Origin of the sequence: Pannonibacter sp., from assembly GCF_051860505.1 — a bacterium.
Classification (GTDB): Bacteria; Pseudomonadota; Alphaproteobacteria; order Rhizobiales; family Stappiaceae; genus Pannonibacter.
Map to the genome: position 1 here is coordinate 53,649 of NZ_JBHYDX010000016.1, position 56,951 is coordinate 110,599.

The 56,951-nt window shown below is 64.2% G+C and carries 50 protein-coding genes and 2 tRNA genes (2 of these 52 cut by a window edge); 21 read left to right on the forward strand and 31 right to left on the reverse strand.

The genetic code is table 11. The features are described from left to right. Positions 1-178, reverse strand: the beginning of a protein-coding gene (gene ccrA / locus ACTIFE_RS12630; protein ID WP_439529509.1) for a crotonyl-CoA carboxylase/reductase. 1,118 nt of this gene lie to the left of the window's left edge; 178 of the gene's 1,296 nt are visible here — the first part of the coding sequence; the start codon lies at positions 176-178; its stop codon lies beyond the left edge, outside the window. Positions 179-494: 316 nt separating this feature from the next. On the opposite strand from ccrA, the gene ACTIFE_RS12635 reads away from it, so the two are divergent. Continuing rightward, positions 495-2,507 carry a methylmalonyl-CoA mutase family protein gene (locus tag ACTIFE_RS12635; RefSeq protein WP_439529510.1) on the forward strand — a complete coding sequence of 671 codons (2,013 nt, stop codon included), beginning with the start codon at positions 495-497 and terminating at the stop codon, positions 2,505-2,507. A 180-nt stretch (positions 2,508-2,687) separates the two neighbouring features. Here the strand turns inward: ACTIFE_RS12635 and vapC are convergent, their stop codons facing one another. The 10 genes from vapC to ACTIFE_RS12685 all read right to left on the reverse strand — a co-directional run bounded on the left by vapC (position 2,688) and on the right by ACTIFE_RS12685 (position 11,342). Continuing rightward, a complete protein-coding gene (gene vapC / locus ACTIFE_RS12640; protein WP_439529511.1) occupies positions 2,688-3,080 on the reverse strand; it encodes a type II toxin-antitoxin system VapC family toxin in 393 nt (130 codons plus the stop codon). Next, positions 3,077-3,331 carry a type II toxin-antitoxin system VapB family antitoxin gene (locus ACTIFE_RS12645; RefSeq protein WP_439529512.1) on the reverse strand — a complete coding sequence of 85 codons (255 nt, stop codon included), beginning with the start codon at positions 3,329-3,331 and terminating at the stop codon, positions 3,077-3,079. Before ACTIFE_RS12645 ends, vapC begins: the two co-directional genes overlap by 4 nt. Positions 3,332-3,408: 77 nt before the next feature. Then, on the reverse strand, positions 3,409-3,825 hold the full coding sequence (locus ACTIFE_RS12650; protein ID WP_439529513.1) for a hypothetical protein: 417 nt from the start codon (positions 3,823-3,825) through the stop codon (positions 3,409-3,411). Between the two features lie 115 nt (positions 3,826-3,940). Then, positions 3,941-5,053: a 3-isopropylmalate dehydrogenase gene (gene leuB / locus ACTIFE_RS12655; protein ID WP_439529514.1), complete on the reverse strand. Its 1,113-nt coding sequence runs from the start codon at positions 5,051-5,053 to the stop codon at positions 3,941-3,943. Between the two features lie 110 nt (positions 5,054-5,163). Further along, entirely contained in the window at positions 5,164-6,117 is a 954-nt protein-coding gene (locus tag ACTIFE_RS12660; protein ID WP_439529515.1) for a threonine/serine dehydratase, read from the reverse strand. A gap of 26 nt (positions 6,118-6,143) precedes the next feature. Then, positions 6,144-6,914 (reverse strand): sulfite exporter TauE/SafE family protein, encoded by a 771-nt coding sequence (locus tag ACTIFE_RS12665; RefSeq protein WP_439529516.1) that lies wholly within the window; start codon positions 6,912-6,914, stop codon positions 6,144-6,146. A gap of 105 nt (positions 6,915-7,019) precedes the next feature. Beyond that, on the reverse strand, positions 7,020-7,913 hold the full coding sequence (locus ACTIFE_RS12670; protein WP_106753729.1) for a DMT family transporter: 894 nt from the start codon (positions 7,911-7,913) through the stop codon (positions 7,020-7,022). Positions 7,914-7,981: 68 nt separating this feature from the next. Then, on the reverse strand, positions 7,982-8,698 hold the full coding sequence (locus ACTIFE_RS12675) for a TenA family protein (RefSeq protein WP_439529517.1): 717 nt from the start codon (positions 8,696-8,698) through the stop codon (positions 7,982-7,984). Between the two features lie 79 nt (positions 8,699-8,777). Further along, positions 8,778-9,812, reverse strand: a complete 1,035-nt coding sequence (locus tag ACTIFE_RS12680) for an aspartate-semialdehyde dehydrogenase (RefSeq protein ID WP_439529518.1) — start codon at positions 9,810-9,812, stop codon at positions 8,778-8,780. 330 nt (positions 9,813-10,142) lie between these two features. Continuing rightward, positions 10,143-11,342: a multidrug effflux MFS transporter gene (locus ACTIFE_RS12685; RefSeq protein ID WP_439529519.1), complete on the reverse strand. Its 1,200-nt coding sequence runs from the start codon at positions 11,340-11,342 to the stop codon at positions 10,143-10,145. A 363-nt stretch (positions 11,343-11,705) separates the two neighbouring features. Here ACTIFE_RS12685 and ACTIFE_RS12690 point away from each other — a divergent pair, with 363 nt between their 5' ends. Then, entirely contained in the window at positions 11,706-13,922 is a 2,217-nt protein-coding gene (locus ACTIFE_RS12690; protein ID WP_439529520.1) for an esterase-like activity of phytase family protein, read from the forward strand. Positions 13,923-14,180: 258 nt separating this feature from the next. Here ACTIFE_RS12690 and ACTIFE_RS12695 read toward each other — a convergent pair whose 3' ends face one another. The 9 genes from ACTIFE_RS12695 to tsaD all read right to left on the reverse strand — a co-directional run bounded on the left by ACTIFE_RS12695 (position 14,181) and on the right by tsaD (position 20,470). Then, complete coding sequence (locus ACTIFE_RS12695; protein WP_439529521.1) at positions 14,181-15,353, reverse strand: M20 aminoacylase family protein; 1,173 nt, start codon at positions 15,351-15,353, stop codon at positions 14,181-14,183. A gap of 121 nt (positions 15,354-15,474) precedes the next feature. Further along, positions 15,475-16,137, reverse strand: coding sequence for a class I SAM-dependent methyltransferase (locus ACTIFE_RS12700; protein WP_439529522.1), 663 nt, complete (start codon positions 16,135-16,137; stop codon positions 15,475-15,477). 75 nt (positions 16,138-16,212) lie between these two features. After that, a complete protein-coding gene (locus tag ACTIFE_RS12705; protein ID WP_439529523.1) occupies positions 16,213-16,638 on the reverse strand; it encodes an EVE domain-containing protein in 426 nt (141 codons plus the stop codon). Between the two features lies 1 nt (position 16,639). Beyond that, the gene (locus ACTIFE_RS12710; RefSeq protein ID WP_439529524.1) at positions 16,640-16,930 is read right to left on the reverse strand and encodes a YciI-like protein; all 291 of its coding nucleotides are present in this window, start codon (positions 16,928-16,930) and stop codon (positions 16,640-16,642) included. A 56-nt stretch (positions 16,931-16,986) separates the two neighbouring features. After that, positions 16,987-17,994, reverse strand: coding sequence for an NAD(P)H-dependent glycerol-3-phosphate dehydrogenase (locus ACTIFE_RS12715; protein WP_439529525.1), 1,008 nt, complete (start codon positions 17,992-17,994; stop codon positions 16,987-16,989). A gap of 2 nt (positions 17,995-17,996) precedes the next feature. Continuing rightward, positions 17,997-18,446, reverse strand: coding sequence for an NUDIX hydrolase (locus ACTIFE_RS12720; RefSeq protein WP_439529526.1), 450 nt, complete (start codon positions 18,444-18,446; stop codon positions 17,997-17,999). Positions 18,447-18,547: 101 nt separating this feature from the next. Further along, the gene (locus ACTIFE_RS12725; protein ID WP_439529527.1) at positions 18,548-19,072 is read right to left on the reverse strand and encodes an RES family NAD+ phosphorylase; all 525 of its coding nucleotides are present in this window, start codon (positions 19,070-19,072) and stop codon (positions 18,548-18,550) included. A 3-nt stretch (positions 19,073-19,075) separates the two neighbouring features. Then, positions 19,076-19,318 carry an MbcA/ParS/Xre antitoxin family protein gene (locus ACTIFE_RS12730; RefSeq protein WP_439529528.1) on the reverse strand — a complete coding sequence of 81 codons (243 nt, stop codon included), beginning with the start codon at positions 19,316-19,318 and terminating at the stop codon, positions 19,076-19,078. Positions 19,319-19,384: 66 nt separating this feature from the next. After that, on the reverse strand, positions 19,385-20,470 hold the full coding sequence (gene tsaD / locus ACTIFE_RS12735; protein ID WP_439529570.1) for a tRNA (adenosine(37)-N6)-threonylcarbamoyltransferase complex transferase subunit TsaD: 1,086 nt from the start codon (positions 20,468-20,470) through the stop codon (positions 19,385-19,387). Between the two features lie 191 nt (positions 20,471-20,661). On the opposite strand from tsaD, the gene hemC reads away from it, so the two are divergent. Then, the gene (gene hemC / locus ACTIFE_RS12740) at positions 20,662-21,585 is read left to right on the forward strand and encodes a hydroxymethylbilane synthase (protein WP_439529529.1); all 924 of its coding nucleotides are present in this window, start codon (positions 20,662-20,664) and stop codon (positions 21,583-21,585) included. An 11-nt stretch (positions 21,586-21,596) separates the two neighbouring features. Next, complete coding sequence (locus ACTIFE_RS12745; RefSeq protein ID WP_439529530.1) at positions 21,597-22,295, forward strand: uroporphyrinogen-III synthase; 699 nt, start codon at positions 21,597-21,599, stop codon at positions 22,293-22,295. A 59-nt stretch (positions 22,296-22,354) separates the two neighbouring features. Here ACTIFE_RS12745 and ACTIFE_RS12750 read toward each other — a convergent pair whose 3' ends face one another. Both ACTIFE_RS12750 and ACTIFE_RS12755 read right to left on the reverse strand, forming a co-directional pair. Next, positions 22,355-22,726 (reverse strand): hypothetical protein, encoded by a 372-nt coding sequence (locus tag ACTIFE_RS12750; RefSeq protein WP_439529531.1) that lies wholly within the window; start codon positions 22,724-22,726, stop codon positions 22,355-22,357. Between the two features lie 21 nt (positions 22,727-22,747). After that, positions 22,748-23,086 (reverse strand): hypothetical protein, encoded by a 339-nt coding sequence (locus ACTIFE_RS12755; protein ID WP_439529532.1) that lies wholly within the window; start codon positions 23,084-23,086, stop codon positions 22,748-22,750. 37 nt (positions 23,087-23,123) lie between these two features. Between ACTIFE_RS12755 and ACTIFE_RS12760 the strand changes: the two genes are divergently transcribed. From ACTIFE_RS12760 to ACTIFE_RS12770, 3 genes are all read left to right on the forward strand, one after another. Next, positions 23,124-24,314 carry a COG4223 family protein gene (locus tag ACTIFE_RS12760; RefSeq protein WP_439529533.1) on the forward strand — a complete coding sequence of 397 codons (1,191 nt, stop codon included), beginning with the start codon at positions 23,124-23,126 and terminating at the stop codon, positions 24,312-24,314. A gap of 27 nt (positions 24,315-24,341) precedes the next feature. Next, positions 24,342-26,138 (forward strand): heme biosynthesis HemY N-terminal domain-containing protein, encoded by a 1,797-nt coding sequence (locus tag ACTIFE_RS12765; RefSeq protein ID WP_439529534.1) that lies wholly within the window; start codon positions 24,342-24,344, stop codon positions 26,136-26,138. A 302-nt stretch (positions 26,139-26,440) separates the two neighbouring features. Further along, positions 26,441-26,516: transfer RNA gene (locus ACTIFE_RS12770), tRNA-Thr, on the forward strand. A 114-nt stretch (positions 26,517-26,630) separates the two neighbouring features. On the opposite strand, the gene ACTIFE_RS12775 is transcribed toward ACTIFE_RS12770, so the two are convergent. After that, a complete protein-coding gene (locus ACTIFE_RS12775) occupies positions 26,631-27,602 on the reverse strand; it encodes a LysR family transcriptional regulator (RefSeq protein ID WP_439529535.1) in 972 nt (323 codons plus the stop codon). Positions 27,603-27,757: 155 nt separating this feature from the next. Here ACTIFE_RS12775 and chvE point away from each other — a divergent pair, with 155 nt between their 5' ends. The 7 genes from chvE (at position 27,758) to ACTIFE_RS12810 (ending at position 36,856) form a co-directional block, all read left to right on the forward strand. Then, entirely contained in the window at positions 27,758-28,843 is a 1,086-nt protein-coding gene (gene chvE, locus ACTIFE_RS12780) for a multiple monosaccharide ABC transporter substrate-binding protein (RefSeq protein WP_439529536.1), read from the forward strand. 93 nt (positions 28,844-28,936) lie between these two features. Next, entirely contained in the window at positions 28,937-30,472 is a 1,536-nt protein-coding gene (mmsA, locus tag ACTIFE_RS12785; protein WP_439529537.1) for a multiple monosaccharide ABC transporter ATP-binding protein, read from the forward strand. Further along, positions 30,472-31,668 (forward strand): multiple monosaccharide ABC transporter permease, encoded by a 1,197-nt coding sequence (gene mmsB, locus ACTIFE_RS12790; RefSeq protein ID WP_439529538.1) that lies wholly within the window; start codon positions 30,472-30,474, stop codon positions 31,666-31,668. Before mmsA ends, mmsB begins: the two co-directional genes overlap by 1 nt. 7 nt (positions 31,669-31,675) lie before the next feature. Next, on the forward strand, positions 31,676-32,668 hold the full coding sequence (araD1, locus tag ACTIFE_RS12795; protein WP_439529539.1) for an AraD1 family protein: 993 nt from the start codon (positions 31,676-31,678) through the stop codon (positions 32,666-32,668). 7 nt (positions 32,669-32,675) lie between these two features. Further along, entirely contained in the window at positions 32,676-34,418 is a 1,743-nt protein-coding gene (gene araD, locus ACTIFE_RS12800; protein WP_439529540.1) for an L-arabinonate dehydratase, read from the forward strand. Further along, positions 34,418-35,335 (forward strand): Gfo/Idh/MocA family protein, encoded by a 918-nt coding sequence (locus tag ACTIFE_RS12805; protein WP_439529541.1) that lies wholly within the window; start codon positions 34,418-34,420, stop codon positions 35,333-35,335. Before araD ends, ACTIFE_RS12805 begins: the two co-directional genes overlap by 1 nt. A 15-nt stretch (positions 35,336-35,350) precedes the next feature. Beyond that, positions 35,351-36,856 (forward strand): aldehyde dehydrogenase (NADP(+)), encoded by a 1,506-nt coding sequence (locus ACTIFE_RS12810; protein WP_439529542.1) that lies wholly within the window; start codon positions 35,351-35,353, stop codon positions 36,854-36,856. Between the two features lie 166 nt (positions 36,857-37,022). Here ACTIFE_RS12810 and ACTIFE_RS12815 read toward each other — a convergent pair. Further along, a tRNA-Arg gene (locus ACTIFE_RS12815) sits at positions 37,023-37,099 on the reverse strand. 124 nt (positions 37,100-37,223) lie between these two features. Between ACTIFE_RS12815 and ACTIFE_RS12820 the strand changes: the two genes are divergently transcribed. Together ACTIFE_RS12820 and ACTIFE_RS12825 are read left to right on the forward strand one after the other, a co-directional pair. Then, entirely contained in the window at positions 37,224-38,192 is a 969-nt protein-coding gene (locus ACTIFE_RS12820) for a thermonuclease family protein (RefSeq protein WP_439529543.1), read from the forward strand. A 154-nt stretch (positions 38,193-38,346) separates the two neighbouring features. Beyond that, positions 38,347-39,750, forward strand: a complete 1,404-nt coding sequence (locus tag ACTIFE_RS12825; protein ID WP_439529571.1) for a M48 family metalloprotease — start codon at positions 38,347-38,349, stop codon at positions 39,748-39,750. 270 nt (positions 39,751-40,020) lie between these two features. Here the strand turns inward: ACTIFE_RS12825 and ACTIFE_RS12830 are convergent, their stop codons facing one another. From ACTIFE_RS12830 to ACTIFE_RS12850, 5 genes are all read right to left on the reverse strand, one after another. Next, positions 40,021-40,890: an RNA polymerase factor sigma-32 gene (locus tag ACTIFE_RS12830; protein ID WP_439529544.1), complete on the reverse strand. Its 870-nt coding sequence runs from the start codon at positions 40,888-40,890 to the stop codon at positions 40,021-40,023. Positions 40,891-41,096: 206 nt separating this feature from the next. Further along, positions 41,097-41,681, reverse strand: a complete 585-nt coding sequence (locus tag ACTIFE_RS12835) for a CarD family transcriptional regulator (protein WP_439529545.1) — start codon at positions 41,679-41,681, stop codon at positions 41,097-41,099. A gap of 418 nt (positions 41,682-42,099) precedes the next feature. Continuing rightward, complete coding sequence (fdxA, locus tag ACTIFE_RS12840; RefSeq protein WP_439529546.1) at positions 42,100-42,438, reverse strand: ferredoxin FdxA; 339 nt, start codon at positions 42,436-42,438, stop codon at positions 42,100-42,102. Between the two features lie 189 nt (positions 42,439-42,627). Continuing rightward, complete coding sequence (locus tag ACTIFE_RS12845; RefSeq protein WP_439529572.1) at positions 42,628-43,038, reverse strand: RNA-binding S4 domain-containing protein; 411 nt, start codon at positions 43,036-43,038, stop codon at positions 42,628-42,630. Positions 43,039-43,076: 38 nt separating this feature from the next. Beyond that, a complete protein-coding gene (locus ACTIFE_RS12850; RefSeq protein ID WP_439529547.1) occupies positions 43,077-46,322 on the reverse strand; it encodes a helicase-related protein in 3,246 nt (1,081 codons plus the stop codon). A 736-nt stretch (positions 46,323-47,058) separates the two neighbouring features. Between ACTIFE_RS12850 and pyc the strand changes: the two genes are divergently transcribed. Further along, positions 47,059-50,502, forward strand: coding sequence for a pyruvate carboxylase (gene pyc / locus ACTIFE_RS12855; RefSeq protein WP_439529548.1), 3,444 nt, complete (start codon positions 47,059-47,061; stop codon positions 50,500-50,502). Positions 50,503-50,936: 434 nt separating this feature from the next. Continuing rightward, a complete protein-coding gene (locus ACTIFE_RS12860) occupies positions 50,937-51,698 on the forward strand; it encodes a TSUP family transporter (RefSeq protein ID WP_439529549.1) in 762 nt (253 codons plus the stop codon). A 24-nt stretch (positions 51,699-51,722) separates the two neighbouring features. Here ACTIFE_RS12860 and ACTIFE_RS12865 read toward each other — a convergent pair whose 3' ends face one another. Both ACTIFE_RS12865 and ACTIFE_RS12870 read right to left on the reverse strand, forming a co-directional pair. After that, positions 51,723-52,424 (reverse strand): glutamine amidotransferase, encoded by a 702-nt coding sequence (locus ACTIFE_RS12865; protein WP_439529550.1) that lies wholly within the window; start codon positions 52,422-52,424, stop codon positions 51,723-51,725. A gap of 65 nt (positions 52,425-52,489) precedes the next feature. Beyond that, on the reverse strand, positions 52,490-52,978 hold the full coding sequence (locus tag ACTIFE_RS12870) for a TerB family tellurite resistance protein (protein ID WP_439529551.1): 489 nt from the start codon (positions 52,976-52,978) through the stop codon (positions 52,490-52,492). Positions 52,979-53,312: 334 nt separating this feature from the next. Here ACTIFE_RS12870 and ACTIFE_RS12875 point away from each other — a divergent pair, with 334 nt between their 5' ends. From ACTIFE_RS12875 to ACTIFE_RS12885, 3 genes are all read left to right on the forward strand, one after another. Next, positions 53,313-54,575 (forward strand): imelysin family protein, encoded by a 1,263-nt coding sequence (locus ACTIFE_RS12875; RefSeq protein WP_439529552.1) that lies wholly within the window; start codon positions 53,313-53,315, stop codon positions 54,573-54,575. 220 nt (positions 54,576-54,795) lie between these two features. Further along, positions 54,796-56,295 carry a di-heme oxidoreductase family protein gene (locus ACTIFE_RS12880; RefSeq protein WP_439529553.1) on the forward strand — a complete coding sequence of 500 codons (1,500 nt, stop codon included), beginning with the start codon at positions 54,796-54,798 and terminating at the stop codon, positions 56,293-56,295. Between the two features lies 1 nt (position 56,296). Then, a protein-coding gene (locus ACTIFE_RS12885; RefSeq protein ID WP_439529554.1) for an imelysin family protein crosses the window boundary here: on the forward strand, positions 56,297-56,951 show its 5' portion. Its footprint extends 473 nt past the window's final position; only the first 655 of its 1,128 coding nucleotides appear in the window; it begins with the start codon at positions 56,297-56,299; its stop codon lies beyond the right edge, outside the window.

Here is a 56,951-nt window from a genome sequence, read left to right on the forward strand (position 1 = left end):
GCAGCACCTCGACCTTCATGGCGTCTTCCGGTGCGCCATGGCGGTCCTGGCGGATCGACCAGGCATACATGTTCTTCGGCACATGGCCGAGCGGCGGGATTTCTCCGATCTCGTAAAGGTCCTTCAAAGGGACGTCTCCCGTGTGTCGGTTGTCGTTTGCCTGCAGCGCCGAGCTCATTGTTGTTCCTTCCCCTCCATGCGCCGGACCCTGCCGGACGCCCATCCTCATGTCCGGGTTGAAAAATTCCGGCCAGTTTGACGTAGTCTCAGTCGGAAGCCTGTGTCCAAGCCGGTCGACCGTTGTTTGGGGTACTGCGTTGCAGCAGCCCCATTAGGGCCAACTTCGTCCGTTTGCGCAACTATCAAACCAAAAATGCTTTCGATCTATACGACTATTGCGTAACTTGAATTTGCCTCGCAGGTGGATTTTGCATCGCACATAGGCGAGACCTGTGTGTGCCGGTTGCGGCCGGGCAGGCGTTAAGGAGTGAGACATGAGCCAGGCACCAGAAACCGGATCGTCCAAGGCCCCGCGCCGGCGCGACCAGCCCTGGATCTTCCGGACCTATGCGGGCCATTCCACGGCGGCAGAGTCCAACCGGCTGTACCGGACCAACCTCGCCAAGGGCCAGACCGGTCTCTCCATCGCCTTCGACCTGCCGACGCAGACGGGCTATGACCCGGACGATATGCTGGCGCGCGGCGAAGTGGGCAAGGTGGGCGTGCCGGTGGCGCATCTGGGCGACATGCGGACGCTGTTCAACGAAATCCCGCTGGAAAAGATGAACACGTCGATGACGATCAACGCCACCGCGCCCTGGCTGCTGGCGCTGTATGTGGCGGCCGCCGACGAACAGGGCGCGGACCGCAAGCTTCTGGCCGGCACGACGCAGAACGACATCATCAAGGAATATCTGTCGCGCGGAACCTATGTGTTTCCGCCCGCGCCATCGCTGCGGCTGACCGGCGACGTGATTGCCTGGACCTACAGCGAAATGCCGAAGTGGAACCCGATGAACGTGTGTTCCTATCACCTGCAGGAGGCCGGGGCGACGCCGGTGCAGGAACTGTCCTTTGCGCTGGCAACCGCAGTGGCAATCCTCGACGGCATGAAGGCCAGCGGGGCGATCCCCGAGGCGGAGTTTTCGCAGGCGGTCGGGCGTATCTCGTTCTTCGTCAATGCGGGGATGCGGTTCATCACCGAACTTTGCAAGATGCGCGCCTTCACCGAACTGTGGGACGAGATCTGCCGCGACCGCTATGGCATCACCGACGAGCGCTATCGCCGCTTCCGCTATGGCGTGCAGGTCAACTCGCTGGGCCTGACGGAACCGCAGCCGGAGAACAACGTCTACCGCATCCTGATCGAGATGCTGGCGGTGGTCCTGTCCAAAAACGCCCGGGCGCGCGCCGTGCAGCTGCCTGCCTGGAACGAGGCGCTGGGCCTGCCGCGGCCGTTCGACCAGCAGTGGTCGCTGCGCATGCAGCAGATCCTGGCCTATGAGACGGACCTGCTGGATTTCGATGACATTTTCGATGGCTCGTCGGTGATCACCGCCAAGGTAGAAGAGCTGAAGGCCGAGGCGCGCGAGGAACTGGCGCGGATCGACGCCATGGGCGGTGCCGTGGCTGCGGTGGAATCCTCCTATATGAAACAGAAGCTGGTGGAGGCGAACACGCGCCGGCTGGCCGGAATTGAAACCGGCGAGCAGATCGTCGTCGGCGTCAACAGGTGGACCGAAAGCGAGCCCTCACCGCTGGCCACCGGCGAGGATGGCGGCATTCTCACCGTACCGGAGCATGTGGAAGACGAGGCAATCGAACGGATCAAAGCCTGGCGCGCCGCGCGGGACGGGGCTGCTGTCGAGGCGGCGATTGCCGGGCTGAAGGCTGCCGCGCGCGAGGGGCGCAACATCATGGAGCCCTCGATCACGGCCGCCAAGGTGGGCGTGACCACCGGCGAATGGGGTGCGGCCTTGCGGGAAGTGTTCGGCGAGTACCGGGCCCCGACGGGCGTTGGCCGCGCGGCGCGGGACGATGCCGGTGACCTCACCGCCGTTCGGGAGAGCGTGGAAGCCGTGTCGCGCAAGCTGGGCCGGCGGGTGAAGTTCCTCGTCGGCAAGCCGGGACTGGACGGTCATTCCAATGGCGCGGAACAGATCGCCGTGCGGGCGCGCGATTGCGGCATGGAAGTCGTCTATGAAGGCATCCGCCTGACCCCGGCGCAGATCGTCAATGCGGCGCTGGAGGAGGGCGTGCATGTCATTGGCCTCTCCATCCTGTCCGGGTCGCATCTGGCGCTGGTGCGCGATGTGATGGACAAGCTGCGCGCAGTTGGCATTGGCGACGTTCCGGTCGTCGTCGGCGGCATCATTCCCGACGAGGATGCGCGCGCGCTGAAGGCGATGGGTGTTGCGGCCGTCTACACGCCGAAAGACTTCCAGCTGACCGACATCATGGCCGATGTTGTGCGGATCGTCGGCGAGCGTGGCGTTGAGGCGGCGTGAGAAGGCTGATGTGCCTTCCGGCGCATCGCTGTTCTGCAACGTTCATCGCGCTGTCCCGGCCTTGTGCTGGGACCTGTTCATCGTCTCCCTGCCGTTGCCAGACAGTTGCACTGCGGCGCCATCCTGACGGGTCCCGGCACAAGGCCGGGACGGCGCGTGGGGGGGCAGGTTGGGGCATGGCTACATCAAGCGCAGGCCGAAGTGGGTGGCGAAGGGCTGAAAGTCGCGGTCGCGCGTCAGCAGCCGATGGTCATTTGCAAGACAGAATGATGCAATGACGAGGTCCGGGAATTTTCGGATCGTGATGCCCTTGGCACGCAGGTCCCGATAGTATCGGGCCGCACTATAGGTCAGGTTCGGCGTGAGCATGGATGTGACAGAAAAGCTTTCCAGAACGCTGGCCAAAGCCGTCGCATGACGTTCGTCTCTTGCACCTCGCAGCACTTCCAGGAGGATGATGTCGCCGACCAGGATCTGTCGAGGTGCACTGATCGTGCGGAGGATCCGGACAGCTGGTTCCTGTGATCTGCCGGCGAAATGATCGATCCAGACCGAACTGTCGACCACGATCATGCTGCGTCGGGCTTCAGACGATCATAGTCAAGCACATCGGGCAGATCTTCCGGGGGACCCCAGCCATCACGCATCTCATCGAGATCGCCATCCCAGCCGATGCCTGCAGAATTGCGGATCACGGCCCGGAGCTCCTCGTCCTTGACGAGGCGGCGCAGGGCTTCTTCAACCACGGCCTTCTTGGTGGGCAGGCCGGTTGCAGCCATTGCCTTGGTCATGAGGTCGTCGTCGATGTCGATGTTGGTGCGCATGGCGCGCCCCCTGCGATGTGTATGATCATCCAAATCTATACACATCGCCTGTCTTCCGCAAGGTGAGACGCTTCCGCCTACTGCGCCTTGCGGTAGACCGAGGAGTTGATGAAGCTTTCGGTGTCCGTGATGTGCACGGTCTGGGTGACGGTCAGGGTGCGGCCGTCGGGGGAGAGCTCCCGGTCGGCGGTCATGATCACGGCGCCGCCGCGCAGGGCTTCGCTGACGAGATTGCTGTCACCGCGCAGGCCGTGACGCATGGCGTCGGCGAGGCCGCTTTTGCCGAGCTTCGTTTCAGCGCCGTTGGGCAGGGCGGTGAAGCTGTCGGTCTGGCTGGTGCCATCGGCGGCAACGCTGGTCATGGTGAACTTCAGCGTGCCGAAGTGATCTTCGATGGTCAGCGTGGCGCTCTGGGGCAACTCGCCGTGGTCGAATTCGCTCTCGTCCCGGTCGAAAATCCAGGTGCCGAAGAAGCGCTTGAGCGGGTCGGTCATCGGTGGGGCTCCTGTGCCATCGTCAGCCTTGACGGCTTGTTCTGGCCGGAACGGATAAGGCCGCAGCCGGCGGGATGCAAGCTGCGGCCTTCGAGATAAGCGGAGATGCCCGGGATCAGGCAGAAAGGGCGTTCAACTCAGCCACGATGGCGTCGCCCATCTGGGTGGTGCCGATGACGGTCGAGCCTTCCGAGGCGATGTCACGGGTGCGCAGGCCCTTGTCGAGGGTGGCCGAGATGGCGCGGTCGAGGAGGTCAGCCTCGGCGACCTTCTCGAAGGAGTAGCGCAGGCACATGGCGAAGGAGGCGATCATGGCGATCGGGTTGGCGGCACCCGAGCCCGCGATGTCCGGGGCCGAACCGTGCACCGGCTCGTAGAGGGCCTTACGCTTGCCCGTTGCTGCATCCGGCGCGCCGAGCGAGGCGGAGGGCAGCATGCCGAGCGAACCGGTCAGCATGGCAGCGACGTCCGACAGCATGTCGCCGAACAGGTTGTCGGTGACGATGACGTCGAACTGCTTCGGCCAGCGCACCAGTTGCATGCCGCCAGCGTCGGCCAGCATGTGGCTGAGCTTCACGTCAGAGAAGCGGGCGGCGTGGGTGGCGGTGACGACGTCGTTCCAGAGCACGCCGGACTTCATGACGTTGCGCTTTTCCATCGAGCAGACTTCGTTGCGGCGGGTGCGGGCCAGCTCGAAGGCGACGGCGGCGATGCGCTCGATCTCGTAGGTGTCATAGACCTGGGTGTCGATGCCGCGCTTCTGGCCGTTCGGCAGATCGATAATTTCCTTCGGCTCGCCGAAATAGACGCCGCCGGTCAGCTCGCGCACGATCAGGATGTCGAGGCCTTCGATGATCTCGCGTTTCAGCGAGGAGGCATCGGCCAGCGCCGGATAGCAGATCGCCGGACGCAGGTTGGCGAAGAGTTGCATGTCCTTGCGCAGGCGCAGGAGGCCAGCTTCCGGGCGCACGTCATAGGGCACCTTGTCCCACTTCGGGCCGCCGACGGCGCCGAAGATGACCGCATCGGCGGCCATCGCCTTGGCCATATCGGCCTCGGAGATCGACTTGCCATGGGCGTCATAGGCCGAGCCGCCAACCAGGCCCTGGTCCGTCTCGAAAGTGTCGCCGCCGCGTGCGTTGAACCAGGCGATGATCTTCGTGACCTCGGGCATGATTTCCGGACCGATGCCGTCGCCCGGCAGAAGAAGCAGCTTGTGGGTGGCCATGAGTGTTCCGTCCCGATCTTGTGTGAAATGTGGCTATGTCGGTAGCGGCTCGGCCCGACCTTTTCAAGCCAGACGAGCGGGCGTTTGCTCAAGCGTGATCGCGCGAAACGTCAAGTAACGCTGGCAAGGGCGGGGGCAGCAAGAACGGTGAGGTCGGCGTTGCCGCCGCAGACGAGGATGCCGATGCGCTCGCCGCGCTGTGGGACATAGCGGCCGCTGGTGAGAGCGGCGAGGGCGGCAGCGCCACCGGGTTCGGCAACGACCTGGGCCTCGCGCCAGAGGCGCTGCTGGGCTTCGCGGATGTCGTCGTCGCAGACAATGATGACGTCATCCACCGCCATGCGGCAGATGTCATAGACCAATTCGCCGCAGCGGCGGGCGCCGAGACTGTCGGCCGCAATGCCGCCGACCTCCACATCGACCGGTCCGCCCGCAGCAAGGGCTGCCGACAGGGAGCGGCAGCCCTCAGGCTCGACACCGATGACACGTGTCTTGCCGGCAAACCAGGTGGCGATACCGGAAATCAGGCCGCCACCACCGACGGCGACAAGCAGCGTGTCGAGGCCGCGCGTCTGGGCTTCCCATTCAAGGGCAAGGGTGCCCTGGCCGACAATGGTGGCCTCGGCGTCATAAGCGTGGATGTCGAGCGCGCCCGATGCCTCGCGCCAGGTCTCGCAGGTGCGGCGCGCTTCGGCATAGGTGGCCCCGCCGACCTCGACCTCTGCGCCATAGGCGCGGATGCGGGCGATCTTTGCCGGGGTAGCGATCTGCGGCACGAAGATGCGGGCGGGGATGTCGAGAGCCCGGGCAGCGAAAGCGACAGCCGCGCCATGGTTGCCGCCCGAGGCTGCCGTGACGCCGGAAAGCGGCACGTCCTGGCTGAGCAAGGAATTGAAGGCGCCGCGCGCCTTGAAAGATCCGCTGTGCTGCAGGGATTCCAGTTTCAGCGATGTTGCAAAAGGCAAGCCGAGATCGCCCTTGCGCAGTTGCAGCAAGGGTGTAACGCGAATATGCGGGGTGATGCGATCATAGGCGGCCTCGATGGCCGCAGCTGTAATTGGCATTTTCCTGTCCAGTCAGGCGGATTTCCTTATATGCTAAGGAATTCGCCGATGGGCCGCCAGAGGAGATTTATGGCCAGGAGTGTCATAACCCAACGAAATGCTTTGCGAAACCTAGCCTCTGGCATATGTCCGAGCAGACGGGTGCCGGCCAACGTGCCCACAAAGCCGCTGATGATCATCGCGGCAATCAGCCCGGCCCAGGGGGCGAAGGCAAAGCCGAGCAGGCCGAAGACAGCGATTTTCAGAACATGCATGGTCAGGGCGGTTGCGGCCTGGGTTGCAACGAAGCTCTGGCGCGGAATGTCGAGGCCGGACAGGACCGCCCCGCCGATGGGGCCGGCAGCGCCGAAGAACATGCTCAGCACCGTGGACACGAAGCCTGCGACGGCGATGGCCGGCTTCGGGGTGTGCTGGTAGCGCGGGGCCTTGCCCCAGACGGTCCAGAGCAGAAACAGGCCGATGCCGATGTTGAGCCAGACCTCGGGCAGGGTGATGGCGATCTGGCCGCCGACCAGGGCGCCCAGAACGGCGCCGGCGGCAAACCAGGCCATCAGGTCCCAGGCGATGTGCCGGACGAGCACGATGGCGCGGCCGGCATTGGAGCCGAGCTGCACCAGCCCATGCACCGGAACGAGGGCGGCCAGCGGCATGATGTTTGCCATCAACGCCAGCAGGGCCACGCCGCCGCCGAGGCCCACTGCAGCCGTCAGGGCCGAGGTAAAGAAGCTGGCGAGGATGAGCACAAGCGAGGACCAGACCGGCAGCTGATCCGGCAGAAGAAGGGCGAGCAGGTCCATGCTGAGGGCTCCTAGTCAGGACGGCCTGTTATCGCATGGGTCATTTTTGTATGCAAGTGTATGCAATGTCACTTGAGGGCCGTGGGAGCAGTCCCGGCTGAAGTGTCAAACGCCGAAGATCAGGGCGCAGCCGATGACCACGAGGGCCGCGCCGATCCATGCGCCAAGCGCCGGGCATTCGCGGGTGCGGGCCCATAGAAGCGGCAGCTGGATCGCCGGTGTGGTCGCTGACAGGGTGGAAATGATGCCGACTTCGCCGCCGGACAGGGCAAAGAGGATAAGCGTCATGCCGATGCCCATGCCCATGATGCCGGTCATGGCAACGCCGATGCCGACGCTCAGGGTCATCGGCTTCTGCGCTTTCACCATGGGCGTCGGCAGGGCGGCGATCAGCGTCAGGCCGAAGGCCGCTACGCCGATGCGCAGGGCGGAGGCGGCCACCGGATCGACACCAGCTTCCATGATGGGACGGGCAATGAGAGAGCCGACGGACTGCGACAGGGCGGCAGCCAGACCCAGGACAAGACCGATCCAGAGCGGTCCCTTGATCGCCTCCCACTGGTGCAACTGCGAGCGGCGCTTGCCGAAGCCGATGGCGAGGATGACGCCGGCAAAGGCCACGAGAACGCCGGCCAGCGCCTGACCGGACAGCGTCTCACCCAGGATGATCCAGCCGAGGAGGGCCGAGATCGGCGCGTTGAGCGAGAACAGCATCGCCGTGCGGCGCGGGCCGAGCCGGTTGAGCGAAAGAAACAGCGCCGTATCGCCGAGGAAGATGCCGATGAAGCCGGACAGGATCAGAGGCAGCAGATGTGCGCTGCCAATCGAGCCCCAACCAGGAACGACGGTGACATAGGCGGCAAGCACCGCAAACACCATCAGCATCCGGTAGCGGTTAAACGCGATAGCGCCGAGATGCTGGGACGGGGTGGTTGCGATGAGGCCAGTGACGGCCCACAGGGCAGCTGCGGCCAGGGCCGCGATTTCATAGACGTACATGAACACACACTGTGGGGCATGGCGAGTGAGGACCAGCCTGTGCCAGACCTCACCCGACTGGCGCGGAATCAGGCAGGGAGCACAGGCTTACCAGTCCAGGCGGCCTCAAAGAAAGCGAATTCCAGTTCGCACATGCGGGAGAAAATGGCGGAAACACGGGCTTGATCGGCTTGCGACAGCGCCGGACCGACCCGGTCCATTTCCGCGCGCAGCCAGCCGACAAAGCCTGAAAAGCCAGGTCCGGCATGGAGATCGATCCATTCCGCCAGCCAGAAGGCATCGGGCCGCGGGTGGGCCGCTTCCCGTTCGCCCCAGGTGAGATAGACCCATTCGGCGCAGAGCAGGCAGGCAAGGCCCTCGGCGTAGGTGCCCGCCCCGGCGCTGTCGAGCAACAGTTGCGCAAAGGCGCGGGTGACCGGTCCCTGGGCGGCCGAAACATAGGTCTCGGACGGCACGTTCAACGCCGCAAAGGACCGCAGGAAATAGTCGTTTTCTTCTGAGGTCAGAAGGGCGAGGAACCCTGCGAGCCGACGCTTGGCCGCCATGCTTGGCGCTTTGGCGACGAGATAGCCGAGGACCGAGGCGAGATCGGTGATGAACGTGTAGTCCTCGATCAGGTAGCGGACATAGGCCGCTTCCGGCATCGAGCCGTTGCCGATCGCGACGGTGAAGGGATGGCCGCAGGCCTGGTTCCATCTGTCGTCCGCTTGCGCAACCAGCCAGTCAGAGAAGCGGGCCTGCGGACGGGCGGCGGCATAGCCGGAAAAATGCGTGAGTTCGCTCATGACAAATCCTGGCTTGATAAAGAAAAATCCCGGGGCGCTGGGCCCCGGGATAACAGTCTGAAGTTCAGATCACGCAGTCTCAGGCGGCCTGCTTCTTCGGGGTCAGCAGGCGGCGGTTGACCAGCACTTCGGCGATCTGGATCGCGTTGAGTGCGGCACCCTTGCGCAGGTTGTCTGCGACCACCCAGATGTTGAGGCCGTTCTCGATGGTCGCGTCCTCGCGGATGCGCGAGATGTAGGTGGCGTCTTCACCGGCGGTTTCGTAAGGCGTGATGTAGCCACCGTCCTCGTGCTTGTCGATCACAAGGCAGCCCGGAGCCTCGCGCAGGATGTCGCGGGCTTCATCGGCCGTGATCGGACGCTCGAACTCGATGTTGACGCTTTCCGAGTGGCTGATGAACACCGGCACGCGGACGGCCGTGCAGGTCAGCTTGATCTTCGGGTCGAGGATCTTCTTGGTCTCGGCCATCACCTTCCACTCTTCCTTGGTGTAGCCGTCTTCCATGAAGACGTCGATGTGCGGAATGAGGTTGAAGGCGATGCGCTTGGTGAACTTGGTGTTCTCGACCGGGTCGTTGACGAAGATGGCGCGGGTCTGGTTGAACAGCTCTTCCATCGCTTCCTTGCCGGCGCCGGACACCGACTGGTAGGTAGAAACGACAACGCGCTTGATGCCGGCTGCTTCATGCAACGGCTTCAGGGCGACAACGAGCTGGGCCGTCGAGCAGTTCGGGTTGGCGATGATGTTCTTCTTGGTGAAGCCGGTGATGGCATCGGCATTCACTTCCGGAACGATCAGCGGGACGTCCGCGTCGTAGCGCCAGGCGGAGGAGTTGTCGATGACAACGCAGCCCTTGGCACCGATCTTCGGCGCCCACTCCTTGGCGACAGTGCCGCCGGCGGACATGAGGCAGATGTCGGTGTCGGAGAAGTCGTAGTTTTCGAGCGCCTGGACCTTCAGCGTCTTGTCGCCAAAGGATACTTCCGTGCCAAGCGACCGGCGCGAGGCGAGAGCGACGACTTCGTCGGCCGGGAACCCGCGCTCGGCCAGAATGTCCAGCATTTCGCGGCCCACATTGCCCGTGGCGCCAACAATCGCAACCTTGTAACCCATGATCTTGTTCCTCGTCCGTCTCCCCGAGACCTGGCACCGTGAAGTCTCACGCCTGCCTGGCTCTCTGGCACCCCACCATCCCGGGGGAGCGCGGGACGAGAGGCACCATCAACGGGTAGTTTTGGTGGTCGTTTTGGTGAGTTTAGCGGCGGTGACGAGCGTGCGAGCGCGAGCAGCGACGGCGGTTGCCATCGTCATCATGCCCGTCATGTCGGCTGCGTGCCGAATGCTCATAACTCGTCTTTCCTGTCCCAGACCGGGCAAGGTTGTGACCCGGAACCCCCATCTTGTCAATATTTCATTGCGCGGTGCGGGATGGCGACCCGGCCGTCAGGCCGGGGCACTGTGTTTCAGGTCAGGGCCGAGGGTCACTGCGGCGAAGACGAGAGAGAGCACCGAGCACAGCGCGATGGCTGCGACCATCGGGAGAACCGTGCCGTCAAAGAACGGACTGCTCGCCACGATCATCAGTCCGCCAGCCACCATCTGCAGCGTGCCGCCAAGCGAAGAGGCAAGGCCGGCGTTCTCGCCGTGATCGTCGAGTGCCATCACCATGGTGGGAGCAATGACGAGGCCCAAGAAGGCATTGCCGAGGAACAGCAGCGCCATGACCAGCCAGAGGCTGTCATTGCCGAGGGCAACCAGCACCAGCAGCAGGCAGGCCGTTGCGGCAAAGCCGAGCACAGCGAAGAAGGCCGCGCGGGCCATGCCGAAGCGCTGGCCCAAGCCGGCGGCCAACTGTGAGGTAGCAAAGAAGCCGATGGCATTGAGTGCAAAGGCCAGGCTGAAGCCGATGGGCGACAGGCCGTAGTGCGACATGTAGACAAAGGCGGCCGAGGCGATGAAGACGAAGAAGCTCGCCATGCCGAAGCCGCCGATGAAGGTGAGCCCGAGGAAACGGCCATCCTTCAAAAGGTCCAGGCATCCGCGCAGCATTGCGCCGCCACGCAAGGGCACGCGCTTGTCCGGTGCCAGGGTTTCGGGCAGCTGGAACGCGGTCAAAGCCATCGCGACGATGGCGGCGCCCGCCAATGCCAGGAAGATCAGCCGCCAGCTGCCAACCGCGATGATTGCCGATCCGGTCAGCGGGGCGAGCATCGGCGATATGCTGATCACAAGCATGATCAGGGCCATCAGCCGGGTTGCATCTGCGCCGGTGTGCAGGTCGCGGATCACCGCGCGCGGGATCACCATGACTGCAGCGGCGCCAAGCGCCTGAATGAAGCGGCCGACGGTAAGCCAGAGGATATCCGGCGCAAAGGCGCAGACAGCCGAGCCGGCGATGAAGATGACAAGACCGGCATAGATCGGCGGCTTGCGGCCAACCCAGTCGGCCAGCGGGCCATAGACCAGCTGGGCGATGCCGAAGGCGAGGAAGTAGGCGGTGAAGGTGAACTGGGCGGCGGCAATGGTTGTGCCGAGATCGTCGGCGATCTGTGGCAGGGCTGGCAAATAGAGATCCACCGCGAAGGGGCCAACGCAGGCCAGTAGCCCGAGCACGATCGCCGAGCGAGCAAAGCTGATTTGCATGTGTGAGGGTCCGTCAAACGGGGAACAGGCGGGAGCCGAAACGGCCGGTGTCTCATGAAGGGCTAAATGGCCGCGCTTGTCGACCGGAAACCGCAGGCTTCCGCCGTTTTCGTTTGAGGTGTTGCAATGCAACGACTGCCGCTGCGGCGGTTTGCTCTGGCGACAGGCACTTGTATCCCAGGGTCTCATGCGCTCAGGGATCGTTGTTTTTCGCGGTTTTGAAAGCGCGATGTCCCGCGTTGGCTAAACCGGAGATTGTTGCGGCGTGTCACGGAAGATTCATCGGAGTGTCACGTCGGATGCATCAAACCTCAACTAGCGTGCCTCCCGCATTGTAATTTTTCTCACATATTGGAGGCACTCATGGGTTCTCTGCGCGGCCAGCTTCTGGCCAGCCTCAGCTTCCTCGTTGCAACCGCCGGCACAGCCAACGCCGCGGACGCATTCTTCAGCCGTATCGCGACGATGCCCGTCTACAAGACCCTCGGCGAGGGCGTTGATCCGGCGACGCAGACGTCTGCCGAGATCGTGACCGCGACCAAGGACGGCATGACGCTGATCTTCACCGACAGCCCGTCCAGCTCCCTGGTCTTTGTCGACGTCTCCACCGCGTCCGCACCCAAGCCGGCCGGCCGCATCGACATGGGCGGCGAGCCGACCTCCGTTACCACTTCGGCCAAGTTTGCCCTGGCTGGCGTGAACACCAGCGAGAGCTACGTCAAGCCGTCAGGCCATGTTGCTGTTGTCGACCTGGCGACCCAGGCGATTGTCGCCACCTGTGACGTCAAGGGGCAGCCGGACTCGGTCGGGATCTCGCCGGATGGCAAGTTCCTCGCCATTGCGATCGAAAACGAGCGTGACGAAGAGCTGAACAAGGGCGCGCTTCCGCAGATGCCGGCCGGCCATGTCGCGATCCTCGATCTCGACGCCGACGGCAAGCCGGTCAATTGCGACGCCACCCGCATCGTCGAGATGACGGGTCTGGCTGATGTGGCAGGTGAAGATCCGGAGCCGGAATACGTCGCCATCAACGCGGCCAACGTGGCTGTCGTAACGCTGCAGGAAAACAATCATCTCGCCCTGATCGATCTGGCTTCCGGCAAGGTGACGGGGCACTTCTCCGCCGGGACCGCCAGCGCGGAAGCGGTTCCGGTCGCAAAGGGCGTCAGCTCAGACGCCTCGGGCAACACCGAAAACGTCAAGCGCGAGCCGGACGCGGTTGCCTGGCTCGACAATGACCGTTTCATCACCGCCAATGAAGGCGATTATGAAGGCGGTTCGCGTGGCTTCACCATCTTCAATACCAAGGGTGAAGTGCTGTTCGACAGCGGCAACCAGCTGGAACACATCGCCATGGCGCATGGCCACTATCCGGCCAAGCGTGCCTCCAAGAAGGGCAATGAGCCGGAAGGCGTTGCCGTTGGCACCTTTGGCGGTCAGACATACTTCTTCATCAATTCTGAACGCGCCAACATGGTTTCGGTCTACAAGGACACCGGCGCTGCGCCTGAATTCGTGCAGGTGCTGCCGACACACGTCGGTCCGGAAGGGGTCTTGACCATCCCTTCGCGCAACCTGTTCGTGGTTGCAAACGAGGTGGATGATGCGGAAGCTCCGGTGCGCGCCCAGGTCGGTCTCTATGAGTTCGGTGCGGCCAAGCCGGCCTATCCGTCCATCGTGTCGGTGAAGGACCCGGAAACCGGCGCACCGATCGGCTGGGGTGCCTTGTCTGCGCTGGCCGCTGACAAGACCGATCCGAACAAGGTCTATGCCGTCTCCGACAGCTTCTACGACAAGGCCCGCATCTTCACGCTGGACGTGTCCAAGCAGCCGGTCGAGATCGTCTCCTATGTCAACGTCACCGGCGGCACGCCGAAGAAGTTCGACCTGGAAGGCATCGCGCTTGCCAAGGATGGCGGCTTCTGGCTGGCCAGCGAGGGCAACCCGGAAAAGGAAGGCATTCCGCATCTTCTGGTGAAGACGGATGCCAATGGCAAGGTGCTCGAAGAGATCGCCCTGCCGGACGCGGTTGTCGCCCAGTCCAAGCGCTTTGCCTTTGAAGGCGTTGCCGAATTCGAACGCGATGGCAAGACGATGGTGATCGTCGCCGTGCAGCGCGAGTGGGGCGATGACCCGAAGGGCATGGTCAAACTGGCGCTGTACAACCCGGCTGACAAGTCCTGGGGCTTCGTCCATTACCCGCTCGACAAGGCCAAGAGCCCGGCTGGCGGCTGGGTCGGCCTGTCGGAAATCACGCATCTGGGCGGCGAGCGTTTTGCCGTGCTGGAGCGCGACAACCAGGGCGGCGAGATGGCTGCCATCAAGCAGATCACCGTCATTGACCTGGCCGGCGTGACCCCGGCCAAGGCGGGCGAGACGCTGCCGGTGGTGACCAAGGCCGTGAAGCTGGACGTGCTGCCGGCGCTCGCCGAAGGCAATGGCTGGCTGCTTGACAAGCCGGAAGGCTTCACCGTGACCGCCGATGGCAAGATGATCCTCGTCACCGACAACGACGGCGTCGATGACGCCCCGGGCGAGACCAAGATCCTCATGCTCGGCGATGCTGCCAAGCTGAACTGATCCGGTTCATCGTTGAATGAGAAAAGCCCGGGTGCGTGAGCGCCCGGGCTTTTTGCTTGGGGGGTGGGGTGCCGGGCAGCGCGCACTGCTTCTTCGTCGCTCCTGCGCAGGCAGGAGCCCAGTAATCGGGGCTTGGGGTGTTTTTCTCTGCGCCTGAAGATCATATTGGTTCAGGGGTTACCAGGCTCCTGCCTGCGCAGGAGCGACGCGAGAGTGCAGTGTCGACCTGTCAGCCCTCACTGCAATGCCCCGGTCTCCTCAACCTGCCCGTTCCAGCGCGCGTTCGGCGAGGCGGACCCAGAAGGAGCTGCCGACGGGGATGAGGGTGTCGTTGAAGTCGTAGCGCGGGTGGTGAAGCCCGGCGCTGTCGCCGTTGCCGGCGAAGATATAGGCACCGGGACGTTCCAGCAGCATGTAGGAGAAGTCCTCGCCGCCCATCATCGGCTCGACCTTGCGATTGACGCGGCCGGGACCGGCGATCTCGTCGGCGATGCTGGCGGCAAATTCGGTCTCGGCTTCGTGGTTGAAGGTGACCGGATAGCCGCGCCGGAACTGGATCTCGGCCGTGGCGCCAAAGGCGGCGCAGACGGAGCCGGTGATCAGGCGCAGGCGCTCTTCGGCAAGCGCGCGGGTTTCCGGCGTCAGGCTGCGGATGGTGCCGCGCAGGATGGCGGTTTCCGGAATGACGTTGAAGGCGGTGCCAGCCTCGAAGACGGTGACCGAGACGACAACCGACTGCAGCGGATTGACGGTGCGGCTGGCAATGGTCTGCAGGGCGCCGACGAGCTGGCTGCCGATGACGATGGGATCAATGGTTTCCTGCGGCTTGGCGGCATGGCCGCCGCGGCCGGAAATCTCGATCTTGAACTCGTCGGTGGCCGCCATGATCGGGCCGGTGCGGATGGCGAACTCGCCGACGGGAAGGCCGGGCATGTTGTGCATGCCGTAGACTTCGTCGATGGCCCAGCGGGTGAGCAGACCGTCGTCGATCATGGCCTTGGCGCCAGCGCCGCCTTCTTCGGCAGGCTGGAAGATCACCACGACGGTGCCGTCGAAATTGCGTGTCTCGGCGAGATACTTGGCGGCACCCAGCAGCATCGACGTATGGCCGTCGTGGCCGCAGGCGTGCATCTTGCCGGGGATTTTGGAGGCATAGGGCAGACCGGTTGCTTCCTCGATCGGCAGGGCGTCCATGTCGGCGCGCAGGCCGATGACCTTGCCGGCGCCGCCGTTGCGGCCCTTGATGACGCCGACGACGCCAGTCTTGCCGATGCCGGTTGTCACCTCGTCGAGGCCGAAGCTCGTCAGCAGTTCGGCGACACGGGCGCCAGTGCGGACGGTTTCGTAGAGCACTTCCGGGTTCTCGTGGAAATCGCGGCGCCAGGCGGCAATTTCATCGGTGAGATCGGCAAGGCGGTTGACGATCGGCATTCACGGCTCCTGGGGTGTTTTGATCCGGCGCAGCATCGGCGCCCGCGAGACAGGTCTGTATTGGAAGGGTTTGGCGCAGAAAGTGCAAGTCACATCGGCAGGGCGGCGGGACGGGCGCAATTCACGCCGGAGCGCGGTAGCGATAGACGCTGGTCTTTTTCACTTCCGAATCCTCCAGGCTGCGGATCACCGGGACCGTGTAGGTGGCCAGATGGTCGAGGCGATCCTTCGGCAGGTAGGAACGACCCGGATCGCCAACCAGAATGATGCTTTTGTCCGGATCCATGCGGCCAAGCCAGGCGAGGATGCGGTTGCTCATCGGCAGCTCGTAGAAGACATCACCGCAGACGAGAACATCGACCTCGGGCGGGGCCTCGCCGGTGATATCGCCGAGCCGCGTGGCAATTCCGACGCTGTTGAGATCGGCGTTCATCTCGATGGAGGCAATGGCGAAAGCGTCGATCTCGACAGCCAGGACCTCGCGTGCGCCGGCAAGTTTCGCTGCGATGGCGACCACGCCGGAGCCGGCGGCGAAATCCAGCACGCGCTTGCCGGCGACGAGGTCCGGATTGTCGAGGATGTAGCGGGCGAGGGCCTGGCCACCGGCCCAGGCAAAGGCCCAGAAGGGCGGCGGCAGGCCGATCTCACCGAGTTCATCCTCCGTCTTCTGCCAAAGGTCCATGGCCTCGGAGGCCAGATGCAGCCGGATCTCGGACGCATGGGGAACCGGCAGCACCTCGGTGTTGCTGCGGATGAAGTCCTTCGGATCGACGATGCCAGCCATCACAGGGCCTTTCGGGTTCGAGGCAGGGCGGCCGGCGGTGAGGGCTTCACCGCAGACCGGTCTCAGGCGAGCTGGTTACACATCCGGATTCAGCCCGCCCATTTCGCAGACGATTTTCCACTCCTCCTCGGTCACCGGCTGCACCGACAGGCGCATGGAGGTGACGAGGGCCATCTGGGCCAGGCGCGGCTCGGCCTTCACGGCCGCCAGGCTGACCGGGCGGGGAACATCGCAGACGGCACGGAAATGCACGCAGTCCCAGCGGGGATCGTCCGAGGTGCTGTCGGGCGCAATGCCGCTGCAGACCTCGGCGACGCCGACGACTTCCTTGCCTATGTTGGAATGGTAGAAGAAGGCACGGTCGCCGAGCTGCATCGCGCGCATGTTGTTGCGAGCGAGATAGTTGCGCACGCCGGTCCATTCCTCACCGGCGGCTCCCTTGGCCTTCTGATGGTCCCAGGACCAGACATCAGGCTCGGACTTGATCAGCCAGTAGCGCAAGTTACTTGGCCTCCGGGTTCTTGATCACCCAGTTCCAGGCCTTGATCTCGACGCTCTCGAACAGGCCGGCGTGGGCATAGGGGTCCTGCTGCGACACGGCCAGGGCCTCGTCACGGCTCTCCGCCTCGATGATGACGAGGCTGCCGGTCATGGCGCCCGAATCGTCGAGGAAGGGGCCCGCGGCCTTCAGGCGGTCGCCCAGGCCTTTCAGGAAGTCCACATGCGCAGGGCGGGTGTCGAGACGGACTTGCAGGGAATTCGGCTTGTCCTTGCAGATCAGGGCATACAGCATGCGGGGGTCTCCGGCGTTGGCAGGTCGAGGCAACCTATGCGGCCTTGGCCGCGAACTCAATCGCTGCTCGCCTCGCGCTTCAAGGGGCGGTTCATCAGCGCGGTCAGGGCCTCGTCGATGGTCATCTGGCCGTCCAGCACGCCGGCAACGGCCTCGCACACCGGAAGCGCCACCTTGTGGCGGCGGCCGAGTTCAACGGCGATGCGGGCGGAGTGGGCGCCTTCTGCAAGTTTCTCGCCTGCGGCGATCAGATCCCCCGGCGTGCGGCCTTCGCCGAGCTTCTGGCCGAAGGCGAAATTGCGGGACTGGGCCGAGGAGCAGGTGAGCACGAGATCGCCAAGGCCCGACAGGCCCGTCAGCGTCTCGGGCCTTGCGCCCATGGCACTGCCCAGCCGCGACAGTTCGGCAAAGCCGCGTGCGGTCAGCGCTGCCTGGGCGCTGGCCCCCAGCTTGCGGCCGACGACGGCACCGCAGGCAATCGCCAGCACGTTCTTCAGCGCGCCGCCGATCTGGGCTCCGATGATGTCGGTCGAGGCGTATGGGCGGAAGCTGGCGGAGGCGAGCGCGCGGGCCAGTGCATCGGCGACATCGCCATCGCCGGCGGCAATTGTGACCGCTGTGGGTAGCCCACGCGCGACGTCCATCGCAAAGCTCGGGCCGGACAGAACGGCCGGATGGGCCTCAGGCGCTTCTTCGGCCAGGATTTCCGACAGGAGATGTCCGGTGCCGCGCTCGATGCCCTTGGCGCAGAGGACGACCGGGGTGCCGGGCTTCAGATGCGGCTTCAGGCTGGCGGCGAGGCTGCGCGTGGTCTGGGCCGGTGTGACCAGCAGCAGGGCGTCAGCGGTCGCGGCCTCTGCCAGATCGGTGGTGGCAGTGAGGCGTTCGTCGAAGGTGATGCCCGGCAGATAGGCGCTGTTGCTCTGGCGGCTGCGCAATTCACTGACAAGCGCGGTGTCACGGGCCCACAGGGTGACGGCGCGGCCGGCGCGGGCGGCGGAGAGCGCAAGGGCCGTGCCCCAGGCACCGCCACCGATCACACCGATGCTGTCGTAGTTTGGCATGGTCAGCCTCCGGTCACGCGCTGGCGCAGCAGGGGCAGCTGCGCATCAAAGCCCTCGTAAAACGCCGCAGGATCGACCTCTTCATCAAGATCAAGCCAGAACAGGCGGAAGCGGATCGGTTCGCCGCCGTCATTCGGCGTCATCTCGAAATGCTCCCACTCGTCCCGGCCGATCCGGGCCAAGCGGGCGTGGAAATGCCGCCGGCGATGCAGGTCGCGGCCACGGCCGTTGTCGAACAGGTGGTCCTGGTCGGCGAGGTGATCAAGCGCCCCATCGAGGACAAGGCCGGTTTCCTCGTGAAACTCGCGCCGCGCGCCGATGAGATGGCTTTCGCCCGGATCCAGAGTGCCGCCGGGGACCTGAAGCCCGACATCCGGCTGATCAGGCTGGCTGAACACCAGGAGCTTGCGGCCGCAGGTCAGATAGACATAGGCCTTGTGAAGCACGCGCATGAAAGGGCATCCGGAACGACGAGGGCCCCCTGCCTAGCAAGTTCGCGGGCGACTGTGAACCGGGCAAGCAGCGTTGAATGTCCAATCAGAAAGAAATGCAGTCATCCGGTTTGCCACGAACTGCCATCACGGGGCAGCCGGCGATCCGGATCAAAGATCCTGACCTGATGCGGAAGCTCTTCGCCCCATTGCCATAGAACGAGGTTCCTGTGCTCGGGCCTTGCGCCTGGTGCGAAGGATCGTACGAGAATGCCTGCGGAGCCTGCTGCAATCAGAGTGCTTGCAATAGTCCAGGTGGGCGGGATGCGAGTGTCGGCTTTCAAGCGATGCCATGCACTTTGCATGTCCTGCAGGGTAATGCCGCGCGCGGTTCGAGTTTCCGGATCGGTCAAGTCAACGATGTCCGAACAATCAACGTCATACTGGACGAGTGTGAGCGGGTGCATGCGATTGCCGAAGCCATGGGACATTTCGGCCAGAACGCCTTCGACCGTTGAGGCGAGATAAACGGCAGGTGTCCCGGCCGGGTTCCACCGCCCGCCATGCAGCCTTGCGCCTTCTCCCGACAGCGGCGCCCAAGACCACCTCGGGTCATGGCCGCGAAAAAAGGTGCCTTCTATTCGCACCGTTCAGGCAAAAGCGCCGGTTGCGACAGCATCGAGGTAGTCGCGGACAGCTTCGGCCTCGCCCGCCTTTACGAGCGATTCTGCCGTGCGGTCGCCGAAGGCGGGGATAGGAAATGCTCGGTACCAACGCCGTGCTTCCTCCTCTCCGCCAGCCCATCTTTCGACCCGAGCGACAATCTCGTCGCCATCAGAGACGATAAAGGATCGGGGCGTAGCTCCTGCTGTTTTCTTGTTCGGTCGCGCCATCGGGACGTTCTCCTAGTGACGCCCATTATATGGCAATTTTGTTGTGATTGCACCTGGGGGCGCAGGTCACACCTTCGCGCCTTTCTTGCCGGCGCCGAGGAGGCTGGCGGAGGTTTCGTCGAGGGGCCAGCGGGGGCGGGGGGCGACGGACTGGTCGTCCAGGGTCGCTCCCGCACGCGCGGCAATGTCGAGCCGTTCGATGCCGGCCCAGGCGATCATCGCGGCGTTGTCGGTGCACAGGCGGTGCGGCGGGGCGACGAAGCGGGCGCCGGCATTGCGGCAGGCACCATCCAGCGCGGCGCGGATTTCGGAATTGGCAGCGACACCGCCCGCAACTACAACGACCTTTTCAGCGTCCGGAAAGCGCTCGGCGAAGAGGGCGAGGGCCGTGCGGGTGCGATGGGCGAGCACATCGGAGACGGCGCGCTGGAAGCTGGCGCAGAGGTCTCGCGCGGTCTGTTCGTCGACCGGCTGGGCTTTTTCGGTGGCATTGCGCAGGGCCGTCTTGAGGCCGGCGAAGGACATGTCGAGGCCGGGCCGGTCGAGCAGCGGGCGCGGCAGGGCGAAGCGCTTGGGATCGCCCTCGCGGGCCATGCGTTCGACGGCGGGGCCGCCGGGATAGGGCAGGCCGAGGAGCTTGGCCGTCTTGTCGAAGGCCTCGCCAATGGCATCGTCGATGGTGGACCCGAGGCGCTCGTAGTCACCGACACCCTTCACCAGCAGGAACTGGGTGTGGCCGCCGGAGACGAGCAGCAGGAGATAGGGAAACGCCAGGTCATCCGTCAGGCGCGGGGTCAGGGCGTGGCCTTCGAGATGGTTGATCGCCAGCAGCGGCTTGCCGGCGGCCATGGCGATGGCCTTGGCCGTCATCAAGCCGACAATGACGCCGCCGATAAGTCCTGGGCCTGCAGTTGCCGCTACGGCGTCAATGTCATCGAAGCCTACGCCGGCCTCGGCCATGGCTTCGGCAACGATGCGGTCAAGTACGGCGATGTGGGCCCGGGCGGCGATTTCCGGTACCACGCCGCCAAACTCGGTGTGTTCGTCGATCTGGGAGCGGATGACATTGGAGAGGATCTGCGGCGCGTTGAAGCCTCGAACGACGGCGGCTGCCGTTTCATCGCAACTGGTCTCGATGCCAAGGACGGTCAGTGTGGAATGATCTGGCAGCATGGACTTGTCCGGTGTTCTTGCGGATCGGTGCGGGATCAAATGTCGGCTTCGGCCAATCGGGCCCGGCCTCAAGACCCGCATACGGGATCGTGCCGCATTGGCCTGTGGCGCATGACCGCCTATTGTGCTTCAAACCCTTGAAAGTGCCCCTAACACCCGGATCCTTCGTCTTGCAATCAAAACCTTTGCGTATCGGTACGCGCGGCAGCGCGCTTGCTCTGGCCCAGGCCCACGAAACCCGCAGCCGGCTGATGGCCGCGCATGGTCTGGCAGAACAGGATTTCGACATCGTCGTCATCAAGACCTCCGGCGACCAGATCCAGGACCGGCCCCTGTCGGAAGCGGGCGGCAAGGGGCTTTTCACCAAGGAAATCGAGGAAGCGCTGCTCGAGAACCGCATCGACATTGCTGTGCATTCGTCCAAGGACATGCCGACGCAGTTGCCGGACGGACTGGCGCTGACGGCCTTCCTGCCGCGCGAAGACGTGCGCGATGCCTTCATTTCGCCAAAGGCCAAGCGGCTGGAAGACCTGCCGCAGGGCGCCGTGGTCGGGTCGTCCTCGCTGCGCCGACAGGCGATGATCAAGCGCCTGCGCCCGGATATCCAGGTGGTGATGTACCGGGGCAATGTGCAGACGCGGCTGAAGAAACTGGAAGAGGGGCAGGTGGATGCAACGCTGCTGGCCTATGCCGGATTGCGGCGTCTGGGTCTCGCTGATGTTGTCACCAGCCTGCTGGAGACGGACACGTTCTTGCCGGCTGTCGGGCAGGGGGCGATCTGCATCGAGAGCCGGGAGGGCGACCGGCCGGTTCTGGACATGCTCTCCGCCATCCATCACCGCGAAACCGAACTGCGCCTCACCTGCGAACGCGCGTTCCTGGCCGAGCTGGACGGCTCCTGCCGCACGCCCATTGGCGGTCTGGCGCTGATTGACGGCGAACGCCTGTCGTTCCGCGGGCTGATCCTGAAGCCGGATGGCAGCGAGCTGCATGAGCTGACGCGCGAAGGTTCGGTCGGCGACGCCGAGGCCATTGGCCGCGAGGCCGGCCGCAGCCTGAAGGCGCTGGGCGGTCCCGGTTTCTTTGCAGTCTGACGGGAGGGTTCATGCGCGTACTCGTCACCCGTCCGGAACCTTTTTGTGCTGCAACGGCGCGGCGGTTGCGCTTGATGGGGCATGTGGCGCTGGAAGCGCCGCTGCTGACCATCGTGCAGACGCCGCCCGACGAGATGGATCTTGAAGTCGTGACGGCGGTGGCTGTCACCAGTGGCCAGGCGGTCGAGGTGCTGGCGCGCCATCCGCAGCTGCCCAAGCTCGCGGGACTGCCGTTCTACGCCGTGGGTGCGCGCACGGCTGCGGCCGCACGGCAGGCCGGTTTCCGGCAGGTGCTTTCGGCAGATGGCGATTCCAGCGATCTGGCGGCCCTGATCCGTATCAGTCACGGCAGCGGCGTCGTGCTCTATGGGGCCGGACGCGACCGGGCGGGGGATCTGGAAGGTCACCTGCGCCGCTCGGGCATCTTCTGCCAGGTCGTGGAACTCTATCGCACCGACCCGGTTTTGGACTGGCCCGTGGGTGTCGATGAGATGCTGCGCCGGCAGGAGATCGATGCGATCCTGGTCTATTCGGCGCGGACGGCCGAAGTCTGCGCCACATTGCTGCAACAGACGGCGCCGAAGGTACTGCCGCGCATCGTGGCGCTTTCGGCCAAGGCCGGGGCACCGCTGTCAGCCCTTGGCCCGGTGGAATGGGCCGCAACGCCGGATGAACCGGCCCTGTTCGCGCGCGCCTTCACCGGCTGTTAACTGCGGCAGGCGAGTCCTTGGGGCGGCCTCGACCTTTGGTCGCGGTGCCGCCCGAGCGATCAGTGTGTATAGTCGCAAGCGGTCACCCGCTTTTCGGCAAGAGGAGGAAACGCGATGGTCTCCGACGAGGACAAGTCCGGCAAGGACAAGCCCGCCGCCAGCGCCGGGAGCAGTGCCAGCGCCGGGAGCAATGCCGGGGCAGGGCCAGGGCCAGGCGGCGAGGCAGGCAAGACCGGTGGCCGCCGACCGGTGACCATTGATCTCGTGCCCGAAAAGGTCGAGGCGAAAGTCGAAGCAAAGGCCGACACCGTTTCCCAGCCGAAGTCGCAGCCTGCGCCAGCTTCGGCAGCCGCTGCCGCGTCCGGTGCGGCCAAGAGCGCAGATACGGCGGCACCGACGAAACCTGCCGCGCCTGTTTCGTCCGCTGCCACAGCTTCGTCCTCGGCCGGCAGTCAGCCGAAGGCCGCTGAGACCGCCGCCGCCAAGCCTTCCGGCGCGCCGGACAGCGCCGCATCGCGTCCGCCTTTGCCCGAGCGTTCGAACCCGTTCAGCCCGCAAGGCAGCCCTTCTTCCACATCGTCGACCTCGTCATCCCCGGCCGGTGCGGCGTCGGCTGGATCCAGTTCTGCAGGACCTGCATCTGCAGGGGCAGCGTCTTCGGCAGCAGCCTCCGCAACTGCTTCACCGACAGCCTCCGCATCGACAGGCCCTGAGCCGGCCACCGCATCGGCAACACATTCAGCGGCCAAGTCCGCATCGAGCGCTGCCGGGGCTTCTGCAGCCTCCAACACGCCGACCCAGCCGCACGGCGTCAGCTTCGGCGGGGCGATGGCCGCCGCCTTGCTGGTCAGCGTGGCGCTGCTCGGCGGCTTTTACACCCTCAACCAGACCGGCGTGCTGCCGCTGAAGGGGACTGTTCCAGCGTTCACGGAAGAGATGAGCGCCGATCGCGCCCGGCTGGACACGCTGGAGCGGCGGTTTGCAGAACTGGCAGCCGCTGAAACCACGGCGGCGGCCAATGGCAACCCGGACACCGAGGCGGCTCGGCGCGATCTGGAGGGGCGCCTGACGGCTTCGGTCGATGCCTTGCGCGGTGATATGGAATCGCGGCTGGCAGAGATCACGACACGTATGGACGGATTGCGTGCGGCGGGCCCACAGGCGGGATCCGCTACCCCTGCGCCAATCGCAGGAGCCGGACCAACAGGACCGGACGGACTGGCCGCGAGGGCCGACAGCCTGCAGCAGGGACTTGAGGCGGTGAATGCCGCGCTGGCAAGCCTGCAAACGGCCGTATCGGCCTCTGATGCTGCGCTGAAAAGCCTGTCCGATGGTCAGGTCCGGGATGGCGAGGCGGTTTCGCGGTTGCAGGGGGAACTGACAAAAATCTCGACCGAGGGCGAAGCGGCGCTGGCGGACCTGCGCAAGATGGCGGAGGATCTGTCGGCCCGGCTTGTCCAGGTGGAAGAAACCATGGGCGATGCCACGGCGCGGGAACTGGCCGCGCGGGCGCTGTCCGTCTCCATGCTTCAGGCAGCTGTTGATGCCGGACGTCCGTTTGCAACCGAACTGGCTGCCGTGAAGGCCGCGCTGGGCGAGGCGGCGGCAGCTGACATTGCCGCCCTCGAAGCGGAAGCGGAAAAGGGGATCGCGCCAACGTCGAAACTCATGGCTGAGTTCCCGCCGATTGCGCGGGCCATCCATCTACAGCTGGTGCAGCCTGATCCCGAGGCGAGCGTGCTGGACAGCCTGTTGTCGAGCGCTGCGTCCCTGGTGGCCGTGCGTGGGCCGGGCGATGCCAGCGGGGAAGGACCTGCAGCCGCCCTGCGCCGGATGGAGAATGCCGCAAAGGCCGGCGATCTTGCGGCGGCGCTGACCGCCTATGATGCCCTGCCGGCGGATGTTCGCGCGCCGGCAACTGCCTGGGTGGACGCCGCCCGGGCGCGACTTGCCGTTGACCGGCTGACCACGGACACCGCAACTGCGGTGCTCTCCGCCATCGCCCGCAAGGGCAACTGAGGTGACCTGGAACCGGGAGCAAGCGGCATGATCCGTGCGTTCGTCTTTTTCGCCCTGCTGTTCGCCGTCGCCCTGGGCCTTGCCTGGATGGCGGACCTGCCAGGTTATGTCTCGATCGGCTGGGAAGGCTATGTCTGGGAACAGCCGCCGATTGTGGCCGCGCTGCTGTTTGCCGTGTTCCTGGCGCTGTTCCTCGGACTGGTCTGGCTGGTTCTGGTCGTGTTGCGCTCGCCCAGGATTGCCAGCCGCTTCTTCCGCCGCCGCCGCCGCGATCGGGGCTATCAGGCGCTGTCATCCGGCCTGCTGGCGCTTGGCACCGGCAACGCGAAACTGGCGCGCAAGCTCGGGATGGAAGCAGACAAGCTGCTGACCCGGGAACCGGCGGCGAAACTGTTGCTGGCACAGGCCGCGCAGCTGTCTGGCCAGCATGCGGAGGCGCGGCAGCGGTTCGAGGCGATGCTGGAGGATCCGCAGACCCGGGCCCTCGGCCTGCATGGCCTGTTCATCGAGGCGGAAAGTCAGGGCGAGCCTGTCGCGGCTCGGCACTATGCCGAAGAGGCGCTGAAGGCGCAGCCAGGGCTTGAATGGGCCGGACGCGCCGTGCTCGGCTATCAGGCGGTGGCCAATGACTTCGAGGCGGCCATTGCCACGCTGGAGCGTAACTTCACCGCCAAGCTGATCGACAAGCCAACCTATCGCCGCCACCGGGCCGTGCTCTTGACGGCGCGGGCGCTGGAGCTGGAGGATCGGGAGCCGGATCTTGCCATGAGCCTTGCCAAGGAGGCGCATGGCCTTGCTGCAGATCTCGTGCCCGCTGCCGTGGTTGGCGCCCGGCTGGCGACGCGCAAAGGCGATGTGCGCAAGGCTGCCAAGCTGATCGAGACCACCTGGCGCCTGTCGCCGCATCCCGATCTTGCCGAAGCCTATGCCCATGCGCGCATCGGCGATTCGGCCAAGGACCGGCTGAAGCGGGTGAAGGCATTGGCCCAGATGCGGGCGCATACGGCGACTGGAGCGCTGGCGGTGGCCCGTGCGGCCATCGAGGCGCGTGATTTTGACGAGGCGCGGGAGCAGCTGAAGTTTGCCCTGACCACCGAGCCAAGCCGGGGCGCTTTCGTGATGATGGCCGAAGTGGAAGAAGCCGAGCATGGCGACAAGGGCCGCATGCGCGAGTGGCTGGCCCGTGCCGTGCAGGCGCCGGCGGACATGGCCTGGATGGCGGATGGCATGGTCCTTGCCGACTGGCGGCCGGTGTCGCCTGCGACGGGCCGGATCGATGCCCTGGAATGGGCCCGGCCGCAGGGACCGGAGGCGACCGGCCTCCTGCTCGAGGATGCCCTGTTCGAGGCACCGCAGGATGGCGGAGCCCGGGATGCCGGCACTGGCGCTGCAGCGATGATCGCCGCCGTCTCCAGCGCCAGCGAGGCGAAACCCACAGGACCGGAGCCCCGGAGCGTCCAGGAAAACCAGAAATCCCAGAAGCCTGTCGAGGTGATCGAGGCCGAGGTGATCACTGCACCTGTGTCCACCCCTGCCGCTGCCCCGGAACATCAGGTCCTGGACAAGCCAGCGCCCGCCGTTGCAGCGAAGCCGGATGCTTCTGCACCGGTTCGTCCGGAGGAGAGCGCCAGACCGCAAGACCCGTCCGTGGGGGCTGGCGCGCCAGGCCCGGCGTCAGCTCCGGCACGCGTTGGCAGCCGCTCGCCGTTCAAGACGCCGGTGGATTATCCGCTGACGCGCATGCCCGATGATCCAGGACCCGAGGCGGAGGCGGAGGACGAAGCTGCCAAGAAGCGGGAGCCAGGCGCCGCATTCTTCGGTTGAGCCAGGGCCGCGGTGACGCCGCCCGGGATGTTGATCCTGGCCACGCCGGGCAGGGACGGCCACGGGCTGGGTGTTCGCCGGCATCTTCAGCGGCTCTTGCACTGAGGGGTTGATATCCACCCGGGCGCAACAGAGGAACCCGTGCGGTGCTGAGGGATGTGGCAAACACGGGAGACCGGCAGCAAGGGGCTTGCATCGGCCGCGTCTCTCCGCTATCACCCGCACCAGCCGCGCAAGACAGCCTGTCCGCCGGCCAGCCTGCGTGACCCGCAGGCGCCTGTTCCGTACGCCGGAACCGGAATGCCGCTGTAGCTCAGATGGTAGAGCACGTCATTCGTAATGATGGGGTCGTAGGTTCGAGTCCTATCAGCGGCACCACTTCAAGACTGAGTCACATCATCCACCCGACTTGATGGAAGCAGCTTCAGGCCAGGCGGTCTTGTCGTGCTCGGGAATGCGGCGCTGATTTCGGGCGAGGGCTGAATGGCTCCGTCAGCGCCCAAGATCCTGTGGTTGCATCGTCGCCCGGCTGCCTTCGAGAATGAGGCTTGCGATTTTGCGAGCCGCAGGTGTGAGCGCGCTGCGGCTGCGGCGAATGAGGCCGTAAGGTTCCACCTCGATGCCAAGTTCCAAGGGGAGCACCCCGTAAACCGTGCCTTCGTCCTGAGCGAAGGTATCGGCAACGGCCTTGGCCACAGGCGCGATGGAATCACTGTCGCGGATGATGGCGAGCGTCAGCAGGAAGGAGGCGGTGGACAATTGCTGGCGTGGCGGGGGCAAGCCAAGACTGCTCAGCCGGCGAATGACGGCGCGGCCCAGCACACTGTCGGGGCTCGGCATTACCCAGTCGTGCCGGATGAGATCCGCCAGCGCCATGCTGCCGGACTTGAGCAGCGGATGGTCGCGCCGGACGATCAGGCTGACAGGTTCAGGCTCCATCACCTCCATCTCCACCAGCGTGGGATCACTGATGCCGACGAGGCGTCCCACGGCAAAGTCGATCCGCCCGGCCAGCAATGCCTTGCAGAGATTGTCGGAGGTGTCGACGATCACCTCGATCAGCAGGCCTGGATTGAGCTCTCGTGCTTTCTGGACGGCTGGCAGCACGTGCTCGATGGAGGGGGCCGTTACCGCGCCGATACGCACTTCACCCTTGCTGCCTTCCGCCAGTTCCTCGATCTCCCGGCCCGCATCGTCCAGTTCCTGCAGGATGCGGGCGGCACGGCGGGCAAGCGCCTGTCCGCTGCTGGTCAGGCAGAGGCCACGTCCCTCGCGCTGGTGCACCGCCTGGCCGATGATCCGCTCAATATCGGCAAGCAGCCGGGAGGCGGCCGGCTGCGTCATGCCAAGAAGGGTTGCAGCCACGCTGACCTGCGGCCGCTCACCCAAGGCGGCCATCAGCCGTAGGTGTGAGAGTTTCAGCCCGCGCTGGTGCAGGCTGCTGGTGCGGAAGGACTCATTCATATCTGTTTTATTATGTTTGATCGATATAATCGAATTTGACAGTTATGTATGCCCGGTGCAAGCCTTTCCGCGGTGAATGGACCCCGAGCCGGGAGAAGCGGCGGGGCCAAGGACCATTTGACGGCCTACGCGCTTAGGTCTGGGGAGGAAAAAAGATGAAACTGACGAAACGCGCCTTCATGGCGCTGACCCTTGCTGGCACCCTGCTTGCTGCTCCTGCCTTGATGACGTCCAGCGTCCTGGCCCAGGACAAGGGGTCGATTGGTATTTCCATGCCGACCAAGTCGTCGGCCCGCTGGATCTCTGACGGCAACTCGATGGTCGAGCAGTTCCAGAAGGCCGGTTTCCGTACCGACCTTCAGTATGCCGAGGATGATATCCCGAACCAGTTGGCGCAGATCGAGAACATGATCACCAAGGGTGTGAATGTGCTGGTGATTGCTGCCATCGACGGCACCACCCTGTCGAATGCGCTTGAAAATGCGGCGGCAGCCGGCATCAAGGTCATCGCCTATGACCGCCTCATCCGCGACAGCGGCAACGTCGACTATTACGCCACGTTCGACAACTTCAAGGTGGGCGTGCAGCAGGCGGAAAGCCTGGTGACGGGCCTGAAGGAGCGGTTCCCTGACGTGAAGCCCTGGAATGTGGAACTGTTCGGCGGCTCACCCGACGATAACAACGCGTTCTTCTTCTACAATGGCGCTATGTCTGTCCTGCAGCCGCTGATCGATTCCGGCGATGTTGCCATTGCCTCCGGCCAGATGGGCATGGATGTTGTCGGTACCCTGCGCTGGGATGGTGCAGTGGCCCAGGCCCGCATGGACAACCTGCTCTCCGCCAACTACGGCAGCAAGCAGGTCAATGGTGTCCTGTCTCCCTATGATGGTCTGTCCATCGGCATCCTGTCCTCGCTCAAGGGCGTGGGCTACGGCTCGGGCGGAATGAAGATGCCCATCGTTACCGGCCAGGACGCCGAGGTTCCTTCGGTGAAGTCGATGATTGCCGGTGAGCAGTATTCGACGGTGTTCAAGGACACGCGTGAACTGGCCCGCGTCACGGTTGGGATGGCCGAAGCCCTGTTGGGCGGCACCGAGCCGGAAATCAACGACACGACGACCTACGACAATGGCGTCAAGGTGGTGCCGTCCTACCTGCTTGAGCCGGTTTCGGTCGATGCAACCAACTATGAACAGATCCTCGTGGGCTCCGGCTACTACACCGCCGATCAGCTGAAGTGATCTGAGACCCGCATGCAAGGCCCGCTCCGCTGAGACCGGAGCGGGCCTCCTGCATCCTGCAAGGTTCCCTAAAGAGGTTCCCTGAGAGGTTCAATGGCAACCCTTCTGGAAATGCGCGGCATCTCCAAGGTCTTCCCCGGCGTAAAGGCGCTTGATCGGGTGAACCTGACCGTGGAAGAGGGCGAAATTCACGCCATTTGCGGCGAAAACGGCGCGGGCAAGAGCACCCTGATGAAGGTGCTGTCCGGTGTCTATGGCTACGGTACCTATGAGGGAGATATCATCTATGCCGGCGAAACGCTGCAGATGCGCTCCATCAAGGACAGCGAAGCCAAGGGCATCATCATCATTCACCAGGAGCTGGCGCTGGTGCCGCTCCTGTCCATTGCCGAAAACCTGTTCCTCGGCAACGAGGTCGCCACCAATGGCGTGATCAACTGGCCGCAGACTTTCGCGCGCACGAGCGAATATCTGAGGAAGGTCGGCCTCAACGAATCCCCCGTCACCAAGGTGGAGAAGCTGGGCGTCGGCAAGCAGCAGCTCGTCGAGATCGCCAAGGCGCTGGCGAAGGACGTGCGGCTGCTCATTCTGGATGAGCCGACAGCGGCGCTGCAGGAAAACGACAGCCAGAAGCTGCTCGACCTGATGCTGGAGCTGAAGGCACAAGGGGTGACCTCTATCCTCATTTCGCACAAGCTCAACGAGATTTCCCGCGTTGCCGACCGCATCACGATCCTGCGTGACGGCACCACCGTGTCCACGATTGACCGGGCTGACATCTCGGAAGAGCGGATCATCCGCGACATGGTGGGCCGCGACATGGCGCACCGCTATCCGGAGCGGGAACACAAGCCCGGCGAGATGCTGATGGACGTGTCGGGCTGGAACGTCTGGCACCCGGAAGTGCGCGAGCGGCAGGTCATTGCCAACGCGGCCTTCACGGTGCGACAGGGCGAGATTGTCGGTATCGCCGGCCTGATGGGGTCCGGCCGCACCGAACTGGCAATGAGCATCTTCGGTCAGGCTTTCGGCCGCAACATTTCCGGCTCCGTCCGAATGGGCGGCAAGGAGGTGGATACATCCACCGTATCGAAAGCCGTCGATGCCGGCCTTGCCTATGTGACGGAGGATCGCAAGGCGCTGGGCCTGATCCTTGACGAGCCAATTGTGCGCAACATCAGCCTGGCCAACCTGGCCGGCATTGCGACGAAGGGCGTCCTGGACAAGCACCGTGAGAAGAAGATCGCCGAGGAATATCGCCGTGCCATGTCGATCCGCACTCCGGGCGTTCACCAGAAGGCGGTGAATCTCTCGGGGGGAAACCAGCAGAAGGTGGTGCTGTCGAAGTGGCTCTTCACCGATCCGCAGGTGCTCATCCTGGATGAGCCGACGCGCGGCATCGACGTGGGCGCGAAGTTCGAGATCTACACGATCATGAACGAGTTGGTCGCCCAAGGGCGCGGCGTTGTCATGATCTCGTCGGAGATGCCCGAGCTGCTGGGCATGTGCGACCGCATTTATGTGATGAACGAGGGACGGATCGTTGGCGAGCTCGGCAAGGCGGAAGCCAGCCAGGAGCGGATCATGGCCATGATCCTCAAGACAGTGAACAAGGAAAAGGTGGCGTGATGGCGGGGCAAACGGCATCGGAACGCAAGGATCTGAGTACGCTTCTGGGCGGGCACCTCAGGGAAAACGGCATGCTGATGGCGCTGGTTGCCATCGTTGCCTTCTTCACCATCGTGCTGCAGCTTCGGGATCAACCGGTCAACTTCCTGCAGCCGCAGATCATCACCAACGTGTTCCTGCAGAACGGGCATATCATCGTCCTGGCGCTGGGCATGCTGCTGGTCATCGTCGCCGGGCACATCGACCTGTCGGTCGGCTCGGTCGCGGCCTTCACCGGTGCCATTGCGGCCTGGCTGACAGTGCAGCAGGGGCTGCCGTTTTATGTCGTCATTCCGCTGACGCTGATCGTCGGCGGCATCATCGGTGCCATGCAGGGCTACTGGATCGCCTTCTGGCGCATTCCCTCCTTCATCGTCACGCTGGCCGGGATGATGGTGTTCCGCGGTGCCACCATGTGGATGCTCGGCGGGCAGAACATTGGCCCGTTCCCGCGGGAGTTCCAGGCCATGTCGAATGGCTTCATCCCGGATCTCCTCGGCATTGGCCGCCCGCACGGGCTGACGCTTCTGATTATCGCCGTGGCGATCCTGGCGGTGTTCCTCTTCGGCCTGCGAGGCAGGGCGCAAGAGCAGCAGTTCCATGTGGTGCAGGAGCCAATGGCCTTCTTCGTTGGCCGCAACCTGCTCATAGCCATGGCACTGGCCTTTGTCGGTTATCAGCTGGCGTCTTTCCGGGGGCTGCCGAATGTCCTGGTGGTGGTGACACTGCTGACGGTGCTGTACGCCTTTCTTACCGAAAACACCTCTCTTGGCCGGCGCATCTATGCGGTGGGCGGCAACGAGAAAGCGGCCAAGCTGTCGGGGATCAAGACAGAGCGGCTGGTGTTCTTCTGCTTCATCAACATGGGCGTGCTGGCAGCGCTTGCCGGCATGATGGTGACGGCCCGCCTCAATTCGGCAACGCCGAAGGCCGGCACCGGCTTCGAGCTGGTGGCCATCGCCTCGGTCTTCATCGGCGGCGCATCGATGACAGGTGGTTCCGGCAAGATCATGGGCGTGGTCATCGGGGCGCTCTTCATGGGCGTCATGAACATGGGCATGTCGATCATGAGCATCGGCATCGACTATCAGCAGATGATCATCGGCCTCGTCCTCCTCGCCGCCGTCATCTTCGATGTTTACAGCAAGAACAAGTGAGGCTTTCATGCTGATTTCCCAGCTCCGCAACCCGGGCGGCTCTATCTCCGTCGTGGTTCGTGACGGAGACAAGGCCGCAATCCTGCGCGGCACAGCCAGCACCTATGAACTGGCGATGGTCGCTGCCTCCGGCGGTCGTAGCCTGAAGGACGTCATCGAAGAGCGTGGCCTTGGCGAGGCCGTCGATCTGGCGCAGGCCGCTGTCGAGGGCCGCCTGATGCTGCCGATCACCCATCCGGATCCGGCGCATTTACACCTGACTGGCACGGGCCTTACCCATCTGGGTTCGGCTTCTGCCCGGGATGCCATGCACGCCAAGCTGGAAGGTGCCGAGACGCTGACGGATTCCATGAAGATGTTCCGCATGGGTCTTGAGGGCGGGCGACCGGAAAGCGGCACTGTCGGCGCGCAGCCGGAGTGGTTCTACAAGGGGAACGGCTGTTCGGCCGTTGCCAGCGGCGAACCGCTGGAAGCCCCCAGTTTTGCGGAGGACGGCGGCGAGGAGCCGGAACTCGCCGGCATTTATGTGATCGCCCCTGATGGTACGCCTTGCCGCGTGGGCTGGGCAGTGGCCAACGAGTTCTCCGACCACGTGACCGAGCGGGTGAACTATCTGTGGCTGGCCCATTCCAAGCTGCGCCATGCCTCCTTCGGCCCGGAAATCCGGGTGGGTGATATGCCCGCCGATGTCCGCGGCACGTCGCGCATCCGCCGCGACGGTCAGGTTCTGTGGGAAAAGCCGTTCCTGTCAGGCGAAGCCAACATGTCGCACACGCTGGCCAATCTGGAGCACCACCACTTCAAGTATGGCCTGTTCCGCCAGCCGGGCGACGTGCATGTGCATATGTTCGGTACGGCGACCCTGTCCTTTGCCGATGGCGTGCGAACGCAGGCTGGGGATGTCTTCGAGATCGAGGCAGACGGCTTTGGCCTGCCGCTCGTCAATCCCCTGATCTTCGCGCCCAAAGAGACGGGTGCCCTGACTGTCAAAGCATTGTGAGACCGAGATGACCTTCAAACCCGCTTCCTGGCCTCGCAAGCTCCGTTCGCAGGAATGGTTCGGCGGCACATCGCGCGATGCCATCTATCATCGCGGATGGATGAAGAACCAGGGATTCCCGCATGACCTGTTTGATGGCCGCCCGGTCATCGGCATTCTCAACACCTGGTCCGAGCTGACCCCCTGCAATGCCCATCTCAACGATCTGGCGCAGCGGGTGAAACACGGCATCTACGAGGCCGGGGGCTTCCCGGTGGAAGTGCCGGTATTCTCCGCCAGCGAAAGCGCCTTCCGCCCGACCGCGATGATGTTCCGCAATCTGGCGGCCATGGCGGTCGAAGAGGCGATGCGCGGCCAGCCCATGGATGGCTGCGTGCTGATGGTGGGCTGCGACAAGACCACGCCCAGCCTGCTGATGGCTGCGGCCTCCACCAACCTGCCGTCCATCGTCGTCACCGGCGGACCGATGCTCAACGGCTATTACCGCAACGAGCGCGTCGGGTCAGGCACGCATCTGTGGAAGTTCTCCGAGGCGGTGAAGGCCGGCGAGATGACTCCTGCCGAATTCGCTGAAGCCGAAGCCTCCATGTCGCGCAGCCCCGGCTCGTGCAACACCATGGGCACAGCCTCCACCATGGCCAGCATGGCCGAAGCCCTCGGCATGGCCCTGTCCGGCAATGCCGCCATTCCGGCGGTGGACAGCCGCCGCCGCGTGATGGCGCAGATGACCGGCCGCCGCATCGTGCAGATGGTGAAGGACGACCTGAAGCCTTCCGACGTGATGACCAAGGATGCCTTCGAGAATGCCATCCGCACCAATGCGGCTATCGGCGGTTCGACCAATGCGGTGATCCACCTGCTGGCGATTGCCGGTCGTGTGGGCATCGACCTGTCGCTGGACGACTGGGACCGTTGTGGCCGCGACGTGCCGACGATCGTCAACCTGATGCCCTCCGGCAAGTATCTGATGGAAGAGTTCTTCTACGCAGGGGGCCTGCCGGTGGTGATCAAGCGTCTCGGCGAAGCGGGCCTGCTGCACAAGGATGCGCTGACCGTTTCGGGCGAAAGCATGTGGGATCAGGTCAAGGATGTGGTCAACCACAACGAGGACGTGATCCTGCCGGCAGACAAGGCGCTGACCCAGTCGGGCGGCATCGTCGTGCTGCGCGGCAATCTGGCGCCGAAGGGCGCGGTGCTGAAGCCGTCCGCCGCCACCTTGTCGCTGATGCAGCACCGTGGCCGGGCCGTGGTCTTCGAGGATATCGACGACTACAAGGCCAAGATCAACGACGAGGCGCTCGACATTGACGAGACCTGCGTGATGGTGCTGAAGAACTGTGGCCCGCGCGGCTACCCCGGCATGGCCGAGGTGGGCAACATGGGGCTGCCGCCGAAGGTGCTGCGCAAGGGCATCACCGACATGGTGCGGATCTCCGACGCCCGCATGTCCGGCACCGCCTTTGGCACTGTGCTGCTGCACACCTCGCCGGAAGCTGCCGTCGGTGGCCCTCTGGCCGTGGTGCAGGATGGCGACTACATCGAGCTGGACGTGGAAGCGCGCCGCATTCACCTCGATATCCCGCAGGAAGAACTGGACCGCCGTCTTGCCGCCTGGACGCCGCGTATCACGCCGCCGGAGAGCGGCTATGCCATGCTGCACCACACGCATGTGACCGGCGCCGACACGGGCGCGGACCTTGACTTCCTCAAGGGCTGCCGAGGCGCTCCGGTGGGCAAGGACTCGCATTGATGCCGCAAGCCCTTTCCGTTGCACTGGTTGGTGTCGGCAAGATTGCCATTGACCAGCACGTGCCTGCCCTTGCCGCCAGTTCCGACTGGCGGCTTGAGGCAACCGTATCCCGTCAGGGGCAGGTGGATGGCGTGCCGTCCTACCGCGACTTTGCGCAGATGCTGGCGGAGCGGCCGGATATTTCCGTGATTTCGCTGTGCCTGCCGCCGGTGCCGCGCTTTGCCTACGCAGAAACGGCGCTGAAGGCCGGCCGTCACGTGATGCTGGAAAAGCCGCCGGGCGCCACGCTTGCCGAGGTGCATGAGCTGGAAGCGCTGGCGGCAGAGCGCGGACTGACGCTGTTTGCCACCTGGCACAGCCGCATGGCCCATGCGGTGGCGCCGGCCCGCCAGTGGCTGTCCACCCGCAAGGTCACCCGCGCCCACATCACCTGGCGCGAGGATGTACGCAAGTGGCACCCCGGTCAGGACTGGGTGTTCGAGCCGGGCGGCATGGGCGTGTTCGATCCGGGCATCAATGCCCTGTCGATCCTGACCGCCATCCTGCCCATGCCGGTGCATCTCGTCAGTTCGGAACTGACCATTCCGGACAACCGGCAAACGCCGATTGCCGCGAAGCTGGAATTCTCCGGCAATGTCTCAGCGGACTTTGACTGGCGGCAGGAAGGCCCACAGACCTGGGATATCCAGGTCGAGACAGATACCGGTTCGCTGGTGCTGCGCAAGGGCGGGGCGGAAATGGAAACCTCGGACGGTAACCGGATTGAAGGTCCTGACCGCGAATATCCGCGCCTCTATGCCCACATGGCGGACCTGGTGCGTGGCGGGAAGCGGGATGTGGACCTGACGCCTTTGGTTCATGTGGCCGATGCCATGACCCTTGGACGGCGGCTCGTGACCGAGCCTTTCCATTTCTAATCAAAGAGAGAGATCATGCTGACCGGAAAGCACCTGATCGCCGGAGCCTGGGTTGCAGGCACTGACGTCTTTTCCTCCTCGCCTGTCACGGGCGAGCCCCGCCAGTTCGCTGCTGGCGGCCCGGCGGAGGTGGATGCAGCGGTAAAGGCCGCCGAAGCCGCCTCTGCTGCCTATGCCGCCACCTCCCGCGAAGATCGTGCCGTCTTCCTGGAGCGGATCACCACGGAAATCGAGGCACGCGGTGCGGACATCACCGAAGTGGCTGCCGCAGAAACCGCGCTGCCGACCGCCCGCCTGGAAGGCGAGCGTGGCCGCACCACCGGCCAGCTGCGCCTGTTTGCCGCCCATATCCGCAAGGGCGACTATCTGGATGTGCGCAAGGATGCGGCCCTGCCGGATCGCGCGCCGCTGCCGCGCCCGGAAATCCGCCTGATCCAGCGCCCGATTGGCCCGGTGGCCGTGTTCGGTGCGTCCAACTTCCCGCTGGCCTTCTCCGTCGCCGGTGGCGACACAGCCAGCGCGCTGGCCGCTGGCTCTCCGGTGGTGGTCAAGGGCCATCCGGCCCATCCCGGCACGGGCGAACTGGTGGCACAGGCCATCGACGCGGCCATCAAGGCCTGCGGCATGCCGGCCGGCGTGTTCTCGCTGGTCCAGGGCCCCTCGCGGGAACTGGGCGAGGCGCTGGTGCGCCATCCGCTGATCAAGGCCGTCGGCTTCACCGGGTCTCTGGGCGGCGGGCGGGCGCTGTTTGACCTGTGCGCCGCGCGGCCCGAGCCGATCCCCTTCTTCGGTGAGCTGGGCAGTGTCAACCCGGTCATTGTTCTGCCCGCAGCCCATGCGGCACGCGGCGAGGCGATTGCCAAGGGCTGGGCCGGGAGCCTGACCATGGGCGTCGGCCAGTTCTGCACCAACCCCGGCCTCGTGCTGGTCATGGACGGGGCAGGGGCAGATGCCTTCATCGCCACGGCAGAAGCAGCGCTGAAGGACGTTGCGCCGCAGACCATGCTGACGGATGGCATTGCGTCGGCCTTTGCGTCGGGCGCTGAAAAGATCGCCGCCACGGGTGCTGCCACGGCGCGCCTCAGCGGCTCCTGCCCGGCCCGTCAGGCAGTTCCCCATCTGTTCGAGACGACAGGTGCGCAGCTTCTTGCCAACCCGGCGCTGACGCATGAAGTCTTCGGCCCGCTCGGCATCGTCGTGCGCGTCAAGGACAAGGCAGAGCTTGCCCGCATCGCGGAAAGCTTCGAGGGCCAGCTGACGGTGACCCTGCAGATGGATGACGGCGACATGGAACTCGCCAAGAGCCTGATGCCGGTGCTGGAGCGCAAGGCAGGCCGCATTCTTGCGAACGGGTTCCCGACGGGCGTGGAAGTCTGCGACGCCATGGTCCATGGCGGTCCCTATCCGGCCTCGACCAATTTCGGCGCCACTTCGGTCGGCACCATGGCCATCCGCCGCTGGCTTCGGCCCGTCAGCTACCAGAACCTGCCTGAAGCCTTGCTGCCTGCAGACCTGCGCTGAGGACCGAAAAGGTTTGCTGAAACACACACCCCTGGCGCGCAATCGCCGGGGGTGTGGCGTTTTGACCGCTGAAGCCAGGTCGCTCAAAGGGCACGGGAAGCCTGCAATCACCCAACGCCTGCGGTCAGATCAATGTCGAGAAAAGGGCTCATTTTAGGGGAATTGATGGTGATCCCGGCGCGATTCGAACGCGCGACCCTCAGATTAGGAATCTGATGCTCTATCCTGCTGAGCTACGGGACCAGCCAAATCGCCTGTAGCATGTTTTGTCGGTCAGGGCGAGACTGGGAATGCAGGGTTTTGTGCAGTGCCGGGCAGATCGGGGTGGGGGATGGGAATGTCGGATCATGGCGGGAGATGGCCGGATATGACCGGAGCTGCCCATTCCCGAATTGCCTTGGCCAAATATCTCGCTGCTATGGGAGAGAGCCGATCCGGCTCTCGTTCCGGGGACGCCCTGCGCGACAGGCTGTACCCTTCTGCCGGTGCTTGCCCTGCGGTGCTGCGCAGCGATTCGATGGGGGGCTGGCGGCGGCGCCTGCACAGGCTGACAGTCGTGTGCCTTGTTGCGGTCGCTGCGGGCGGCAGCATCTCGTCCGGGGCCGCGCAGGCCGGACCGTGTGAGGCCACCGGCACAAAACCTGCCGGGAACCGGCCGCAGGGTGAGGGCGGGGCTCCGGTGTGGGAGGAAGCCGCTTTCCGCGTCAGCGAGGTTCTGGCAGACGGCACGCTCGAGCTTGCAGGCGGACGGAAGGTGACGCTTGCCGGCGTCTATCTGGATGCCGCCGCCAGGCAGATCCTGATCGGTCTCGAGCTTCGGCTGCTGGTGCTGGATGCGCCCGACCGTTGGGGCAAGGTGCCTGTTCTGGCGGCTGCCGGACATCTGCTGCAGGTGCATCTTCTGGCTGAAGGGCTGGCGGCGATTTGGCCAGCTTATCAGCCGGCGGGGTGTGCGGAGGCATACGCGCGGGCGGAAGCCCTCGCACGGCAGGCAAAAAAGGGGCTTTGGGGTCGCTCCAACCTGCTGCCCGGCCTGCGCCTCGATGCTCGCGATCCGCAAGCGGTGCTGGCGCGCAACGGTCGGTTTGCAATCGTCGAAGGCCGTGTTGAATCGCTTGGAAAAGCCCGCGATACCCGGTATTTGAATTTCGGAGGTCGATGGGCCACCGACTTTACCGTTACATTCAGCAGCAGCATCGAGGGCCAACTGGCCGCAAAGGGGATGGACCCGATGCGGATGGAGGGTTCAAGAGTGCGCGTGCGGGGCGTTGTCCTTGAAAAGGATGGCCCCCATATCGAAGTGACCGATCCGGCCCAGATCGAATGGGCCAATTGACGAGATGCGACAGGCGGGAAGCAAGTTGCCGGTTGAGATGATGCCCACACCGACGGAACGCCTGGAAACCGGGACTTCGGCGCGCCTGGATCGACGCGACGGCAGGCGGCTGCGCTGGCTATCGCGCGTGGCTGTGCTGGTGTCGTCGATCATCATGCTGGCCGGGTGCCAGATGCTGGGCGGCAAGTCGGCGACGGTCGGCGTCGTCACGCCCGGGACGCTGCGACCGGGCCTGGCCGCAGATATCGGCGAGCGCGAGCATCCACGTGTCGTGGCGACTTATGGCGGTGTCTATGAGGACGCCGGCGCGGAGCGGGCGATCGCCTCGGTTGTCGGGCGGCTGGTTGCCGCATCGGATGACCCAAGTCAGAGCTATCGCATCACCATCCTGAACTCGCCGGCCGTCAACGCCTTCGCGTTGCCCGGTGGCTATCTCTACATCACGCGCGGGCTGCTGGCGCTGGCCAATGACACGTCGGAAGTGGCCGCCGTCCTGGCGCATGAGATGGCGCATGTCACCGCCAACCACGCCATCGAACGGCAGCAGAAGGCCGAGGCAACCGAGCTTGCCAATCGGGTTGTCTCGAATGTGGTGCGTGATCCGGCGCGGGCGCGCGAGGCCGTGCTGTCATCACAATTGTCCTTTGCCCGGTTCTCGCAGGTCCAGGAACTGCAGGCCGATGTGGTTGGCGTGAAAACGCTGGCAGGCGCCGGGTTCGACCCTTTTGCGGCCTCCCGCTTCCTGTCGTCCATGTCGCAGTTTGCAGCGCTGCAGAACGCGCGCAAGGACGGCTCCAGCGCGCCAGACTTCCTGTCATCGCACCCGACGACGCCGGAACGCGTGACGCTGGCGGTGCAGGCGGCGCGGCAGGTCGGAGCGCCCGGCATCGGCGAGCGGGACCGCACCGCCTATCTCGCCAGCATCGATGGCATGCTGTTCGGCGATGATCCGCTTGAAGGTTTCGTGCGCGGGCGCGACTTCCTGCACAAGGCACTGGGCATCGGCTTCTCGGTGCCGGCGGGCTATGTGCTTGAAAATTCGCCTGAGGCGGTTCTGGCCAGCAACGGCGCCGGTACGGCGATGCGGTTCGATGGCGCGGACCTGACGAATTACGATGACCTGCGCAAATACATGACCGCAGGCTGGATCAACGGTCTCCTGCCGGAAAGCGTACGCGAGACGACTATCAACGGGCTGCCGGCAGTGGTCGGATCGGCCATCACACAAGGCTGGTCGTTCCGTATTGCGGTGGTGCGCATCGGCCGCAACGGCTACCGCTTCATCTTTGCCAGCCGGGACCCGAACACCACCTTCAACCGGGAATATGAAGACACGATCCAGAGCTTCCGGCAGTTGACGCCAACCGAGCGGGCCCGGCTGCAGTCGCTGCGCATCAAGGTGGTGAAAAGCCAACCCGGTGACACGCCGCGAACACTGGCAATCGGCATGAACGGGATTGAACCGTCGCGGCGGCTTGAGTTCTTTTCTGTCCTGAACGGCTTTGGGCCAGATGAGGAGCTACCGGCAGGAACCGCCGTCAAGCTGGTGGTCGATTGAAGGCAGACCCAAAAAGCCGGCCCCTGGGGTCCGGCTGAGCTTGATGACAAACCTCGATCTCACCGAAGTTATCCCGGCCAAGCTTAGCGCCGAGCCGGGACCGGAGAGTCAAGGTATCGATATCCCAATGAGTTAGTAACCGAGAGACTTTGGCTCTCCGGTCCCGGATCTCCGCTTCGCTGCGTCCGGGATGACCATTGAAGGTTTATGACCAGCCCGAGCCGGACGCTGGGGTCCGGCTTTTTCTTTTCGACTTGTGAAGCGCCGGCCTCAGGGCATGAAGGCGAGGCGGTCCGGGTGGATCTTCAGCAGGGCTGCCCGCAGCTTTTCCAGCGCCCGGTTCTCGATCTGCCGGACGCGTTCCTTCGAAATACCCATGGTCTGGCCAATCGATTCCAGCGTTGCGCTGTCATCGCGCAGACGACGCTCCTCAAGCACCTTGCGCTCGCGTTCGGTCAGGACGTCCATGGCAGACCGCAACCAGCGACGCTGGCGTTCGCCGTCGATGTTGTCACTCACCAGTTCTTCCGGCAGCGGGGCATCGGAAACCAGGAAATCCTGGCGGTCCGCCGTGCCGCCATCGGCCTCGTTCAGCGGGGCATTGAGGGAGGTGTCGGGACCGGAGAGGCGGGCGGCCATCAGGTCGACGTCGGCAGTCTTCACGCCCAGGGTCTCGGCGATCTGGCGGTGCATCTCGCTGTCCGGGAGGCCCTGCTGCTCGGCGGCGAGCTTGGCTCTCAGGCGCCGCAGGTTGAAGAACAGGGACTTCTGGGTCGAGGATGTGCCTCCGCGCACGATGGACCAGTTGCGCAGGATATAGTCCTGGATCGAGGCGCGGATCCACCAGGTGGCATAGGTGGAGAAACGCACTTCGCGCTCTGGCTCGAAGCGGCTTGCAGCCTCGAGCAGCCCGACATGACCTTCCTGGATGAGATCACTCATGGACAGGCCGAAGGTGCGGAAGCGGGACGCAACCGCGATGACCAGGCGCATGTGCGACAGGGAGAGGCGCTCGAGGGATTTCTGGTCGCCTTGCTCGCGCCACTTCACGGCGAGGGCGTGTTCTTCCTCGCGGGTCAGATAGGGGGCGGACATGGCTGCCTTGACCATGTTCCGGCGGTCGCTCATCGATGTAGACATGATGGCATCGCTCCTCATCGTTGCTGGTCCATCTACGCCGTCTCATCGACTGTAGATCAATCGCGTGCGATGAATCTAGCCTCCAGACCCTCACAATTCCGGCACTGCAGCCGTGGCGGGAGGTCGCAGGGGGGAGCGGACGGAAAAAGGCCCGGCAGGGGTCTGCCGGGCCTTGGATCGATACGAACGGAGCGCTGATCGGTGGATCAGGCGGCTTCTTCCTGATCGCCTTCTGCCTCGTCCTCGACGCCGTCGAGCGGCTTGACGCGGGCCGGGGTCTTGGCGAGGTTCTGCTCGATCTGCTTGACGGCTTCGGTTTCGGAGCACTTGTTCACGGCCGCGATTTCGCGGGCCATGCGGTCAAGGGCAGCTTCATACAGCTGACGCTCGGAATAAGACTGTTCCGGCTGGGTGTCGGAACGGTACAGGTCGCGAACGACTTCCGAAATGGCAAGCAGGTCGCCGGAGTTGATCTTGGCTTCGTACTCCTGCGCGCGGCGGCTCCACATGGTGCGCTTGACGCGCGGGCGGCCACGAACGGTTTCCAGGGCCTTCTTGATGGCCGGGCCATCAGCCAGCTTGCGCATGCCTACGGTCACGATCTTGGCGACGGGAACGCGCAAGGTCATCTTGTCTTTTTCAAAGCTGATCACGAGCAGTTCCAGCGTGTGGCCTGCGACGCTCTGCTCTTCGATGGCCATGATCTGGCCGACACCATGGGCCGGATAGACGATATGTTCACCGGTCTTGAAACCCTGACGCTGCGCGGTCTTTTTAATCATGGTTGCCATACGCCTTGTAACTCCTGCGCAGTTGCCGGCCCGATGGGCCGTATCATGCCGCCTTGGCGGCGGCACGTGTTTGTGTTGAAACGAAAACCGGGCGCGCGAATGCATAAGAGAAGCGCCGCACCAGTCTTTACGTCTATGGATGGTCAGTCATCGGAGACTGCGTGTCCCAGAGGGTCGCTCTTCATCTGGTTATCTGTGGTAGGCGGCAGCGCCTGACACACAATCCAGCATCGGACTGCGACCATAAAAAAACCTCCTGCGGGAGGGTGGGGACCAAAGACTGCGACGACAACTTCAGTAAGCTAGCACAAAAACCATGAAAACCAAAGCATAAAGCGCACCGGCTGTTTGCAGCCGGCGCGCCTCTATGGGTTACGCAAGGGCATTTATGCAAGTTGCCGATTGCTGTTCGGGCTTCTCAGGCGCCGTTCGGGCCCTTGGGCGAGAAGTGGTTTTCCAGTTTGTTCTTGATGCCGTCGAACTCCGGTGCCTCCGGCAAGGCATCTTTCTTTTCCGTGATGTTCGGCCATTTCGCCGCATAGTCGGCGTTCAGCTCGATCCACTTCTCGAGACCTGGTTCGGTATCCGGCAGAATGGCCTCGGCCGGGCACTCCGGCTCGCACACGCCGCAATCGATGCACTCGTCCGGATTGATGACGAGCATGTTCTCGCCCTCGTAGAAGCAATCCACCGGGCAGACTTCGACGCAATCCGTGTACTTGCACTTGATGCAGTTGTCAGTGACGACGTAGGTCATCGCGATCCTCTTGCTGATGGCCGTCCCATGGGACCGGTTCGCCCGCCCGTTGGTCGCAGGCTTTGGCCAAGGCACCGTTTCTGGGCCGCTTGGGTATCTCGTTTGGCTTTTCCTGGCAAGCAAACTAAGGCGATCCGCGGCGCCGGGAAAGAAAAGCTGGTGCGTCTCGTTGCCTCTCCGGGGATCAACTTACTCCGGATCATCCCTTCCGGGCCTCAATCCATCCAAGAAGCCGTCCAAAGGCTCTTCAGTGAAGGCATCCATGCGGCGGCGGTCGCGCTTGGTCGGGCGTCCAGAGCCCGGATCGCGGGCCGCGACCCGCTGAGGTCGTTGATGGTCGGCCTCGACCGGTGGCGGCGGGGTCAGATCCTTGTAGAGAAGCGCTGCTTCCGGGGCTGGTCCGCGCCGGGTGCCGAGCCCCAGAACCTCAAGCACCACGACACGGCGCTCGAGGGTGATCGTCAGCACATCCCCCAGCCGGATCGCCTTGCTGGCGCTGTCGATCTTGTCGCGGTTGACCCGGACATGACCTCCGGAGGCCAGCTTCTGCGCCAGCGTGCGCGACTTCGTGACCCTGGCGAACCAGAGCCACTTGTCGATGCGCTGTGAGGGCTGCGGGCCTGCCGAAGATGTCTGGCTCAGGACTTGCCTTTTTCCATGCTGGCCTTCAGCGCGAGCAGCGCGGCGAAGGGCGAGTTCGGATCAATCGGCTTTTCGGCGCGCGGCGCGCGGTTGGCCTGGTTGCCCTGGTCACGGTTGCCCTGGTCGCGATTGCCGTGGCCTTGCGGCTTGCCACCGCCCTTGCGGTCGTCGCGGCGCGGGCCACCACGGCGGTCATCGCCACGCGGCGCACCGTCAGGACGGTTGGCATCGTTGCGACGGCCTTCTGGGCGACCGCCTTCACGTGCACCTTCCGGCCCGCCTTCACGCTTGCCCTGATAGGGACGACGGTCGCCACGGCCCTGGCCACGGCCTTCGCCCCTTGCCTCGCCCTGGCCTTCGCCTTGCGTCTGACCCTGACCTTGGCCCTGGCCTTGCCCCTGGCGGCGGTTGCGGTCGCCGCCGCGACGGGCGTCGCCTTCGGGCCGGCCACGCCGTTCGCCGCGACCGGGGCGCCAGATGTCGATGGTGATCGTTTCCAGCTCAGCCGCCTCGGCCGGCGCCGGACTGTCTGTTGCCGGCACGGCCCCTGCGGCTTCGGCCTCGGCGGTGATGTTTGCGTCGGCGTCTGCAGTTACCGGGGCAGAAGTATTTGCCTCGGATGCTGCGGTATCAGCCATGGCTTCGGTTGCCTCCTCAGGGGCAGCCTCTGCAGCGGTGTCGGCGGTCGCCTCGGATACTTGTTCAGGGGCCTGCGCAGGCATCGTTGCGCTGGTGGTCTCTGTGGTCTTGGCTCTCGCCGTTGCCGGACGCTGGATCTCGCGCTTCTCGGCGCGGTAGCCGAGCGACTTCAGGATCTCGGCAAAGTCCTCGCCCGCGCAACCCAGCAGCGATGTCATGGCCACAGTAACGGTGAAAGCACCGCCCTGGGCGATGGCACCATCCGGCGGCATGACAGTCGGATCAAGCGGCTTCCAGGCGATCAGCGGGCGGATGAGATCGGCAAGGCGCTCCAGAATGTCGACGCGCACGGCGCGCGGGCCACAGACGCGGAAGCCGACGACCTTGTACAGCGTCTTGTCGATCTGCGGATCGACCATGATCGAGGTGCGGCCAGATGCAGACAATTGCGGCAGTTCGGCAAGACCCGGCATGTCCGGCGTGCCATGCTTCAACGCCCAGAGCTGGGCCAGCAACTGGCTCGGTGCCGGCTTCAGCAGCGCGGGCACATAGATGTTGTAGGCGCCGAAGCGCACGCCCAGCTTGCGCATGGACGCGCGCATGTCCTGGTCGAGCTGGCGGATTTCGTTGGCGGCGTCCTGACGCTCGAGAATGCCGAGGCTTTCATAGATGCGGAAGGCGATGCCACGGGCAAGGCCTTCAAGGCCTTCAGCATCCTTCAGATCGGTCAGCGGCTTCAGCAGCGTGCCGATATGGGCCCTGAGCCAGAGATTGACCCGCTCCTGCACCTTGTCACGGGCCGGGCCCGTCAGATGCTCGTCAGCGAGCAGGACGAAACCGGGGGCAAGAGCATCCTCGCCTGCGGTGAGCTTGGCGACCGGCTCACCCTGCCAGCGAATGGTGCCTTCGCTCGACAGGACAAAATCCTCGTTTGGAGCGCGCGACAAGCGATCTGCGCGCGCCTCGATTTCGCTCGCAAGCGCCTTCTGGGCAGCGGCGCGGACGGCTTTGCCCTCCGGGCTGTCCGCAACCGCATCGGGTGCGAAGCGGAAGCCCTGCAGGCGGCCAATATGCTGGCCCTCCACAAGCACGTCTCCACTCGGCGTGATTTCCGCTTCCAGCATGGCGTTCTCTCTCAAACGTCTCATCAATACGCTTGTCCGCCTGTCAACGAAACGCTGGGTCAAGCGTTCGTGCAAGGCGTCCGACAGTCTGTCTTCTATGCCGCGGGTGACACCCTGCCAGTGGGCAGGGTCCTTCAACCAGTCGACACGGTTGGCAACGAATGTCCAGGTGCGGATATGCGCAATCCGGTTCGCCAAAGTGTCGATATCACCATCCACCCTGTCTGCGAAAGCCACTTGACGCTGAAACCAGTCATCGTCGACGTGGCCGTTGCGCACGAGCAACGTGTACAGCTGCGTCAAGAGGTCCGCGTGGTTGGCCGGGGCGATCTTGCGATAGTCCGGAACCTGGCATACGTCCCACAGAAGTTCAACGCGCCCCTGGCTACGCGCCATGTCGCGGATGTCGGTATCGCGGGCAGCGTGTTCAAGGGCTAGAATGTCATCACCGACCGGTGCACGGGTGAGGCCTTCCTCACGCGGCGGCTGGTCGAGGCTTTCGCGCAAGGTGACCAGCGTGGAGAAGTCCAGCTGGCTGTTGCGCCATTGCAGCACTTTCAGCGAATCGAAGCGATGGCTTTCGATGGCCTCGACCAGATCGTCGTCGAGCGGATCGACGCGGCCAGTGACGCCAAACGTGCCGTCGCGCATGTGACGTCCGGCGCGACCGGCGATCTGGGCCATCTCCGACGGGCTGAGGGCTCGATATTGGTAGCCGTCATATTTGCGGTTGCCGGCAAAGGCGATGTGATCGACATCCAGGTTGAGGCCCATGCCAATGGCGTCCGTCGCTACCAGATAGTCGACATCGCCATTCTGGAACAGTTCGACCTGGGCATTGCGCGTGCGCGGGCTGAGCGATCCGAGGACCACGGCCGCGCCGCCGCGCTGACGCCGCACAAGTTCCGCGATGGCGTAGACTTCCGAGGCGGAAAAGGCGACTGCGGCTGACCGGGGAGGCAGGCGGGTGATCTTTTTCGAGCCGGCGTAGCTCAGCACCGACATGCGCGGCCGGGTGACAACGTTCAGGCCCGGAATCAGCTTTTCCAGCAGCGGGCGCACGGTTGCAGCACCAAGCAGCAGCGTCTCGGAGCGTCCTCGCAGGTTGAGGATGCGGTTGGTGAAGACATGGCCGCGATCCAGATCGGCGGCGAGTTGCACCTCATCGATGGCGACAAATTCGGTGTTGAGGTCGAGCGGCATTGCCTCGACCGTCGAGACCCAGAAGCGGGGTGCCTTCGGGATGATCTTTTCCTCGCCCGTGATCAGGGCGACGGCTGCCTCGCCCGCGCGGGACACAAGCCGGGTGTAGACCTCGCGCGCAAGCAGGCGCAGCGGCAGGCCGATCAGGCCAGAGGGCTGGGCCAGCATCCTTTCGATGGCCAGATGCGTCTTGCCCGTGTTGGTCGGGCCAAGCACCGCAGTCACGGTTCGGGACCGGGCGGCCGGCGGCAACGGCAAGGTCTTGATCGAAGGCATTGCGGGGGGTGCTTTGTTCCGGCCTTGCAGGTTGCGGCCTTGCAGTGGAGGGGCCGGCCCGTCCCGTCCCGGGGGACGCGGGCCAGTCCGCAGAAGGAGGCTTCCCCGCAGCGGAACTGCCAGGCAGGGGGCCGGATCGAGGGTGTCTAGCACAGGCCTTGCGGCTCTGTCCCCCTTTCATTTCGGGCGTGGCGGACGGGGGTGTTCCGGTACACGTGGAACGAGTCTGGAACAAAGGGCGCCCGAATCGCTGACATCGTCTGATTCAGGATTTGTTCCCTACGACATGTAGATAACGGGCGCATGTCTGATACGAAATCGTGAATCTGCTCAAGGATTTGGCGTGTTTTCAGCGCCTGCCGGCGACTCGGGTCAAAAAGACGTCAAGTGTCAAGATCGGGTTAATCTGCCAGATGATTTTACAACCCGTGTCTGCAACCTGTGGGGCTATTGGTGAACACAGCACGGACGAATCGCTGACCTGGCGTTGTTCCGGACTTGTTCTGTCTGGATCTGGTGTCCCTTGCTGGTGCGGCTACCAGATGAGCGCAGCGTATCCGGCTCAGTTGCTGATGTAACCAAACGACACGCCAAAAATATTAAGGGAACTGTCCCATTTCAGGGCGCAGAGGCGTGTGAGGAGATCATCGACCGGAAGGTCAGTGATACTGGCCCTTTCCTTGCACATCATCCCTTTGTATGAGTTGTCGCCATCAATCCAAGGGAGGGTACGGGCTTGAGCATCCGCAAGATACTTGTCGCCAACCGGTCAGAAATCGCAATTCGTGTATTCCGTGCGGCCAATGAGCTTGGCCTGAAAACCGTGGCCATCTTTGCGGAGCAGGATAAACTCGCCCTGCACAGATTTAAGGCAGACGAAGCCTATCAAGTAGGCAAAGGCCTCGGGCCCATCGAGGCATACCTGTCGATCGACGAAATTATCCGCGTTGCCAAGCTGTCCGGCGCCGATGCGATCCATCCCGGCTACGGCTTCCTGTCGGAAAGCCCGGAATTTGCCGAGGCCTGTGCCCAGAATGGCATCATCTTCATCGGCCCGAAGCCGGACACCATGCGCCGGCTCGGCAACAAGGTGGCCGCGCGCAACCTCGCCATCGAGGCTGGCGTGCCGGTGATGCCGGCGACCGATCCGCTGCCGGACGATATCGAAGAGATCAAGAAGCTTGCTGCCGGCATCGGCTATCCGGTGATGCTGAAGGCATCCTGGGGCGGCGGTGGTCGTGGCATGCGCGTCATCCGCGACGAGGCGACACTGGTGCGCGATGTCGTCGCCGCCAAGCGCGAGGCCAAGGCGGCCTTCGGCAAGGACGAAATCTATCTGGAAAAGCTGGTCCAGCGTGCCCGCCACGTCGAGGTGCAGATCCTGGGCGACAGCCACGGCAACCTCGTGCACCTGTTCGAGCGCGACTGCTCGATCCAGCGGCGGCACCAGAAAGTGGTCGAGCGCGCGCCGGCGCCTTATCTCGCCGAAGACCGTCGCAAGGAACTGTGCGACTACGGCCTGAAGATCGGTCGCGCGGTGGACTATTGCGGTGCGGGCACGGTCGAATTCCTGATGGATGCCGACACGGGCGCGATCTATTTCATCGAAGTGAACCCGCGCGTGCAGGTCGAGCACACGGTGACCGAACAGGTCACCGGCATCGATATCGTCAAGGCACAGATCCGCATTGCCGGGGGCGCCGTCATCGGCACCGAGGCCAGCGGGGTGCCGGTGCAGGCAGATGTGCGCCTCAATGGCCATGCCCTGCAGTGCCGCATCACCACCGAAGATCCGGAACAGAATTTCATCCCGGATTATGGCCGCATCACCGCCTATCGCGGTGCGACCGGCTTTGGCATCCGCCTGGACGGTGGCACCGCCTATTCCGGCGCGGTGATCACCCGCTTCTATGATCCGCTGCTGGAAAAGGTCACCGCCTGGGCGCCGAGTGCCGAGGAAGCCTGCCTGCGTATGGACCGCGCCTTGCGCGAGTTCCGTATCCGCGGCGTTGCCACCAACCTGGTGTTCCTGGAGAACATCATTGGTCACCCGGCCTTCCGCGCCAATGACTACACCACGCGCTTCATCGACGACACGCCGGAGCTATTTGCCCAGGTGAAGCGGCAGGACCGCGCCACCAAGCTCCTGACCTACATCGCCGATGTGTCGGTGAACGGCCATCCTGAGACCCGCGGCCGGCCGCGTCCGGGCAAGGATGTTGCCGATCCGGTGGTGCCGGACTTCGGCAGCGTCAAGCCTGAGGGCACTCGGCAGCTTCTTGAACAGCTGGGCCCGAAGGGCTTTGCCGCCTGGATGAAGGCGCAGCCGCAAGTGCTGGTGACGGACACGACCATGCGTGACGGCCATCAGTCGCTGCTGGCCACCCGCATGCGCACCCACGACATCGTCGCCATCACGGATGCCTATGCCACCGGCCTGCCGCAGCTGTTCTCGCTGGAGTGCTGGGGCGGAGCGACCTTTGACGTGGCCATGCGCTTCCTGACGGAAGATCCATGGGAGCGTCTGCGCCTCATCCGCCAGAAGGCGCCGAACATCCTGCTGCAGATGCTGCTGCGCGGCTCCAATGGCGTGGGCTACACCAATTATCCCGACAACGTGGTGCGCTTCTTCGTGCATCAGGCGGCCAGCGCCGGTGTCGATGTATTCCGTGTGTTCGACTGCCTGAACTGGGTGGAGAACATGCGTGTTTCCATCGACGCGGTGCTGGAGACCGACAAGCTCTGCGAAGGTGCGCTGTGCTACACCGGCGACCTGCTGGACAGCGCCCGGCCGAAGTATGACCTGAAGTACTACGTCAATCTGGCGAAGGACCTCGAGAAAGCCGGCGCGCATATCCTCGGCGTGAAGGACATGGCGGGCCTCCTGAAGCCGGCCGCTGCACGGGTGCTGTTCAAGGCGCTGAAGGAAGAGGTTGGCCTGCCGATCCACTTCCACACCCACGACACCTCGGGCATCGCGGCGGCCACCGTTCTGGCGGCGGTCGAGGCCGGCGTCGATGCGGTGGACGGGGCGATGGATGCCTTCTCCGGCAACACGTCGCAGCCGTGCCTCGGCTCCATCGTCGAGGCGCTGAAGGGTTCGGACCGCGATCCCGGCCTGTCGGCCGAGGCGATCCGGCGGATCTCGTTCTACTGGGAGGCCGTGCGCAACCAGTATGCGGCCTTCGAGAGCGACCTGAAGGGCCCGGCCTCGGAAGTCTACCTGCATGAAATGCCCGGCGGACAGTTCACCAACCTGAAGGAGCAGGCCCGCTCGCTCGGCCTCGAGACCCGCTGGCACGAGGTGGCGCAGGCCTATGCGGACGCCAACATGATGTTCGGTGACATCGTCAAGGTGACGCCGTCTTCCAAGGTGGTCGGCGACATGGCGCTGATGATGGTCAGCCAGGGCTTGACCGTTGCCGATGTCGAAAACCCGGACAAGGACGTGGCTTTCCCGGATTCCGTGGTGCAGATGCTGCGCGGCGATCTTGGTCAGCCGCCCGCCGGCTGGCCGCAGGCGCTGCAGGCCAAGGTACTGAAGGGCGATGCCCCGATCACCGCGCGGCCGGGCTCGCTGCTCAAGACGGAAGATCTGGAAGCGCGGCGCAAGGAAGCGGTCGAGAAGACTGGCATCGAAATCGATGACCATGCGCTGGCGTCCTACCTCATGTATCCGAAGGTCTTCACCGACTTCGCCAAGGCGCAGAGCCAGTACGGCCCGACCTCGGTGCTGCCGACGCCGGCCTATTTCTACGGGCTGGAAGCTGGCGACGAGCTGTTTATCGAGCTGGAGCCGGGCAAGACCCTTGTGGTCCGCTGCCAGGCGTTTGGTGAGACCGACGAGCAGGGCGAGAAGAAGGTGTTCTTCGAGCTGAACGGCCAGCCGCGCATCGTCAAGGTGCCGGATCGTGCCCATGGTGCCGCTGGCGCCGCGCTGCGCCGCAAGGCGGAGGCCGGCAACGAGGCGCATGTGGGCGCGCCGATGCCGGGCGTCGTGTCGACCGTTGCCATTGCCGCTGGTCAGGCCGTCAAGGCCGGCGACGTGCTGCTGTCGATCGAGGCCATGAAGATGGAAACCGCCCTGCATGCAGAGCGCGATGGCACCATTTCGGAAGTGCTGGTGACGCCGGGCAGCCAGATCGACGCCAAGGACCTGCTGGTGGTGTTCAAGGCGTGATTCTGGTCTGACCGGACCGATACGGGAGGGGAGGCCGGTGGTCTCCCCTTTTTGTTGGCTCTGCCGCAGGTTCGCAGCCTTGGTGTTGTCACCCCGGGTCTGCGCTGCGCTTCGCCCGGGGTGACAGGGCCCGGGGTGACAGGGGAAGAACCGACACGCCTGAATCAGATGGCCCGATGGCACGGAGACTGCTACAGCTTCAGCGGTCATCCCCGCCTTGTGCGGGGATCTTTTTGGCTACTCCCGGGCTTTCTCGACGTTCTGCTGCTGGTTCGATGCTGTGTGGATCCCCGCACAAGGCGGGGATGACCGCTGCATTTGGGGTCGGGCCGGATCGACAGGTTCAGTCAGCAAGGTCGTGACTGGGTGGAACCGCATTTTGAACATTGCCTTGTCCCAGCGGTGCCGGGACCAAGCGGCTTGAGGCGTCATCGATGGAATTCTCCTACGAAATTCTCGTTATCCTGTTTGCCGTCGCGCTGCTGGCCGGGTGGGTGGATGCGATTGCCGGGGGCGGGGGGCTCCTGACCATTCCGGCCCTTTTGCTGGTTGGTGTGCCGCCGGCCACGGCGCTGGCGACCAACAAGCTGCAGGGCAGTTTTGGATCGCTGACGGCGGCGGTGTATTTCATCCGGCGCAAGATGGTGTCGGTGCGCGGCAATCTTGCCGCCATTGCCGCGATTGCCATCGGCTCGATGTTCGGTGGCTTCGTGCTGCAGCAGATCAATGCGGACATTCTGGTGCTGTTCATTCCGCTGCTGCTGGTCTCGATCGGTTTTTATTTTCTGTTCTTTGCCCGCAACCTCGATGAGGAGCGAGAGCCCCGGATCGGAGAGGGTCGCTATGCCGCAACCGTCGCGCCGGCGCTGGGGTTCTATGACGGGTTCTTCGGGCCGGGCACGGGATCGTTCATGGCGACGTCGCTCGTGATCCTGCGCGGCATGCCGATCCGCATTGCCACCGCCCATGCCAAGCTGTTCAACGTCACCAGCAATCTGGCGGCGCTCGCCTATTTTGTGCTGTTCGGGAACATTGCCTGGATCGCCGGCGGCGTGATGATCCTCGGCCAGATCGGCGGGGCCTATCTCGGCGCGCATTTTGCCTTCAAGGGCGGCGCGAAGATCATCCGGCCGATCACCGTGATCATGTGCTTTGCCATGAGCATCCGCGTGCTGGTCCGGATGTGGCCAGCCTGAGGGCTTGCCTGAAAGACGGGCTGGTCAGGCCTTGTCCGCCCGGCCGATCCACAGATCCAGAAAATCGTCCAGCCATTTGCGGACGGCGCCATCGAAGACGAAGCGGCCTGCAAAGTGGTCGTGCCGACCCTGCGCGCCGGGCTGCGCCATGCGCGGGGCGCCCTTCGTGGTCCAGCGCACCATCATGGCATGGGTCAATTCGGGATGAAACTGGATGCCATAGGCTCGTGGGCTGACGCGGATGGCCTGGTTAGGATAGGTGTCGCCCGTTGCCAGGAGATCGGCCCCGCGCGGCAGGTCAAAGCCCTCGCTGTGCCACTGATAGACCTTGCCGGGCCAGGACATCAGCGACTTGCCAGCCGTGGTCGGGTGCAGCGGGTAGTAGCCGATCTCGACTTCCTCGCGGGGATGGGCGGCAACCCTGCCGCCGAGATGCCGGACCATCATCTGTGCGCCGAGACAGATGCCGAGAAACGGCTTCTGCTCCTTCAGCGGAACGCCGATCCAGTCGATTTCCCGGCTGATGTAGGCGTCCGGGTCGTTGGCGCTCATCGGGCCGCCGAACACAACGGCACCTGCATGGTGTCGCATGTCACCGGGCAATGGGTCGCCGAAGCGAGGGCGGCGGATGTCGAGGCTGAACCCACGCCGGACGAGTTCCTGGCCGACGCGTCCCGGTGTCGACGTTTCCTGATGCAGGACGATCAATATGCGCTTGTCTGTCATCTTTGATCGCTGGAATGCCTTGCCATGCTGCTGTGACGGGCCCGCCAGGTGACCTTGGCGGGCGTTCAGGCAGATGCGCCGCCCGAGCCGTCTTCATGATCCTGCTCGCGCGCAACCTTCTGGCGCAGCGCGATGCGATCTCGAGAGGAAACGCCCAACAATTCCGCCACCCGCCAAACGGTGTTGTCTTCGAACTCGTGGACATGGCCGTCGGCGTAGGCGATCTGCCACATCATCTCGATGATGGCATGGCGCTCGGCTTCATCCGTCTTGCGTTTCAGAACGGAGGTGAAGCCGTAAAGATCAACCGCCTCGTTGTCCCGGTCTGTGCCCAGGCGGATCAACTCGGCTGTTTCCTCGTCACTCAGCTTGTAATGCTGCTGCAGGATATCGGTCAGCTTGGTCTTTTCCGCCGGGTCCATGTCCCCGTCCACGCTGATGACATGGATCAGCAGGGCAGCTGCTGCCAGGCGCTGGTCGTCGTCGGCGAAGGTAAGCCCTTCGCTTTCTCCGAAAGTGACTTCCTTGATGAAGCGCTTGAGCGATGAGAGCATTCGGTCCGTCCGTCCTCGAAAGCCAATCAGTCAGTTGCCGACACTCCGGCGTCCGGCCTTCTGCAGAGCAGCATAAGGCATATTCCTTACAGAGCGCTTCCCATGTGGCTCTTTGACGGCAGTTTGCAAATGACTTGCGGCACTTAGGTCACAGTTACGCTGAATTGAATCGACTGGAATTGTTCTAAACTATTGATTTCATATTCCTATTAACTTGACATTTGGCCTCAGCAATTGTTTGGATCCGCCACAACCTTTTGAGCGTTTGCTGTCGGCCGGATCCGTCTCGGCGAGGCAACAAGCCGTGCTTCGCCTATCAGTTGGAGACAAACCCATGACTTTTCCGCTTCGCCTTGCCCTGTTTGCGGCCACCGCATTTTGCGTTCTTCCGGCTTCTGCCAAGGATGTGGCTCCTGCCGACGTGCTGACGACCTATCAGGATGTTGCCGCTGCCGCCTATGCGGATTCGCTGGCCGGTGCCAAGGCGCTGAAGGCGGCGGTTGATGCCCTGGTCGCCAAGCCGTCGGACGAGACGCTGGCAGCGGCCCGCAAGGCCTGGATCGCCGCGCGCAACCCGTACCAGCAGACGGAAGCCTACCGGTTCGGCAATGCCATCGTTGATGACTGGGAAGGCAAGGTGAATGCCTGGCCGCTGGATGAAGGCCTGATCGACTATGTCGATACCGCGTCCTATGGCGACAGTTCGGAAGAGAACGCCTTCTTTCTTGCCAATGTGATTGCGAACCCGGTCCTGAAGGTTGGTGGTGTCGAGATCGACGCCACGGAGATCACGCCAGCGCTGCTGGCTGAGAAGCTGCAGGAGGCCGGCGAGGTCGAGGCGAATGTGGCCACCGGCTATCACGCCATCGAGTTCCTGCTCTGGGGCCAGGACCTGAACGGCACCAAGGCTGGTGCCGGCAATCGCCCGGCGACGGACTTCGATGTTGCCAAATGCACGGGCGGCAATTGTGAGCGCCGCATCGCCTATCTGAAGGCGGCGACGGATCTGCTGATTTCCGATCTTGAGGACATGGCCAAGGCCTGGGCTCCGGGTGGCGCGGCGCGTGAAGAGCTGAAAGCCAAGGGTGAGGCCGGCGGTCTGGCGACGATCCTGACCGGCATGGGATCGCTGTCCTATGGCGAACTGGCCGGTGAACGCATGAAACTCGGCCTGATGCTGAACGACCCGGAAGAGGAGCATGACTGCTTCTCCGACAACACCCACATGTCGCATTACAACGACGTCGTCGGCATCCGGAACGTCTATTTCGGAACCTATGGCGGCAAGGTCGTCGGGACTTCGCTGGCGGACATGGTGAATGCCAAGGACCCGAAGCTGGCCGAGGAAATGCAGGCCAAGCTGGACAAGACGCTGGCTGCCTTCGAAGCCTTGAAGACCCGCGCCGAAACCGTCGAGGCCTATGACCAGATGATCGGCGAAGGCAACAAGGACGGCAATGCCGTGGTCCAGGCGGCCATCGATGCACTGGTTGACCAGACAAAGTCGATTGAACGGGTGGTTGCGACACTTGGCCTCGAGAGCATTGCCTTCGAAGGCTCCGACAGCCTCGACAATCCGACGGCCGTGTTCCAGTAAGTCACTGTGAAAATTCCGGGCGGCGGACGGCCGCCCGGGATGTTGCCGGTGGTGAGAGGGATCCCGGCTGGCCACGGATGCGACCAGGGTGGTCCTGAAAATGACATATGATGTTCTGGGTGGGCTTGCCGCGCGACTTTCGTTGGGGCGGGTGAACGGCGGCAGTTCCGTGGGGTTCGGCGTAACACCTTGCTTTTTTGGGGGGGCTCAGACGATCAACATGGCCGCAGGCTTCACCGCCGCGTGCCTGTTGGCCCTCCCGGCTTATGCCCAGGACCTGTCTCACCGCACCGACCTCACCGAAGCCGACCGGGTGCGGGTTGGCGAGATCCTGAAAGCGCCGGAGGATTTCTCCAGGGCGGAGGCCTTCGAGGCCATGAGCGCCGGGGCGGCGACGTCGAAGAAGCGTATCAACCGCGACTCGTTCTCGCATCCGACGGCCAATTTGAGTTTCGAAGAGCAGCAGACGTTCCGGATCGGCAACGGCATCTTCCGCAAGCTCTGGGTGGCTGCTCCTTCCTCGACACAGGCCTCCGACGGTCTGGGGCCGCTGTACAACGCCCGTTCCTGCCAGGGGTGCCACCTGAAGGATGGCCGGGGCCAGCCGCCGCTGCCGGGTGACGAGGCCGTATCGCTGTTCCTGCGCCTCTCCGTGCCGCCGCGCACCGACGCCGAGCGCGAGGCGCTGGCGGCGCGCAAGATCCAGTCCGTGCCGGAGCCGACCTACGGCGGCCAGTTCCAGACCTTCGCCGTGACCGGCCTGCCCGGCGAAGGCCGGCTGTCGATCACGCATGAAGAGATCCCGGTGACGCTGAGCGGCGGCGAGGTCGTGACGTTGCAAAAGCCAGTCTATGCCGCCGTTGATCTCAACTATGGACCGATGCAGCCGGACACGATGATCTCGCCGCGCGTGGCGCCGCAGATGATCGGTCTTGGCCTCTTGGAGGCGATCCATCCGGGCGATATTCTGGCAAAGGCTGATCCGGAGGACCTGGATGGCGACGGGATTTCCGGCCGGCCGAACCTTGTGCTTGATCCGCAGACGGGCGAGATAGTGCCTGGCCGGTTCGGCTGGAAGGCGACGACGCCCAATGTCCGCGTCCAGAGTGCCGGAGCGTTTTCCGGCGACATCGGCATTTCAACGCCGGATCATCCCGACCCTTATGGCGATTGCACGACCGCGCAGACCGCCTGCCGTGCCCAGCCGACCGGCGAACAGGAGCGGCTGGGGCCGACGGAAGCGCCCGATCCGGTGATGGATCTGGTCACGTTCTATTCGGAAAACCTGGCGGTGCCGGCGCGGCGCAAGGTGGATGACCCCGAGGTTCTGCGCGGCAAGGCGCTGTTCAGCACGCTGGGCTGTGCCTCCTGCCATACGCCGAAATACGTCACCTCACGCGAGGCGGCCAATCCGGCGCACCGGTTCCAGCTGATCTGGCCCTACACCGACCTGTTGCTGCATGACATGGGCGAGGGACTGGCGGACAACCGGCCGGACGGGGATGCCGATGGCCGGGAATGGAAGACGCCGCCGCTGTGGGGCATCGGCTTGACGGAAACGGTCAGCGGGCATACGCGTTTCCTCCATGACGGTCGCGCAAGGTCGCTGCTGGAAGCCGTGCTGTGGCATGGCGGCGAGGCGCAGGCCGCGCGCGACGGCGTCGTTGGCCTTGCGCCCGATGACCGGGCGGCACTGATCCGCTTCCTGGAGTCACTGTAACATGCTGAAAATCCCCGCTACGCTTGTTGCCCTGTCCCTGCTGGCAGCAGGAGTGGCGCGTGGTGAAACGGCGGTTCAGCCTGTTCAGGTTGGGCAGCCGGCTCAGGTTGCGGCCACCTACGGCGATTATGTGCGCGCCAGCCTCGAAGGCTACATCCGTCCGGCGATGGGACGGTTTGCCACTGATGCGGCACGACTTCCAGATGCCGTGCAGGGGGCCTGCGTTGCCGGCAGCGACAGCGCCCGCGAGGAATTCCGCGCGGTGTACGGAGCGACGCTGGCGTCCTTTGCCCGTATCAGCTTTCTGCGGTTCGGACCGCTCACCGAGGCCAACCGGCTGGAGCGGCTGGCCTTCATGCCGGACGCGCGTGGTGTTGCCCAGCGGCAGGTGCGCAAGATCCTGGCCGACAGGGATCCGACCGCGGCGACCGCTGAACAACTGGCGGGCAAGAGCGTGGCCGTTCAGGGGCTGACGGCACTCCAGCTCGTTGCCTTTGATGACGCAGGTGCCGTGCTGCTGGGCGGGCAGGGAGAGGATGCGGGTTTTGCCTGTGCCTATTCTCTCGCGATTGCCACGAATGTCTCAGCCATCGCCGGCGAGCTGACCCGGGACTGGGCTGATCCGACCGGTTTTTCCGGGGAACTGCTTGCCCCCG

What these genes read in the sequence shown, in the direction of transcription:
- ACTIFE_RS12635 (WP_439529510.1), top strand. Translation starts at nt 495, where the DNA reads ATGAGCCAGGCACCAGAAACCGGATCGTCCAAGGCCCCGCGCCGGCGC.
- vapC (WP_439529511.1), bottom strand. Translation starts at nt 3,080, where the DNA reads ATGATCGTGGTCGACAGTTCGGTCTGGATCGATCATTTCGCCGGCAGA.
- ACTIFE_RS12645 (WP_439529512.1), bottom strand. Translation starts at nt 3,331, where the DNA reads ATGCGCACCAACATCGACATCGACGACGACCTCATGACCAAGGCAATG.
- ACTIFE_RS12650 (WP_439529513.1), bottom strand. Translation starts at nt 3,825, where the DNA reads ATGACCGACCCGCTCAAGCGCTTCTTCGGCACCTGGATTTTCGACCGG.
- leuB (WP_439529514.1), bottom strand. Translation starts at nt 5,053, where the DNA reads ATGGCCACCCACAAGCTGCTTCTTCTGCCGGGCGACGGCATCGGTCCG.
- ACTIFE_RS12660 (WP_439529515.1), bottom strand. Translation starts at nt 6,117, where the DNA reads ATGCCAATTACAGCTGCGGCCATCGAGGCCGCCTATGATCGCATCACC.
- ACTIFE_RS12665 (WP_439529516.1), bottom strand. Translation starts at nt 6,914, where the DNA reads ATGGACCTGCTCGCCCTTCTTCTGCCGGATCAGCTGCCGGTCTGGTCC.
- ACTIFE_RS12670 (WP_106753729.1), bottom strand. Translation starts at nt 7,913, where the DNA reads ATGTACGTCTATGAAATCGCGGCCCTGGCCGCAGCTGCCCTGTGGGCC.
- ACTIFE_RS12675 (WP_439529517.1), bottom strand. Translation starts at nt 8,698, where the DNA reads ATGAGCGAACTCACGCATTTTTCCGGCTATGCCGCCGCCCGTCCGCAG.
- ACTIFE_RS12680 (WP_439529518.1), bottom strand. Translation starts at nt 9,812, where the DNA reads ATGGGTTACAAGGTTGCGATTGTTGGCGCCACGGGCAATGTGGGCCGC.
- ACTIFE_RS12685 (WP_439529519.1), bottom strand. Translation starts at nt 11,342, where the DNA reads ATGCAAATCAGCTTTGCTCGCTCGGCGATCGTGCTCGGGCTACTGGCC.
- ACTIFE_RS12690 (WP_439529520.1), top strand. Translation starts at nt 11,706, where the DNA reads ATGGGTTCTCTGCGCGGCCAGCTTCTGGCCAGCCTCAGCTTCCTCGTT.
- ACTIFE_RS12695 (WP_439529521.1), bottom strand. Translation starts at nt 15,353, where the DNA reads ATGCCGATCGTCAACCGCCTTGCCGATCTCACCGATGAAATTGCCGCC.
- ACTIFE_RS12700 (WP_439529522.1), bottom strand. Translation starts at nt 16,137, where the DNA reads ATGGCTGGCATCGTCGATCCGAAGGACTTCATCCGCAGCAACACCGAG.
- ACTIFE_RS12710 (WP_439529524.1), bottom strand. Translation starts at nt 16,930, where the DNA reads ATGCTGTATGCCCTGATCTGCAAGGACAAGCCGAATTCCCTGCAAGTC.
- ACTIFE_RS12715 (WP_439529525.1), bottom strand. Translation starts at nt 17,994, where the DNA reads ATGCCAAACTACGACAGCATCGGTGTGATCGGTGGCGGTGCCTGGGGC.
- ACTIFE_RS12720 (WP_439529526.1), bottom strand. Translation starts at nt 18,446, where the DNA reads ATGCGCGTGCTTCACAAGGCCTATGTCTATCTGACCTGCGGCCGCAAG.
- ACTIFE_RS12730 (WP_439529528.1), bottom strand. Translation starts at nt 19,318, where the DNA reads ATGGCGCGACCGAACAAGAAAACAGCAGGAGCTACGCCCCGATCCTTT.
- ACTIFE_RS12745 (WP_439529530.1), top strand. Translation starts at nt 21,597, where the DNA reads ATGCGCGTACTCGTCACCCGTCCGGAACCTTTTTGTGCTGCAACGGCG.
- ACTIFE_RS12760 (WP_439529533.1), top strand. Translation starts at nt 23,124, where the DNA reads ATGGCCGCCGCCTTGCTGGTCAGCGTGGCGCTGCTCGGCGGCTTTTAC.
- ACTIFE_RS12765 (WP_439529534.1), top strand. Translation starts at nt 24,342, where the DNA reads ATGATCCGTGCGTTCGTCTTTTTCGCCCTGCTGTTCGCCGTCGCCCTG.
- ACTIFE_RS12775 (WP_439529535.1), bottom strand. Translation starts at nt 27,602, where the DNA reads ATGAATGAGTCCTTCCGCACCAGCAGCCTGCACCAGCGCGGGCTGAAA.
- chvE (WP_439529536.1), top strand. Translation starts at nt 27,758, where the DNA reads ATGAAACTGACGAAACGCGCCTTCATGGCGCTGACCCTTGCTGGCACC.
- mmsA (WP_439529537.1), top strand. Translation starts at nt 28,937, where the DNA reads ATGGCAACCCTTCTGGAAATGCGCGGCATCTCCAAGGTCTTCCCCGGC.
- mmsB (WP_439529538.1), top strand. Translation starts at nt 30,472, where the DNA reads ATGGCGGGGCAAACGGCATCGGAACGCAAGGATCTGAGTACGCTTCTG.
- araD1 (WP_439529539.1), top strand. Translation starts at nt 31,676, where the DNA reads ATGCTGATTTCCCAGCTCCGCAACCCGGGCGGCTCTATCTCCGTCGTG.
- araD (WP_439529540.1), top strand. Translation starts at nt 32,676, where the DNA reads ATGACCTTCAAACCCGCTTCCTGGCCTCGCAAGCTCCGTTCGCAGGAA.
- ACTIFE_RS12805 (WP_439529541.1), top strand. Translation starts at nt 34,418, where the DNA reads ATGCCGCAAGCCCTTTCCGTTGCACTGGTTGGTGTCGGCAAGATTGCC.
- ACTIFE_RS12810 (WP_439529542.1), top strand. Translation starts at nt 35,351, where the DNA reads ATGCTGACCGGAAAGCACCTGATCGCCGGAGCCTGGGTTGCAGGCACT.
- ACTIFE_RS12820 (WP_439529543.1), top strand. Translation starts at nt 37,224, where the DNA reads ATGACCGGAGCTGCCCATTCCCGAATTGCCTTGGCCAAATATCTCGCT.
- ACTIFE_RS12825 (WP_439529571.1), top strand. Translation starts at nt 38,347, where the DNA reads ATGCTGGCCGGGTGCCAGATGCTGGGCGGCAAGTCGGCGACGGTCGGC.
- ACTIFE_RS12830 (WP_439529544.1), bottom strand. Translation starts at nt 40,890, where the DNA reads ATGTCTACATCGATGAGCGACCGCCGGAACATGGTCAAGGCAGCCATG.
- ACTIFE_RS12835 (WP_439529545.1), bottom strand. Translation starts at nt 41,681, where the DNA reads ATGGCAACCATGATTAAAAAGACCGCGCAGCGTCAGGGTTTCAAGACC.
- fdxA (WP_439529546.1), bottom strand. Translation starts at nt 42,438, where the DNA reads ATGACCTACGTCGTCACTGACAACTGCATCAAGTGCAAGTACACGGAT.
- ACTIFE_RS12850 (WP_439529547.1), bottom strand. Translation starts at nt 46,322, where the DNA reads ATGCCTTCGATCAAGACCTTGCCGTTGCCGCCGGCCGCCCGGTCCCGA.
- ACTIFE_RS12860 (WP_439529549.1), top strand. Translation starts at nt 50,937, where the DNA reads ATGGAATTCTCCTACGAAATTCTCGTTATCCTGTTTGCCGTCGCGCTG.
- ACTIFE_RS12865 (WP_439529550.1), bottom strand. Translation starts at nt 52,424, where the DNA reads ATGACAGACAAGCGCATATTGATCGTCCTGCATCAGGAAACGTCGACA.
- ACTIFE_RS12870 (WP_439529551.1), bottom strand. Translation starts at nt 52,978, where the DNA reads ATGCTCTCATCGCTCAAGCGCTTCATCAAGGAAGTCACTTTCGGAGAA.
- ACTIFE_RS12875 (WP_439529552.1), top strand. Translation starts at nt 53,313, where the DNA reads ATGACTTTTCCGCTTCGCCTTGCCCTGTTTGCGGCCACCGCATTTTGC.
- ACTIFE_RS12880 (WP_439529553.1), top strand. Translation starts at nt 54,796, where the DNA reads ATGGCCGCAGGCTTCACCGCCGCGTGCCTGTTGGCCCTCCCGGCTTAT.